The sequence below is a fragment of the Glycomyces sp. L485 genome (assembly GCF_022548875.1).
Lineage (GTDB): Bacteria > Actinomycetota > Actinomycetes > Mycobacteriales > Micromonosporaceae > Glycomyces.
Window position 1 is genome coordinate 389 of record NZ_JAKZEW010000023.1, and the last position, 57,671, is coordinate 58,059.

The 57,671-nt window shown below is 68.9% G+C and carries 50 protein-coding genes (1 of these 50 cut by a window edge); 20 read left to right on the plus strand and 30 right to left on the minus strand.

From position 1 onward, the window contains the following. The first annotated feature begins 624 nt into the window (after positions 1–624). A complete protein-coding gene (locus L0U85_RS12615; RefSeq protein ID WP_241378114.1) occupies positions 625–1,290 on the plus strand; it encodes a hypothetical protein in 666 nt (221 codons plus the stop codon). 48 nt (positions 1,291–1,338) lie between these two features. Here the strand turns inward: L0U85_RS12615 and L0U85_RS12620 are convergent, their stop codons facing one another. The 4 genes from L0U85_RS12620 to L0U85_RS12635 are packed head-to-tail and all read right to left on the minus strand — an operon-like array spanning position 1,339 to position 6,743. Further along, positions 1,339–2,448, minus strand: coding sequence for a uroporphyrinogen-III synthase (locus tag L0U85_RS12620; protein WP_241378115.1), 1,110 nt, complete (start codon positions 2,446–2,448; stop codon positions 1,339–1,341). A gap of 50 nt (positions 2,449–2,498) precedes the next feature. Further along, positions 2,499–2,840: a nitrite reductase small subunit NirD gene (gene nirD / locus L0U85_RS12625; RefSeq protein WP_241378116.1), complete on the minus strand. Its 342-nt coding sequence runs from the start codon at positions 2,838–2,840 to the stop codon at positions 2,499–2,501. Positions 2,841–2,844: 4 nt separating this feature from the next. Beyond that, positions 2,845–5,325: a nitrite reductase large subunit NirB gene (nirB, locus tag L0U85_RS12630; RefSeq protein ID WP_241378117.1), complete on the minus strand. Its 2,481-nt coding sequence runs from the start codon at positions 5,323–5,325 to the stop codon at positions 2,845–2,847. Then, complete coding sequence (locus L0U85_RS12635; protein ID WP_241378118.1) at positions 5,322–6,743, minus strand: FAD-dependent oxidoreductase; 1,422 nt, start codon at positions 6,741–6,743, stop codon at positions 5,322–5,324. Before L0U85_RS12635 ends, nirB begins: the two co-directional genes overlap by 4 nt. A 301-nt stretch (positions 6,744–7,044) precedes the next feature. On the opposite strand from L0U85_RS12635, the gene L0U85_RS12640 reads away from it, so the two are divergent. The 5 genes from L0U85_RS12640 to ispH all read left to right on the plus strand — a co-directional run bounded on the left by L0U85_RS12640 (position 7,045) and on the right by ispH (position 13,209). After that, a complete protein-coding gene (locus L0U85_RS12640) occupies positions 7,045–9,213 on the plus strand; it encodes a germacradienol/geosmin synthase (RefSeq protein ID WP_277605743.1) in 2,169 nt (722 codons plus the stop codon). Continuing rightward, a complete protein-coding gene (locus L0U85_RS12645) occupies positions 9,207–9,626 on the plus strand; it encodes a hypothetical protein (protein ID WP_241378120.1) in 420 nt (139 codons plus the stop codon). The genes L0U85_RS12640 and L0U85_RS12645 overlap by 7 nt, the downstream gene beginning before the upstream one ends. 93 nt (positions 9,627–9,719) lie before the next feature. After that, positions 9,720–11,141: a family 2B encapsulin nanocompartment shell protein gene (locus L0U85_RS12650; RefSeq protein WP_241378121.1), complete on the plus strand. Its 1,422-nt coding sequence runs from the start codon at positions 9,720–9,722 to the stop codon at positions 11,139–11,141. 74 nt (positions 11,142–11,215) lie between these two features. Continuing rightward, positions 11,216–12,229, plus strand: coding sequence for a polyprenyl synthetase family protein (locus L0U85_RS12655; protein WP_241378122.1), 1,014 nt, complete (start codon positions 11,216–11,218; stop codon positions 12,227–12,229). After that, positions 12,226–13,209, plus strand: coding sequence for a 4-hydroxy-3-methylbut-2-enyl diphosphate reductase (gene ispH / locus L0U85_RS12660; protein WP_241378123.1), 984 nt, complete (start codon positions 12,226–12,228; stop codon positions 13,207–13,209). Before L0U85_RS12655 ends, ispH begins: the two co-directional genes overlap by 4 nt. A 50-nt stretch (positions 13,210–13,259) precedes the next feature. Here ispH and L0U85_RS12665 read toward each other — a convergent pair whose 3' ends face one another. Together L0U85_RS12665 and L0U85_RS12670 are read right to left on the minus strand one after the other, a co-directional pair. Then, complete coding sequence (locus L0U85_RS12665; RefSeq protein ID WP_241378124.1) at positions 13,260–15,299, minus strand: molybdopterin oxidoreductase family protein; 2,040 nt, start codon at positions 15,297–15,299, stop codon at positions 13,260–13,262. Positions 15,300–15,422: 123 nt separating this feature from the next. After that, positions 15,423–16,838 carry an MFS transporter gene (locus L0U85_RS12670; RefSeq protein WP_241378125.1) on the minus strand — a complete coding sequence of 472 codons (1,416 nt, stop codon included), beginning with the start codon at positions 16,836–16,838 and terminating at the stop codon, positions 15,423–15,425. A gap of 183 nt (positions 16,839–17,021) precedes the next feature. Here L0U85_RS12670 and L0U85_RS12675 point away from each other — a divergent pair, with 183 nt between their 5' ends. Continuing rightward, positions 17,022–17,939 (plus strand): ABC transporter ATP-binding protein, encoded by a 918-nt coding sequence (locus L0U85_RS12675; protein WP_241378126.1) that lies wholly within the window; start codon positions 17,022–17,024, stop codon positions 17,937–17,939. After that, positions 17,936–19,030, plus strand: a complete 1,095-nt coding sequence (locus L0U85_RS12680) for an ABC transporter permease (protein WP_241378127.1) — start codon at positions 17,936–17,938, stop codon at positions 19,028–19,030. Before L0U85_RS12675 ends, L0U85_RS12680 begins: the two co-directional genes overlap by 4 nt. A gap of 99 nt (positions 19,031–19,129) precedes the next feature. Here the strand turns inward: L0U85_RS12680 and rsmI are convergent, their stop codons facing one another. Beyond that, positions 19,130–19,984, minus strand: coding sequence for a 16S rRNA (cytidine(1402)-2'-O)-methyltransferase (gene rsmI / locus L0U85_RS12685; RefSeq protein WP_347177438.1), 855 nt, complete (start codon positions 19,982–19,984; stop codon positions 19,130–19,132). Positions 19,985–20,185: 201 nt separating this feature from the next. On the opposite strand from rsmI, the gene L0U85_RS12690 reads away from it, so the two are divergent. Next, positions 20,186–20,836, plus strand: coding sequence for a restriction endonuclease (locus L0U85_RS12690; RefSeq protein WP_241378129.1), 651 nt, complete (start codon positions 20,186–20,188; stop codon positions 20,834–20,836). Positions 20,837–20,890: 54 nt separating this feature from the next. Here L0U85_RS12690 and L0U85_RS12695 read toward each other — a convergent pair whose 3' ends face one another. The 3 genes from L0U85_RS12695 to L0U85_RS12705 are packed head-to-tail and all read right to left on the minus strand — an operon-like array spanning position 20,891 to position 24,489. Then, on the minus strand, positions 20,891–22,204 hold the full coding sequence (locus L0U85_RS12695; RefSeq protein ID WP_241378130.1) for a trypsin-like peptidase domain-containing protein: 1,314 nt from the start codon (positions 22,202–22,204) through the stop codon (positions 20,891–20,893). Between the two features lie 57 nt (positions 22,205–22,261). Continuing rightward, the gene (locus L0U85_RS12700; protein ID WP_241378131.1) at positions 22,262–23,776 is read right to left on the minus strand and encodes a HAMP domain-containing sensor histidine kinase; all 1,515 of its coding nucleotides are present in this window, start codon (positions 23,774–23,776) and stop codon (positions 22,262–22,264) included. Then, complete coding sequence (locus L0U85_RS12705; RefSeq protein ID WP_347177433.1) at positions 23,773–24,489, minus strand: response regulator transcription factor; 717 nt, start codon at positions 24,487–24,489, stop codon at positions 23,773–23,775. Before L0U85_RS12705 ends, L0U85_RS12700 begins: the two co-directional genes overlap by 4 nt. Positions 24,490–24,776: 287 nt before the next feature. Here L0U85_RS12705 and L0U85_RS12710 point away from each other — a divergent pair, with 287 nt between their 5' ends. From L0U85_RS12710 to L0U85_RS12730, 5 genes are all read left to right on the plus strand, one after another. Beyond that, entirely contained in the window at positions 24,777–25,136 is a 360-nt protein-coding gene (locus L0U85_RS12710) for an STAS domain-containing protein (RefSeq protein ID WP_241378133.1), read from the plus strand. Positions 25,137–25,269: 133 nt separating this feature from the next. Then, the gene (locus L0U85_RS12715; RefSeq protein ID WP_347177434.1) at positions 25,270–28,995 is read left to right on the plus strand and encodes a multifunctional oxoglutarate decarboxylase/oxoglutarate dehydrogenase thiamine pyrophosphate-binding subunit/dihydrolipoyllysine-residue succinyltransferase subunit; all 3,726 of its coding nucleotides are present in this window, start codon (positions 25,270–25,272) and stop codon (positions 28,993–28,995) included. A gap of 236 nt (positions 28,996–29,231) precedes the next feature. Further along, the gene (locus L0U85_RS12720) at positions 29,232–30,554 is read left to right on the plus strand and encodes an extracellular solute-binding protein (protein ID WP_241378135.1); all 1,323 of its coding nucleotides are present in this window, start codon (positions 29,232–29,234) and stop codon (positions 30,552–30,554) included. Between the two features lie 23 nt (positions 30,555–30,577). Beyond that, positions 30,578–31,519: a sugar ABC transporter permease gene (locus L0U85_RS12725; protein WP_241378136.1), complete on the plus strand. Its 942-nt coding sequence runs from the start codon at positions 30,578–30,580 to the stop codon at positions 31,517–31,519. Position 31,520: 1 nt separating this feature from the next. Continuing rightward, the gene (locus tag L0U85_RS12730; RefSeq protein ID WP_241378137.1) at positions 31,521–32,411 is read left to right on the plus strand and encodes a carbohydrate ABC transporter permease; all 891 of its coding nucleotides are present in this window, start codon (positions 31,521–31,523) and stop codon (positions 32,409–32,411) included. Between the two features lie 61 nt (positions 32,412–32,472). Here L0U85_RS12730 and L0U85_RS12735 read toward each other — a convergent pair whose 3' ends face one another. Together L0U85_RS12735 and L0U85_RS12740 are read right to left on the minus strand one after the other, a co-directional pair. Next, entirely contained in the window at positions 32,473–32,967 is a 495-nt protein-coding gene (locus L0U85_RS12735) for a hypothetical protein (protein ID WP_241378138.1), read from the minus strand. An 86-nt stretch (positions 32,968–33,053) separates the two neighbouring features. Continuing rightward, positions 33,054–34,016: a zinc-binding dehydrogenase gene (locus L0U85_RS12740; RefSeq protein ID WP_241378139.1), complete on the minus strand. Its 963-nt coding sequence runs from the start codon at positions 34,014–34,016 to the stop codon at positions 33,054–33,056. Positions 34,017–34,173: 157 nt separating this feature from the next. Here L0U85_RS12740 and sodN point away from each other — a divergent pair, with 157 nt between their 5' ends. Continuing rightward, a complete protein-coding gene (sodN, locus tag L0U85_RS12745; RefSeq protein ID WP_241378140.1) occupies positions 34,174–34,581 on the plus strand; it encodes a superoxide dismutase, Ni in 408 nt (135 codons plus the stop codon). 231 nt (positions 34,582–34,812) lie between these two features. Further along, positions 34,813–35,265: an anti-sigma regulatory factor gene (locus L0U85_RS12750; protein WP_347177435.1), complete on the plus strand. Its 453-nt coding sequence runs from the start codon at positions 34,813–34,815 to the stop codon at positions 35,263–35,265. Between the two features lie 118 nt (positions 35,266–35,383). Here L0U85_RS12750 and L0U85_RS12755 read toward each other — a convergent pair whose 3' ends face one another. Both L0U85_RS12755 and L0U85_RS12760 read right to left on the minus strand, forming a co-directional pair. Continuing rightward, positions 35,384–35,647 (minus strand): WhiB family transcriptional regulator, encoded by a 264-nt coding sequence (locus tag L0U85_RS12755; RefSeq protein ID WP_241378142.1) that lies wholly within the window; start codon positions 35,645–35,647, stop codon positions 35,384–35,386. 755 nt (positions 35,648–36,402) lie between these two features. After that, positions 36,403–37,359 (minus strand): diacylglycerol kinase family protein, encoded by a 957-nt coding sequence (locus L0U85_RS12760; RefSeq protein ID WP_241378143.1) that lies wholly within the window; start codon positions 37,357–37,359, stop codon positions 36,403–36,405. Between the two features lie 32 nt (positions 37,360–37,391). Here L0U85_RS12760 and L0U85_RS12765 point away from each other — a divergent pair, with 32 nt between their 5' ends. Then, positions 37,392–37,871, plus strand: a complete 480-nt coding sequence (locus tag L0U85_RS12765; protein ID WP_241378144.1) for a hypothetical protein — start codon at positions 37,392–37,394, stop codon at positions 37,869–37,871. Here L0U85_RS12765 and L0U85_RS12770 read toward each other — a convergent pair. From L0U85_RS12770 to proS, 15 genes are all read right to left on the minus strand, one after another. Further along, positions 37,833–38,507: a CbiX/SirB N-terminal domain-containing protein gene (locus tag L0U85_RS12770; RefSeq protein ID WP_241378145.1), complete on the minus strand. Its 675-nt coding sequence runs from the start codon at positions 38,505–38,507 to the stop codon at positions 37,833–37,835. The genes L0U85_RS12765 and L0U85_RS12770 overlap by 39 nt on opposite strands. Continuing rightward, positions 38,500–39,207, minus strand: coding sequence for a phosphoadenylyl-sulfate reductase (locus L0U85_RS12775; protein WP_241378146.1), 708 nt, complete (start codon positions 39,205–39,207; stop codon positions 38,500–38,502). Before L0U85_RS12775 ends, L0U85_RS12770 begins: the two co-directional genes overlap by 8 nt. A gap of 5 nt (positions 39,208–39,212) precedes the next feature. Then, positions 39,213–39,434: a hypothetical protein gene (locus L0U85_RS12780; protein WP_241378147.1), complete on the minus strand. Its 222-nt coding sequence runs from the start codon at positions 39,432–39,434 to the stop codon at positions 39,213–39,215. Next, positions 39,431–41,092 carry a nitrite/sulfite reductase gene (locus tag L0U85_RS12785; protein WP_347177436.1) on the minus strand — a complete coding sequence of 554 codons (1,662 nt, stop codon included), beginning with the start codon at positions 41,090–41,092 and terminating at the stop codon, positions 39,431–39,433. Before L0U85_RS12785 ends, L0U85_RS12780 begins: the two co-directional genes overlap by 4 nt. A gap of 220 nt (positions 41,093–41,312) precedes the next feature. Continuing rightward, a complete protein-coding gene (locus L0U85_RS12790) occupies positions 41,313–42,791 on the minus strand; it encodes a PAS domain-containing sensor histidine kinase (protein WP_241378148.1) in 1,479 nt (492 codons plus the stop codon). 59 nt (positions 42,792–42,850) lie between these two features. Beyond that, positions 42,851–43,153, minus strand: coding sequence for a DUF2469 domain-containing protein (locus L0U85_RS12795; protein ID WP_241378149.1), 303 nt, complete (start codon positions 43,151–43,153; stop codon positions 42,851–42,853). After that, entirely contained in the window at positions 43,150–43,866 is a 717-nt protein-coding gene (locus tag L0U85_RS12800) for a ribonuclease HII (protein WP_347177437.1), read from the minus strand. The genes L0U85_RS12795 and L0U85_RS12800 overlap by 4 nt, the downstream gene beginning before the upstream one ends. 2 nt (positions 43,867–43,868) lie before the next feature. Next, on the minus strand, positions 43,869–44,564 hold the full coding sequence (gene lepB / locus L0U85_RS12805; protein WP_241378151.1) for a signal peptidase I: 696 nt from the start codon (positions 44,562–44,564) through the stop codon (positions 43,869–43,871). After that, positions 44,561–45,796, minus strand: a complete 1,236-nt coding sequence (gene lepB, locus L0U85_RS12810) for a signal peptidase I (RefSeq protein WP_241378152.1) — start codon at positions 45,794–45,796, stop codon at positions 44,561–44,563. Before lepB (L0U85_RS12810) ends, lepB (L0U85_RS12805) begins: the two co-directional genes overlap by 4 nt. Positions 45,797–45,878: 82 nt before the next feature. Then, positions 45,879–46,226, minus strand: a complete 348-nt coding sequence (gene rplS / locus L0U85_RS12815; protein ID WP_241378153.1) for a 50S ribosomal protein L19 — start codon at positions 46,224–46,226, stop codon at positions 45,879–45,881. A gap of 87 nt (positions 46,227–46,313) precedes the next feature. Beyond that, complete coding sequence (gene trmD / locus L0U85_RS12820; RefSeq protein ID WP_241378154.1) at positions 46,314–47,084, minus strand: tRNA (guanosine(37)-N1)-methyltransferase TrmD; 771 nt, start codon at positions 47,082–47,084, stop codon at positions 46,314–46,316. Then, a complete protein-coding gene (gene rimM, locus L0U85_RS12825; RefSeq protein WP_241378155.1) occupies positions 47,084–47,587 on the minus strand; it encodes a ribosome maturation factor RimM in 504 nt (167 codons plus the stop codon). Before rimM ends, trmD begins: the two co-directional genes overlap by 1 nt. Before the next feature lie 69 nt (positions 47,588–47,656). Continuing rightward, positions 47,657–47,884, minus strand: coding sequence for an RNA-binding protein (locus L0U85_RS12830; RefSeq protein WP_153024618.1), 228 nt, complete (start codon positions 47,882–47,884; stop codon positions 47,657–47,659). A 5-nt stretch (positions 47,885–47,889) separates the two neighbouring features. Further along, positions 47,890–48,423: a 30S ribosomal protein S16 gene (gene rpsP, locus L0U85_RS12835; protein ID WP_241378156.1), complete on the minus strand. Its 534-nt coding sequence runs from the start codon at positions 48,421–48,423 to the stop codon at positions 47,890–47,892. Positions 48,424–48,583: 160 nt separating this feature from the next. Then, positions 48,584–49,990, minus strand: a complete 1,407-nt coding sequence (proS, locus tag L0U85_RS12840; RefSeq protein ID WP_241378157.1) for a proline--tRNA ligase — start codon at positions 49,988–49,990, stop codon at positions 48,584–48,586. Positions 49,991–50,161: 171 nt separating this feature from the next. On the opposite strand from proS, the gene L0U85_RS12845 reads away from it, so the two are divergent. The 3 genes from L0U85_RS12845 to L0U85_RS12855 all read left to right on the plus strand — a co-directional run bounded on the left by L0U85_RS12845 (position 50,162) and on the right by L0U85_RS12855 (position 54,616). Next, positions 50,162–52,525, plus strand: a complete 2,364-nt coding sequence (locus L0U85_RS12845) for an HAD-IC family P-type ATPase (protein ID WP_241378158.1) — start codon at positions 50,162–50,164, stop codon at positions 52,523–52,525. Positions 52,526–52,764: 239 nt separating this feature from the next. After that, a complete protein-coding gene (locus L0U85_RS12850; protein WP_241378159.1) occupies positions 52,765–53,724 on the plus strand; it encodes an ATP-binding cassette domain-containing protein in 960 nt (319 codons plus the stop codon). Between the two features lie 34 nt (positions 53,725–53,758). Then, entirely contained in the window at positions 53,759–54,616 is an 858-nt protein-coding gene (locus L0U85_RS12855; protein ID WP_241378160.1) for an ABC transporter permease, read from the plus strand. A gap of 64 nt (positions 54,617–54,680) precedes the next feature. On the opposite strand, the gene L0U85_RS12860 is transcribed toward L0U85_RS12855, so the two are convergent. Beyond that, positions 54,681–57,671: the 3' portion of an AAA family ATPase gene (locus L0U85_RS12860; protein ID WP_241378161.1), read on the minus strand. 9 nt of this gene lie beyond the right edge of the window; 2,991 of the gene's 3,000 nt are visible here — the last part of the coding sequence; its start codon lies off the right edge, out of view — the gene reads right to left on this strand; its stop codon occupies positions 54,681–54,683.

Below are 57,671 nucleotides of genomic sequence, written 5' to 3' on the forward strand. Positions count from 1 at the left end.
GCAGCCCCCGAACCCACAGCCACAGCCACCGCGACCGCCACAGCCCCGCCACAGTCGCCGAACCGGCCCCGACAGTCCCGCTCCCTGCCCCCACGACCAACCTCCGTGGCCGACAGGGCACCCCCGACCTCCACTCAGCTCCTCATCGCCGCCCGCCTGAAGACCACCCAAAGCGGACCGAACTCCGAAGGGTCCGCCCCACCCGACTCCTACCTCGTCATCGTCGCCGCCCTTGGGGCAGAAGAACCATCTGCCCGACACCATTCCCGCCAACGACCCCACGGCCATTGCCGGACTCCCCAGGCGCACGCACATGCTCACCATTGCCGCCAAGGATTCCCGACAACTCGTCGATGTCGGCCATTCGACCGCTCACTGTGTCCCGGGGGACCCACACCTTGTTGGGATACGTTGCGTCATCGCAACACTCACGAACTCGGCCGGAGGTCGACTCGTGCGCGGGCAGGAGTAATGCACGACCGTTCGGCAACTTATCACGCCGTCGAACTTGGAATTTGATTTCGATGTTCTTCCAGCAATCCGAGGACATGGCTGCTCTTCGCTAATAACCTCGGAACGTCAGATTCCCAAGGCCATTGGAGGCAAGTGCCGATGAGTATGACCATGACCACGAAGAAGAAACGAGCGAAGGTCGCACGCCGCGTGACTACGGGGGTCGCCGCCGCGTCGGTCGTCGGTGTCGCAGTCGCGGGGGCCGCCCTCGCGGCGAAGCAGACCGAGCAGGCCACTCCCAAGCTCCCGGCTCCGGGAGCCACCATCGAGGTCGATCTGACCTCGAAGGGCATCGAGCTGGCATTCGTCGGCCAGAAGATCCACACCGGCCCGCTCCAGGGCAAGGCCACCTTCGAGATCGAGTCGAACAAGGGCGACCCGTCCTCGGTGCGCACGAGGATCAGCGAGTTCTATCTGACCTCGCCGGTCGAGCAGGGGGGCGTCACGATCGCCATCGCCCCGGCTTCCCGCAAGAGCAGGGACCAGTCGGTACTGCGGCTGACCACCACAGGGTCGTCGCGATTCCAGCACACGCTCGCGCCGGTGCTCAACATCACCGTCCAGTCGCCGAGAGTGCTGGGGCTGCCCGCCGAAACCGGCGAGCCGCTGTCCCTGGTGGCGAAGGAGCCGGCCGAACTGCTGGCCAAGCTGCCCGGCTTCCCTCCCAAGGGAGCCGCCTACAAGCTCAAGACCAGGCCCACGCTCACGCTGCCGGAGCAATCCGACATCGAGGTGGCGTCGATCTTGAAGTTCCCCTTGAAGGTCGAAGGCCTCTAGTGGAATACGTCGCGCCGTCGGGTCTCGGACCCGGCGGCGCTTCCGCGTTCAGACCTCCAGGTTGAGGCGGTAGCCGCGCTTGATGACCGTCTCCACGCACGAGCGCAGATTGACCGCGTCCCGCAGACGGGTCACCGCCATCTCCACGGCGTGGCCGTCGGCGCCTCTTGGCAGGTGCCCCAGCAGTTCGGCTCTGGACAGGACTTTCCCGTTGGCACTGGCAAGCGCTCTTATAACGGCCATCGGGGCCGGCGGAAGCTGGTACGGCTCGTCGTCGAGCATGACCATGTGGCCGCGCAGCTCGATGCGGTGGCCGGTGGCCAGCAGGAGCCTGCGCGAACGCTTGGGAAGCGCCGAGGCAACCGTGCGCACCAGCGAACCGAGGCGGGCCCGCTGCGGCTGGACCACGTCCACGCCCAGGCGCGTCAGGGGCGCCGCCGTCACCGGCCCCACTGCGACCGGCAAGACGCCGTTGTCCTCGGCCGGTGCGCGCAGGGCTTCCAGCATCTCCGCCGCCTGATCTCCCGCGATGCGCAGCAGCGCGTTCGCGGCGGGCGCGGAAGTGAACGTCACCGCGTCGATCCGCCTGGCGCAGATGGCGTCGACGAGGCGCTGGACGGGGGTTATGTCGGTCGGGAGGGTCCACCGGTAGACCGGGACGGGCACGGCCGCGCCGCCGCCGTCGCGGACGGTCCTGATGAAGTCCTCGGCCGGGTCGCCGTGCAGCTGGATGGCCACTCGCTGGCCGTCCACGCCCCGGTCCTTGAGGTACTCCACCACTTCGGTGCCGGTCTCGGACGGAGCGGTCCACTCTTCGATGAGCCCGGCCGCCCGCACCGCGCCGAGGGCCTTCGGCCCCCGGCACAGGATCTTCGCGCTCTCCATGACGCGCAGCAGGTCGTCGCCCATGCCCCAGCCTTCGGCGGCCTCGAGCCAGCCGCGGAAGCCGATACCGGTGGTCGCCACGATCGTGTCGGGCGCCTCCCGAATGAGCTCCACGGTGGCGGCGCGCAGCGCCTCGTCGTCGGGCAGCGGCACGATCCGCAGGGTGGGCGCGACGATGGTGCGCGCGCCCCTGCGTTCCAGCAGCGTCGAGAGTTCCTCGGCCCTGCGCTGCGCGGTCACTGCGACGGTGTATCCGGTGAGTGGTGCCAACACGTCCTTCACTCCCGTTTCCGGCTGTAGTGGCGGGGCAGAGGCGCCGACCATCAGGCGCTCGCCTTCACGTCCGCGGTAGCGCCGACGCGGACCTCGCCGTCGACGACTTCCACGGCGAAGACCTCCAGCGCGACGCTCTCGTCGTCGAGGCACCGGCCGGTCTTCAGGGAGAACACCTGCTTGAGCAGCGGCGAGGCCACGGTGGGCTCGCCTCCCCGGTCGCCGACGATGCCGCGGCTCATCACGCAGGCGCCGCTGAACGGGTCCCGGTTGGACAGCGCGAACAGGCCGCCGTCCGCGAGCCTGAACACGGCGACCTGCGTGCCGTCCTTCAGCAGCGCGGCGGCGCCGCGGCCGGGGATGAGCTTGTCGAATGCGCAGATGGCTTCCATGGCGTTACTTCCTTTCGGGAGTGCCGAGCAGCACCGGCTGGATGTGCGAGCGTTCCGTCGATCCGGCGGGGAACTGCTGCCCGCGGACGGTCTCGAACTCGATGGACGGGTCCGGGGTCTCCGGTGCGTTGACGAAGGAGACGAACCGCTGGAGCTTCTCGGGGTCGTCCAGGACGCCCTTCCACTCGTCGGCGTAGTTCTCGACGTGCTTGGTCATGAGCGCATCGAGCTCGGCGCAGATCCCCAGCTTGTCGTCGACGATGACCTCGCGGAGGTAGTCGATGCCGCCGTCGAGGGCCTCGACCCACTTCGAGGTGCGCTGGAGCCGGTCGGCCGTGGAGATGTAGAACATCAGGAACCGGTCGATGGTCCGCACCAGCGTCTCCGAGTCCACGTCGGAGACCAGCAGGTCGGCGTGGCGAGGCGTGAAGCCGCCGTTGCCGCCGACGTAGAGGTTCCAGCCGTCCTCGGTGGCGATGACGCCGAAGTCCTTGCCGCGGGCCTCGGCGCATTCGCGCGCGCAGCCCGAGACGGCCGACTTGAGCTTGTGCGGGCTCCTGAGGCCCCGGTACCGCAGCTCCAGGTCGATCGCCATCTTCACCGAGTCCTGGACCCCGTAGCGGCACCAGTCGGTGCCCACGCAGGACTTCACCGTTCGCAGGGCCTTGCCGTAGGCGTGGCCCGACTCGAAGCCGGCATCGACCAGGCGTCGCCAGATCTTCGGCAGGTCCTCGACGCGCGCTCCGAACATGTCGATGCGCTGACCACCGGTGATCTTGGTGTACAGCCCGAAGTCGCGGGCGACCTCGCCGATGACGATGAGCTTGTCCGGGGTGATCTCGCCGCCGGGGATGCGCGGGACGACCGAGTAGGTGCCGTTGCGCTGCATGTTGGCCAGGAAGTGGTCGTTGGTGTCCTGGAGGGTGGCCTGCTCGCCGTCGAGGATGTGTCCGTTGGACAGGCTCGCCAGGATCGAGGCCACCGCGGGCTTGCACAGGTCGCAGCCGAGTCCCGAGCCGTAGCGGCCGATGAGCTCGGAGAACGTGGTGATGCCGGTGACCTTGACGATGTCGAACAGCTCGGCCCGCGACTGCGAGAAGTGCTCGCAGATCGACTTGGAAACCTCGACTCCGCCCTCGGCGAGCAGCTGCTTGAGCATCGGGACGCACGAGCCGCAGCTGGTGCCGGCCTTGGTGCAGCCCTTGATCTCGCCGACGTCGTGACAGCCGTCGTGGATGGCTCCCATGATCTCGCCCTTGGTGACCGCGTTGCACGAGCACACCTGGGCGCCGTCGGGCAGCGCCCCCTCGACCTCACCGGAGGAGAGCAGGTCGGCGAGCTGGGCGGGGACCTTCGAGCCGACGCTGGCGCGCAGCAGCGGGTACGGCTCGGCGTTGCCGACGAGCATGCCGCCCAGCAGCGTCTGCGCGTCGTCGGAGAGGACGAGCTTGGCGTACACGCCCTCGACGGGGTCGAGGTAGGTCGTGGCGAGCGGGCCGTCCATCGCGCCGAACTGGGCGACGTCGACGCCGAGGAGCTTGAGCTTCGTGGACAGGTCCGCGCCCGGGAAGGTCGCCTCGCCTCCCGCGAGCCGGTCCGCGACGATCTCGGCCATCGAGTAGCCGGGGGCGACCAGGCCGTAGCAGATCCCCTCCATCGCCGCGACCTCGCCGATCGCGAACACGTCCGGGTGGGAGGTCTGGCAGGCGGTGTCGACGATGACGCCGCCGCGCTCCCCGACCTCCAGGCCCGCCTCGCGGGCCAGCGCGTCGGCCGGCCGCACCCCGGCGGCGAAGATGATGAGGTCCGTCTCGAAGGCGACACCGTCCTGGTTGGTCTCCATGAGCAGGCGACCGTCCGCTTCGAGGATCTTCGTGGCGCCGGTGGAGCAGGCGACGTCGATGTCGAGCTTTTCGATGTGCTGCTTGAGGACGCCGCCGCCGGCCTCGTCGAGCTGGCGGGCCATGAGCCAGGGGGCGAATTCCACAATCTGGGTCTCGAGGCCCAGCAGGCGCAGGGCGTTGGCGGCTTCGAGGCCGAGCAGTCCGCCGCCGATGACGACGCCGTGACTGCGGCCCGCGGCGCGCTCCTTGATCGACTCCAGGTCTTCGAGGGTGCGGTAGACGAACACGCCGTCGAGACCGGCGCCTTCGACCGGCGGCACGAACGGGACCGAGCCGGTCGCGAGCACGAGCTTGTCGTATTCGTAGGCGCCCTGCCCGGTGGTGACCGTGCGGGCTTCGAGGTCCACAGCGAGCGCGGGCTCTCCCAGGCGGACGTCCACGCCGGGCAGCTCCGAGGCGAGGGAGAGCTCATCGGCGCTCACCCCGTCGAAGAAGGCCGACAGTCGGACCCGGTCGTAGGCGGGGCGCGGCTCCTCGGCGAGGACCGTCACCTGCCATGACGGGTCGCGCTCGACGATCGCCTCCAGGAAGCGGCGGCCGACCATGCCGTCGCCGACCACTACCAATCGCTTGTTGCTCATGCTGATACCTCATTCAAGATCGCTGCGGCCTCACCGATACCGGCGACGGTGTCGTTGAGCCACTTGCACACCCGGCCGACGTCTTCGACACAGGTGCCGCAGCCGGTCGAGGCCTGGGTGGCCTCGGACAGCGCTTCTGGGGTCCGCGCCCCGGTTCGGAACGCGGCGGTGAGTTCCTTTTTCGTGACGTTGTTGCAGCGGCACACCACGACCTCGTCGGCCATGGACGCGGGCGTCTCCGGTTCCACCGAGACCGATTCGCCGGGCCGCCCCATCAGGAGCATCCGACGGTCGTGCGGGACCGGGTCTCCGGTGTCGAACAGTTGCACCACCTGTCCGACCATCGGGTTGTCGCCGAGCATGACCGCTCCGGCCAGACGGCCGTCCTCGTCGATGACGAGCCGGGCGTAGGTGCCGCGGGTGGGGTCGGCGAAGGAGACGACCTCGTCGCCGTCGACCTCTCCCATCGCGGCCAGGTCGATGCCGGTGGCCTTGAGTCGGGTGACCAGGCGCGAGCCGGTGTAGGCCGCGTCCTCGTTCACTCCGGACAGCAGGTCGGCGACCACGTCGGCCTGCTCCCAGGCCGGGCCCACGAGTCCGTAGGGGACGCCGCGGTGCTCGGCGCAGTCGCCCACGGCGAACACGTCGTCGTGGGAGGTGCGGCACCGGTCGTCGATGACCACGCCGCGGCCCACCTTGAGCGCCATGGACTCGGCCAGATCGGTGTTCGGGCGGATGCCGCAGGAGACGACCATGAGCTGCCCGGTGACGGTGCGCCCGTCGGCGAGGACGAGCGTCAGGCCGTCGTCGCCGTGGATGACCCGCGTGGTCTGCGCGTCGATGACCGACTGCACGCCGAGTTCGGTGTAGGTGTCGGCCAGGACCTGCGCTCCGGACGGATCGAGCTGGCGGTCCATGAGATGGCCGCCGGCGTGGACGACGGTGACGTCCATGCCGCGCCCGGCGAGGCCGCGGGCGGCTTCGAGGCCGAGCAGGCCGCCGCCGAGGACGATCGCGCTGGCGCGGTTGGCGGCCTCGGTGACGATGCGGCGGGCGTCTTCGATGGTGCGCAGGACGTAGGCGCCGGTGGGGAGCGGGTCGAGCCCGGGTACGGGTGGCACGAAGGCCTCCGCGCCGGTGGCGAGGACGAGCTTGTCGAAGGCGACGCCGTTGACGGTCTTGCCGTCCAGGTCGACGCTTTCGACGCTCTCGCCGAGGCGCAGTTCGACGTGCTCGGGCGGGGTGGGCAGGGCGATCTCGTGTTCGGACTGCTTTCCGGCGATCATGCTGGAGAGCAGGATCCGGTTGTAGGCGGCGTTGGACTCGGCGCCGAACACGGTGACGTCGATGCCGCGTCGTCCGAGTTCCCTGGCGATGCGGGCCCCGGCCATTCCGTAGCCGACGATGGCGACCTTCACGCGCTGGACCTCCCCCAGTGTCGGGACTATGTGGCGGCGCGGTGTTTCGAATTCCCGCGCTGTCGCGGCGACAGCGCTGTCTGACCTCGACCGACCTATAGGTTCGCCCGGGGCTGTTACACACCCGAGCGACCTTTGTTTCGCGCGTGCTAAGTAGTCCTCACTCCGGCCCGTCAGCGCCCGGACAGGTGGGCTTCTAGACGCTTTCGCCTGTCACTCGTATCGGGGGTGGTGATCTTGGAGTTCCGCCACCTACAGTGACATGAGTCGTAATCACACGGTTCGATCACGATGGAGCGTTATGTCTGGTGGAAAGCCTTTCGCACTGCCTGTGTTCTATCTTCCGTATCCCGCCCGACTCAATCCGCATCTCGAACGCGCCCGCACGCACGCCCGGGTCTGGGCGAAGAAGATGGGCATGCTCGACGCCCCCGCCGCGGGAGGCGGGGTCATCTGGGACGAGGCCGAGCTGGAGCGCCACGACTACGGGCTGCTGTGCGCCTACACCCACCCCGACTGCGGTGGGGACGCGCTGGAGCTCATCACCGACTGGTACGTGTGGGTGTTCTTCTTCGACGACCACTTCCTGGAGGCGTTCAAGCGCACCCGCGACACGGCCGGGGCCAAGGCCTACCTCGACCGGATCCCGCTGTTCATGCCGCTCGACCTCGGGCCGGTCCCCGAGCCGACCAATCCGGTCGAGCTCGGGCTGGACGACCTGTGGCGGCGCACCGCCCCCGACATGTCACCAGAATGGCGGGCCCGCTTCACGGTCAGCACCGTGAACCTCCTGATGGAGCCGCTGTGGGAGCTGGCGAACATCTCCACCGACCGGGTGGCCAACCCGATCGAGTACATCGAGGTGCGCCGCAAGGTCGGCGGAGCGCCGTGGTCGGCGAACCTCGTCGAGTACGCCGTCGGCGCCGAGGTGCCCGACGCGATCGCCGCCGAACGGCCCCTGCGGGTCCTGCGCGACACCTTCGCCGACGCCGTCCACCTGCGAAACGACCTGTTGTCCTACGAGCGGGAGGTCACCACCGAGGGCGAGAACGCCAACGCGGTGCTCGTCTTCGAGCGCTTCCTGGGCTGCGACACCCAGCGGGCGGCGGACCTGGTGGGCGACATCCTGACCTCGCGGCTCCACCAGTTCGAGAACACCGCGCTCACCGAGGTGCCGCCGCTGTGCGCCGATCGCGGCGTCACGGCACCCGAGCAGACCGCGGTCGCCTTGTACGCCAAGGGGCTCCAGGACTGGCAGGCCGGCGGCCACGAATGGCACATGCGCTCCAGCCGTTACATGAACGACGCCGCCGACCGGGTGCTCGGCGGTCCTAACGGCCTGGGAACCTCCGCCGCCCGCGTCGCGGCCTCGGGGCCGAGGCAGCACGCCCGCACTCCGTTCAGGACGGTCGGGCCGACCCGGCTGCCCGAGATCTACCAGCCGTTCGCGCTGCGGCTCAGCCCGCACCTGGAGCGGACCCGGCGGCACAACACCGAGTGGGCCTCGCAGATCGGAATGCTCGCGCCGGACCCGCTGCGTCCGGGCTCGGGACTGTGGGACCGCAGGGGATTCGAGGGCATGGACCTCGCCCTGTGCGCGGCCGGCATCGACCCCGACGCCACGCCCGAGGAGCTCGACGCCTCCGCCGACTGGCTGGCCTGGGGCACCTACGGCGACGACTACTACCCGAGAGTGTTCGGCCGCGGGAGGGACCTGGCGGCGGCCGTGGCGCAGAACCGCCGGCTCTCGCAGTGCATGCCGATCGATCTCGGCCCGGTCCCCGAGCCGGTCGGCCCGCTCGAAGCGGGCCTGACCGACCTGTGGCGACGCACGGCCTCCGGGCTGGGCGAGACGGGCCGCGCCGAGTTCAAGGCGGCCGTGGAGGCGATGCTCGAAGGCTGGCTGTGGGAGCTGCACTCCGCCGCGCAGAACCGGGTTCCCGACCCGGTCGACTATGTCGAGATGCGCCGGGCCACGTTCGGCTCGGACATGACGATGAGCCTGGCTCGGCTCACCACCGGGCGACTCGTGCCCGACGAGGTCTACGCCTCCAGGCCGGTCCGCGAGCTGGAGAACAGCGTGGTAGACGCCGCCTGCCTCATCAACGACGTCTTCTCCTACCAGAAGGAGATCGAGTTCGAGGGCGAGTTCGTCAACGGCGTCGCGGTCGCAGAGGAGTTCCTCGGATGCTCCAAGGACGAGGCCCTCGCCGTCGTGTGCGACCTCATCGCGGCGCGGCTCAAGCAGTTCGAGCTGATCGCGGCGACCGAGATGCCGGTGGTGGCCCAGGAGGCGGGGCTGGACGCGTCGGCCCGCGAGGCCCTCGACGCCTACGTCGACGACCTGCGCTACTGGGTCGCGGCCATCCACAACTGGCACAAGGAGAGCACCCGCTACCACGAGGAGGAGCTCAGACGTCCGCCCGATCACGCGTCCGGCGTCCGACCGCCGCTCCTGCTCCGGTGGTGACGGCGAAGGCGAACAGGACGGCGATCATCCGGCGCCTGGTGACCTCGGAGTCCGACGGGTCGTCCTCGGCCGCCCGCTCCGGGTCGTCGACCGCGAGCCCCGCAGGCATCGGACCGGGATCGACCGGTGTCGCCGAACGGCTCTTCCAGGCGCAGCGCGGCCTCACCGGTTCGATGTGGATCGTGCTGCTGCCGGGGGCGCTGCCGGTGCTCATCGTGTCGCTGACGCTCGGCACTCCGACGCGGCGCTTCCAGTTCGTACTCGTCGCGCTCATATCGGGGATGGTCGCTCTCCTGCTGTTCGCGACCTACCAGCCGGAATATCCGTTCAGCCGAGGCGGGGCCGTGCCGCCTGAGACCTACGAGACCGCATTGGACCGTTACGACGAGATCGATGCGCATTATACGGATTAATGAACCTTTGGGGTTGATACGCCGAGAAAAATCCTGATAATCACTTATAGCGACTCCAGAGCTCTATACACCCTAGCGTGAGGAATCCTTTCAATGTCCGATTCGGTAATCGCCAGCACGACTCCCCAGCCGCAAACCGACAACGGCCACTCCGAACAGACCAGCCTCAGCACGACCGCGGCCCGCAACCTCGCATCGACCACCAAGTCCGCCCCCCAGATGCAGGAGATCACCTCCCGGTGGCTGCTGCGGATTCTGCCGTGGGTCCAGACTTCGGGCGGCACCTACCGGGTCAACCGGAGACTCACCCACACCGTGGGCGACGGACGCGTCGAGTTCACCAACGAGGGCGCCGCGGTCCGGGTCATTCCGACCGAGCTCGGGGAGATCGCGCAGCTGCGCGGCTTCGACGACGAGGCCGCGCTCGAAGAGCTGGCCGGCCGCTTCGAGCAGCGCGAGCTCCAGGCGGGCGAGCACCTCGCCCGGGACGGCCAGCCGGTCGACGGTCTCCACCTCATCGCCCACGGGCGGGTCGAGGAGGTGGCCTCCGGACCGTACGGCGACCAGGCCTCCATGGGCGTCCTCATCGACGGCGACCACCTCGGCGAGCGGGCGCTCATCGAGCACGAGCCCGAATGGGACCACGCCGCCGTCGCCGCCGTCCCGACCACGGTCCTGACGCTCCCGGCGGCGGCGATCGCCGAACTGACGCAGCGGGTCCCGGCGCTGGCCGAGCACCTCGAACGCTACAAGGAGGGGCTGGCGGCCAGAGCCAACAAGTACGGCGAGGCCGCCATCGACATCGCCGCCGGGCACTGCGGCGAGCCCGACCTGCCGCGGACGTTCGTCGACTACGACGTCTCGCCGCGCGAGTACGAGCTGTCGGTGGCGCAGACCGTGCTGCGCGTCCACACCCGCGTCGCCGACCTCTACAACAAGCCGATGAACCAGATGGAGCAGCAGCTCCGGCTCACCGTCGAGGCCCTGCGCGAGCAGCAGGAGGACCAGATGATGAACAGCCGCGAGTTCGGGCTGCTCCACAACGCCACGCTGGACCAGCGCATCCCGACCCGCACCGGGCCGCCCACGCCGGACGATCTCGACGAGTTGCTCAGCCGCCGCCGCAAGCCGGAGTACCTGCTGGCGCACCCGAAGGCGATCGCCGCGATCGGCCGGGAATGCACCAAGCGGGGCATCTACCCGTCCACCGTGGAGTTCCACGGCCACCACATCCCGGCGTGGCGGGGCGTGCCGGTCCTGCCGTGCAACAAGATCCCGATCTCCCGCAACCGCACCACCTCGATCCTGTGCATGCGCACCGGCGAGGAAGAGCAGGGCGTGGTCGGGCTGCACCAGACCGGGCTGCCGGACGAGTACGAACCGGGCCTGTCGGTCCGGTTCATGGGCATCGACGAGAAAGCCGTCATGTCCTACCTGGTCAGCACCTACTTCTCGGCGGCGGTCCTCGTTCCGGACGCGCTCGGCATCCTCGAGAACGTCGAGCTCGGCCGCTAGAGAGCCGGGCGGCCACGGGGAGTCCCGTGTCCGCCCGGCCGACCCCGATCCCGACTCGCAGACCTGGAGGCCCCATGACCGTTCTGACCGACCGCTACGCCGCCGAGCGCGAGGCCATCGACGCAGGGCTGCGGTCCGCCGTCGACCGGCTTCCCGCGGCGGCATCCCGCGGTGCCGCCTACCACTTCGGCTGGACCGACGCCGCCGGAGCCGAGACCGGCCGCGGTTCCGGCAAGGCCCTGCGCCCGCTGCTGACGCTCCTGGCCGCCAAGGCCGCGGGCGGCGACTGGCGGGCCGCCGTCCCCGCGGCGGTGGCCGTGGAGCTGGTCCACAACTTCTCGCTCGTCCACGACGACATCATCGACCGCGACGCCATGCGCCGGCACCGCCCGACCGTGTGGAAGGTCTTCGGCACCACCGAGGCGATCCTCATCGGTGACGCCATGCACGCCTTGGCCTTCGAGGTCCTGTCCGACCCCGGCGACGACCGTGCCGCGGTCGGGGCCGGGCAGCTCGCCGCGACCGTGCGGACCCTGGTCGAGGGCCAGCTGGCCGACACGGTCTTCGAGCGGCGCGAGCACGTCGGCCTGGCCGAGTGCATCGCGATGTCGGAGGCGAAGACCGCCTCACTCATGGGCTGCGCGACCTCGCTCGGCGCACTGTACGGAGGCGGGAGCGAGACGCAGGTGCGGGCGCTGCGTGACTTCGGTCTACGGCTGGGCCTGGCGTTCCAGCACGTCGACGACCTGCTCGGCATCTGGGGCGACCCGGAGGTCACCGGGAAGTCGGTGTACTCGGACCTGCGCAACCGCAAGAGATCGCTGCCGGTGACGGCGGCGCTCGGCTCGGTCGGTCCCGAGGCCGCCGAACTGGCGCGGCTCTACCGCGGCACGGCCCCGCTCGACGAATCGCAGCTGCGGCGCGCCGCCGAACTGGTCGAGGCCTGCGGCGGCAGGAGCGCCAGCGAGTCCGCCGCCGCGAGGCTCGCCGCGGCGGCCTCTGCGGCCCTCGCGACCGCCGGCCTGCGGCCCGAGGTCGTCGAGGAGCTCGACGGCGTCGCAGCGAGCACGGTGGGGAGGACGCGGTGAGCCGGCCCCGGCGAGTCCTGCTGCCGTCCCCGCGGTCGTTCTGCGCGGGCGTGGAGCGGGCCATCGACATCGTGGAGCGCCTGTTGGAGCGGCACGGCCCGCCGGTCTACGTGCGCAACCAGATCGTCCACAACGCCCACGTCGTGGGCGGGTTGGAGTCCCGGGGCGTGGTCTTCGTGTCCGACCTCGACGAGGTCCCCAAGGACGCCCCGGTCGTGTTCTCGGCACACGGCGTGGCCCCGGCGGTGGAGTCCGAGGCCGCTAGGCGGGGACTGGACGCGGTCGACGCGACGTGCCCACTGGTGTCGAAGGTCCACGCCGAAGCGGGGAGGGCGGCCGACGCCGGGGACACCGTAGTCCTCATCGGACACGCCGGGCACGAGGAGGTCGTCGGCACCATGGGCGTCGCCCCGGAGCTGACGGTGCTGGTGGAGGGGGTCGAGGACGCCGAACGCCTGGTCGTCCCCGACCCCGACCGGCTCACCTACCTGGCGCAGACGACGTTGGCCGTTGCCGAGGTCGAGCGGATCGCGGCCGCGCTGCGGCGGCGCTTCCCGAAGATCAAGGCCCCGAAGACCGACGACGTCTGCTACGCCACCACGAACCGCCAGGCCGCTCTGGCGGCAGTGGTGGACGAGGCGGACCTGGTGCTCGTGGTCGGCTCGGTGAACTCCTCGAACTCGAACCGGCTCGTGGAGCTGGCGTGCGAGTCGGGCACCGAGGCGCGCTTGATCGACGGTGCGCACGAGATCGACCCGCGCTGGCTGGCGTCCGCCGGCACCGTGGCGGTCACCGCCGGAGCCTCGGCCCCGCCTCCCCTGGTAGACGAGGTGGTGTCGGTGATAGCGAGCCTTGGCCCGATCGAGGTCGTGGAGCGCAGCGTCGCCGAGGAGCAAGTGGAATTCCTGCTCCCCCAGCGCCTCCGCAAACCAGAGGCGGTCACCCGCGGCGAACCGACCGACGTTCCCAGAGGTCCGTAGGCCGCACCATCACGGCCGACGTTGCACCCCGACGGGGTCGTCGACCAGCGTCAGGGCTTGGCGGCCGGGCCGATCTTCACCGCGCAGACCTTGAACTCGGGCATCCGCGAGATCGGGTCGAGCACGTCCGAGACGGCGGCGTTCGCGTTCGCCGCGCCAGGGAAGTGGAACGGGGAGAACACCGTGTCCGGCCTGATGTCGTTCGTCAGCCGCGCCGGAGCGGTGTAGGAGCCGCGCCGCGAGGTCACGCGCACCCAGTCGCCCTCGTTGATGCCGTAGCGCACGGCCGCGTCGGGGTGGATCTGGAGGAACTGCTCTCCGTCGAGCGAGTCGATCAGGCGGGTCTGCGCGCCCGACTGGTACTGGGTGAGGACGCGCCCGGTCGTCAGGTACAGCGGGTAGACGTCGTCGCGCCGCTCGGCCGGGTGCCGGTAGTCGACGGCGACGAACCTGGCCTTCCCGTCGGGGGTGTTGAACTTGAAGTCGGCGAACATCCGGGGCGTGCCCTCGTGGTCGGGCGCGGGCACGGGCCACTGGAAGGTCCGCTCCTCCAGACGGTCGTACGTGACGCCCGAGTAGTCGGCCTTGCCACCGGCCGAGGCCCGCCCGAGCTCCTCGAAGATCGCCTCGGGGTCGGTGGAGTACGTGCCGGGGGCGTCGAGCCGCTTCGCCAGCTCGGCCATCACCCACAGGTCGCTGTAGACGCCTTCGGGAGCGGGCCTCAGCGCCCGGCGGCGGATGATCCGGCCCTCCAGGTTCGTCATCGTGCCGTCCTCCTCGGCCCACTGAGTGACCGGCAGGACCACCTCGGCCAGCTCGGCGGTCTCGGACTTGACGAAGTCGAACGACACCAGCGACTCCAAGGCGCGCAAGCGATCCGACACGCGAGCAGCGCGGGGTGCCGAGACGACCGGGTTCGATCCGAGCACGAACAGCATCTTGACCTCGTCACCGCACTTGCGCAGCAGCTCCACGGCCGAGACTCCCGGCCCGGGGATGATCTCGGGGTCGACGCCCCAGACTGCCGCGACATGCTCGCGCGCCGCCGGGTCGGTGATCATGCGGTAGCCGGGCAGCTGGTCGGACTTCTGGCCGTGCTCGCGACCGCCCTGCCCGTTGCCCTGCCCGGTGATGCAGCCGTATCCCGAGGACGGTTTCCCGGGCAGGCCGAGCGCCAAAGCGAGGTTGATCCACGCGGTGACGGTGTCGACGCCCTTGGCATGCTGCTCGGAGCCGCGCGCGGTCAGGATCGCGACCTTCCCGCGGGTGAGGAGCCTGGCGGTGGCGTACAGGTCGGGGACGGACACGCCGGTGATGCGCTCGACGAACGCCGGCCAGTAGCCCGCGGCGGTCTGGCGGACCTCGTCGAAGCCGGTGGTGTTGGCGCCGATGTAGTCGTGGTCGATGTAGCCCTGCTCGATCGCGATGTGCAGCAGGCCGTTGGCGAGCGCGAGGTCCGTGCCCGGCTGGGGCTGTAGGTGGAGCTGCGCGCTCTCGGCGGTGGCGGTGCGGCGCGGGTCGACGACGATGAGCTCGCTGTTGGTCAGGTGCCGCATGAAGGGGGGCATGGTCTCGGCCGGGTTCGCGCCGACCAGGAGCACCACGTCCGCTTCCTTGAGGTCCTCGGTGGGGAACGGCAGGCCGCGGTCGACGCCGAAGGACCGGTTGAGCGCCCCGGCCGCCGACGACATGCAGAACCTGCCGTTGTAGTCGATGTGCTTGCTGCCCAAGGCGAGCCGGGTCCACTTGCCGAGCTGGTAGACCTTCTCGTTGGTGAGCCCGCCGCCGCCGAAGACGCCTACCGCGTCCTTGCCGTGCTCGGCCTGGACCGCGCGGACCTTCTCGGCGACGTGGTCGAGCGCGGCCTCCCACGAGACCGGCTTCCCGTGCAGCAGCGGGGTGGTGATGCGTCCGGGGTGGTCGAGCAGCTCGGGCGCGGTCCAGCCCTTCTTGCACATGCCCCCGCCCCTCGGCGCGGCCGTGACGGCGCCCGCCTCGTCCTGCTCAAGCCGCATCCCGCATTGCAGGGCGCAGTACGGGCAGTGGGTGTCGGCGGTTCGGACGACGGGGAGGCTGGTGCGAACGCTCATGGGGCGAGTCTGCCCAGAGGCGGTTACAACGTCACGAGCCGAATGTTTCCGGAATGCTAAGTGGCCCGCAATGTCCTTGACTGACGATTGCGGGCCACCTGTCGCGCGGATCGGATTCGGGGGCTAGACCTTCGCGTAAGCGAGGCTCGGGGACTGCTCGACCAAGACCTTGCGCTGGTAGAACCACCAGTTCATGAGCAGGAACAGCGCGTAGAAGGCGAGGAAGCCGTACATGGCGACCACGACCGACCCGGTCTGCTCGTTCGAGATCCGGAAGCCCTGGTTGATGAGGAAGCCGCCGAAGGCGCCGATCGCGGAGATCCAGCCGAGCGCCGCAGCGGTGAGCTTCTTGGCCTGCACGACCTCGGCGGCGGTGGTCTCGCGTCCGGCGGTGGCCGTGGCCTCGGCCTGGAAGATCGCCGGGATCGACCGGTACGTCGAGCCGTTCGCGACACCGCTCATCAGGAACAGCACCATGAAGGAGACGAAGAACAGCGCGAACGAGCCGGCGTTGATGCCGCCGATGGCGCCGAGGACGCCGGCGCCCATGAGGATGAACGACAGGCTCGTGATCGGGGCGCCGGCCCACTTGTCGGAGAGCCATCCGCCGACCGGACGCGACAGCGATCCGACCAGGGGCCCGAGCGCGGCCAGCCACAGCGACTGGAACTCGGGGAACTCGATCTTGATGACCAGCGGGAACGCGAAGGAGTAACCGATGAACGACCCGAACGTGCCGATGTACAGGACGCTCATGATCCAGGTGTGCTTGCGCGTCAGCGCGGGCAGCTGCTGCTTGATCGGGGTGCGCGAGACGGACAGGTTGTCCATGTAGCGCCAGGCCATGAACGCGGCGAAGACTCCCAGGACCAGCCACAGCAGCGGCACGTTGTGCAGCCAGATGCTGTCTCCGGCGGCGTTGGTGCCCTGCGAGGCGCCGAAGATGCCGAGCACGATCACGAACGGGCCGACGAACTGCACCGCCGGGACGCCGATGTTGCCGCCCGCGGCGTTGACGCCGAGCGCCGTTCCGCGGTACCGCTCGGGATAGAAGTAGGAGATGTTCGCCATCGAGGAGGCGAAGTTGCCGCCCCCGAACCCGGCGGTGACGCCCGCGAGGATGAACAGCCAGTACGGGGTGCCAGGGGTCATGAGGCAGTAGGCCAGCAGCGCGGTCGGGATGACCAGCAGGGCGGCCGAGATGATGGTCCAGTTGCGCCCGCCGAAGATCGCGACGGCGGCGGTGTAGGGGATGCGCAGGAACGAGCCCACGAGGTTCGGTATGGCGGTGAGCCAGAACAGCTGGCTCGTGGAGAACTCGAAGCCCGCGACCGCCAGGTAGGGCGCGATGATCGAGAACATCACCCAGACCGAGAAGCCCAGGTGTTCGGCGATGACCGACCACAGCAGGTTGCGCTTGGCGATCTTCTTGCCGGTCGACTGCCAGAAGGCTTCGTCGTCCGGTCTCCAGTCAGAGATCCATCCCTTGCGGGCTTCGGTCGGCTCATCGGCCGCGGTCTTAGGCATTGTCGCTGTCATGCCGACTACCGTCGACCAGCGGCGTTGCCTGTTCGTGCGGCAGCTGTGCCAGCACGATGAAGTTCAGCTCACGGTTCTGTTACGGAGAGTGTGAAGGGCGCCGGGAGTGCCTTCCGGTCCCCGCGGACGCGCCGAGAAGGCGAGAACCGCGTCACATCGGTCGATGGCATAGCTTTAAGAGCTATGGACGCCGCCATCGAGGTCACCGACCTCTACAAGAGCTACCGCGGCCGCAGGATCGGGGAGATCCGCGCGGTCGACGGGGTGAGCTTCCGCGTCGAGCCCGGCGAGTTCTTCGGCATCCTCGGCCCCAACGGGGCGGGGAAGACGACGACGCTGGAGATCGTCGAGGGCCTGCGCAAGCCCGACCGCGGCGCAGTGCGCGTGCTCGGGCACTCCCCGTGGCCGCATTCGCCGCGGCTGGCGCGCCGCATCGGCGTGCAGCTCCAGGCGTCCGCGTTCTTCGAGTTCCTGACGGTCAAGGAGCAGATCGAGACGTTCGCCGAGCTCTACGACGCCGGCAAGCCGCGCGCCGCAGAGATGCTCGACCAGGTGGGCCTGGGCGACAAGGCGGACACGCGGTGCCAGAAGCTCTCGGGCGGGCAGCAGCAGCGACTGTCGATCGCATGCGCGCTCGTCGGCGACCCGGAGCTGGTCTTCCTCGACGAGCCGACCGCCTCGCTCGACCCGCAGGCACGGCGGAACCTGTGGGACCTGATGCGGGCGATAAACGACGAGGGCCGAACCGTGGTGCTGACGACGCACTACATGGAGGAGGCCGAGGCGCTGTGCGACCGCGTCGCGATCATGGACGCGGGGAAGATCCTCGCGGTGGACTCCCCCGCGGAGCTCATCCGCATCCAGGACGCGCCGACGCGCGTGACCGTCGCGGCCGGGCAGCTCACCGAGGAGCGCGTCAAGGAACTCGCGGCCGGGGACACCGTGACCGGTGACGACGACACCGTGGTGTTCGAGACCCGCGACCCTCGGAAGCTGCTGACGGCGCTGGCCTCCGAAGGTGCCCTGGAGGGCCTGGCGGTGCGCACGGCGAACCTCGAAGACGTGTTCTTGAAGGTGACCGGACGGGAGTGGCGGGAATGAGTGTGGAGACGCCGGTACGGGCCGAGGCGCAGGCGCCTCGGTCGCGCGCGTTCCTCAGTCTGGTGAGGGCGTTCGGGCTCACCTGGCTGCGGGACCGCTCGCAGGTGTTCTTCAACCTGGTGCTGCCCGGGATGTTCCTGGTGCTGCTGGTGAGCGTCTACGGATCCAACGAGGCGCCCGTGCCGACGGTTCTCGCGGTCGGCGACGCGCCGATCCTCGACACTGCCGAGCCCGGCGAGTTCGAGGTGGACGAGGCGGCGAGTCTCGCCGAGGCGCTGGAGGCGCTCGCGGACGGCGACGCCGACGCGGCGATCGTCGAGGACGGCCTGTCGATCACGGTGCACTACTCGCAGACCAATGCCACGGGGGGCGCGATCGCGCTGGACCGGCTGGAGGCGCTGGTCGATGACGCCAATGTCGAGGTGCTGACGGCGGCGGCCGGGGAGGCGCCGCTGCTCGACCTGGAGACGAGCGCGGCCGAGAACAACTCGCTCCAGCCCGTCCAGTACCTGGCGCCGGGCATCCTGGCATGGGGCATCGCGATCTCGGGCGTGTTCGGGGCGGCGGGGACGATCGTGGACTGGAAGCGCGACAAGCTGATGCGGCGCCTGCGGATGACGCCGGCGTCGGCCGGGACCTTCGTCGGCGCGCGGATCACGATGAGTCTTCTGGTGGCGCTGGTACAGACGGCGCTGTTCCTGGCGATCGCGGTGGCGATGGGCTTGGAGCTGTCGGCGTGGACGTGGTTCGCGGTGCCGCTGGTGCTGCTGGGCACGGCCGCGTTCCTGGCGATCGGCGTGGTCATCGGCGGGATCGCGAAGACCGGGCCGGGCGCGGCGGGCCTGAGCAATATGGTGACGATGCCGATGGCGTTCATCTCCGGGGCGTTCTTCCCGCTCGCGGCTTCACCGGAGTGGCTCCAGTGGGTGTCGGTGATCTCCCCGATGCGCTACCTCAACGAGTCGCTGCAGGCGGTGGTGGTCCGGGGCGCCTCACCGGTGACGGTGCTCCCCGAGATCGGCTTCCTGGCGGCCTTCGCCGCCGCGATAGCCCTCTTCGCCTGGAAGACCTTCAAGTACGACGAGCTCTAGCCTGTCTTGTTCATGAAGGTTGAGAGGGTTGTTCCTGCCGGGATCGAGGCGGCGGGCGTGGCACAGTGTAAGATCACGACTCTCCGACCGGGCGGGTGATCACCCGGTCGTGTTGATCAGCGCGTTGTAGACCTCGCGGCGGGGAACGCCGAATCGGGTCGCCACCTCTTTCATCGCGGCCTTGCGGTCCGTTCCCGCCGCTTCGAGGGCGGCCACCGCCGCCGCCAGAGCCTCCGGCGTGGCGTCTTCGGGGTCGGGCCCCGACCAGCCCTCGATCACCAGCGTGATCTCGCCGCGCGGCGGATCCGCCTGTGCCCCTTCGGCGAGCTCGCCGAGGCCGCCGCGGCGGACATCCTCATACGTCTTCGTCAGCTCCCGGCACAGCGCCGCGGCACGGTCCTCGCCGAAGGCTTCCGCCATGGCGCGCAACGTGTCCGCGATGCGCCGGGGCGATTCGAAGAACACCATCGTCCGCCGGTCCTCGGCCAGCGCCGCGAACAGCCGTCGACGCTCCCCCTCCTTGCGCGGCGCGAATCCCTCGAAGGAGAACCGGTCGCACGGCAGCCCGGACAGCGCCAGCGCGGTCGTCACAGCGCTCGGACCGGGTGCCGCCGTCACCTCGATGCCTGCGTCGATCGCGGCCCGGACCAGGCGATATCCCGGATCCGACACCGACGGCATGCCACCGTCGGTGATGACGGCAACTCGCTTTCCGTCATACAATTGTTCGATAAGTGAATCAGTCTTGCCCGCCTCGTTGCCTTCGAAATACGACGTGATCGTTGCTCGCGCGGTCACACCCAGTTCGCCGAGCAGGCGCTGGAGTCGCCGGGTGTCCTCTGCGGCTATGACGTCGGCGCGGGCCAGCTCGGACGCCACCCGAGGTGAGGCGTCCTCTGGATTTCCCAGCGGCGCACCGAGAAGCACCAGAACACCGCTTGATGATGTTGACACCCGACCAGTATCCACTACCGTGTTCGGCAGGACCGGTCTCGGTGACCGTGCGGCGACACCGCGCACATGCAAACTGCGCGGCCATGTTGTCGGGTACCGGACAGTGGCCTTACATATGAGCGAACAGTAACGGATACTCGTTGTAACAACACAGGCGACATAACGCAGCTGCACGCCCTTCCGAACACAGTGGAGGCCGCCATGTCCGTGACCCTAAGAGCAGGAGCGGGACTCGCCGCTCTCGTCATCGCCTACTTCGCTTTCGGGTTCATCGCCGAACACTGGGCATGGTTTGCGTCAATAGCGATCCTGTTGGGGGGCACGGCGCTAGCGGCCTGGGTACTCCTCCGCAGCCGCGGCCACGAGCATCAGGACCGTGCCCTGACCGCCGAGCGCCAAGAGCTCATGCGCAGCGTCAACAAGATGAACATCCCCACCTTCGACGCCACCGTCGCCCAGCTCCTGATCCGGCTCGACGCCAAGCGCGTCAAGAAGTTCGGGCACCGCCAGAACGACCTCGGCTGCAACTTCGTGGTCACCTTCAACAACGGCAAGCGCATCATCGTGCGCGCCAAGAAGGACGACCACGCCATGAAGCGCCAGAACGGCACCCGCCACGTCCAGATCCTCGGCGGGGAGATCAAGGCCCGCTGGGACTGCGACGCCGGGGTGCTCATCACCAACGCCAACCTGCACTGGCTCCACCACGCCGCCCGCAACGAGGCCGTCGCCGCCCAGCTCGGGGTCCTCATCGTCGACCGCGACCGCCTCGCCGAGTGGATCGACACCGGCGAGCCGCCCGCGGAGCTGCGCCCGGTGCGCGCCGCGCTCCAGAGCGCCGCGAAGCCCTGACTGGCCGAGGCCCCGGAGCCCCTCTCTGTGTGGCTCCGGGGCCTGCCTGCGCCGCTACCTGGACGTCAAGGTGACGTCGATGGTCTCCTCCTGGTCGTCCCTGACATAGGTGACGGTGATCTGGTCGCCGCTGGCTTTGCTCTGCACCGCCGAGACGACCTCGGAGGCGCTGGTGACCTGCGTGCCGTCGACCGCGGTGATGACGTCGCCCTCCTGCAGCCCGGCCTCGTCGGCCGGCGAGTCGGACTCGACGCCGAGGATCATCGCCCCGTTGCCCTGCGTGTCGCTCACCGACACGCCGAGATAGCCCTGCTCGACCGAGCCGTGCTCGATGAGCTGGTCCACCGTGTCCTCAACGGTGTTGGAGGGGATCGCGAAACCGAGGCCGACATTGCCCGACTCGGTCGAGAGGATCGCGGTGTTGATGCCGATCAGCTCGCCGTTCCCGTTGACCAGCGCGCCTCCGGAGTTGCCCATGTTGATCGCCGCGTCGGTCTGGATGAGGCCGGTGAGGGCCTCTCCGGGGGACTGGCCGAATCCGCGCTGCGGGTCTTCGCCAGACACCTGCATGGAGCGGTTGAGCGCCGAGACGATCCCGGTGGTGACGGTGCCCTCCAGGCCCAGCGGTGAGCCGATCGCGACGGTGGCGTCGCCGACCTGGACCTCGGCGGAGTCGCCCAAGGTGATCGGCGTCAGGTCGTCGACGCCTGAGACTTGGAGGACGGCCAGGTCCTGCGTGGGGTCGGTGGCCACGATCTCGGCGTCGGCGGTGTCGCCGTCGGGGAAGCGCACCTGGGCGGCGTTCGCGCTCTCGACGACGTGGTTGTTGGTGACGATGTAGCCGTCGTCGGAGTAGACCACGCCCGAGCCCTCGGCGGAGTTGGTCACGATGGTCACCACCGACGGGCTCACCTCCTGGACGATCTCGGTGTAGGTCTTGCCGGAGCCGGCGTCCATCGACACCGACTCGACGACGGTGGTCGACTCCTCCCTGTCCGACAGGAACCATCCGGCGACGCCTCCGGCCCCGCCCGCGACCAGCGCCAACGCGAGTGCGCCGGCGACCAGCCCGGCGCGGCCGTGTTTGGGCGGGGCCACGGCGGTGCCGGGGCCGGCGTAGGCGGGCGGGGGCCCGGGGTTCGGCGCCCAGGCGCCGGGCGAAGCACCCGGCGCCGCCATGTGCGGTGGCGCGACCGCCGCGGCGGCGTTCTGGTCGGGGTGCATGACACGGGTCTGCTCGGGTGCGGGGGCGGGTTCCGGCGCGGTCCGCGACGCCTCGTCGGCCTCGTGGTTCGGTGTTTCGGATGCCTTTTCGGGGCCCTGGTCCCGGCCCTCCTCGGGGCTCGGCATGGTCTCGGCGTTGCTCATATAAGGGAGCATGCTGCCGCAGGCTCTCGCTTCGCTGCGAAAACGCCTTAAAACCCTTTAATGCTCCTCCGGGTCGCGCCCGGGGTCGTCCGCGGCGCCCAGACGCACGGTGAACACGGTCCCCCGGCCCGGCTCGGACTGGACCGAGACGGTGCCGCCGTGGGCCTTCACGATGGCCGCGACGATCGCCAGGCCGAGCCCCGATCCGGGGTGACTGACGACCTCGGAGCGGAAGAACCGCTCGAAGACCCGCTCAGCCGTCGCGGGCGTCATGCCGGGGCCGTCGTCGGCGACGCGCATCACGACGTCGTCGCCGTCGGCGGCGACTTCGACGACGATGCGGGTGCCCGGAGAGGTGTGCCGCACGGCGTTGGTCAACAGGTTGTCGAGGACCTGCCGGATACGGGCCCGGTCGACGGCCACGACGGTCGGCGCTCCGGGCGCGGACTTGAACTCGAACTCGTGGCTCTCGGCGACGACGGCGTGCTCGGTGACGGCCTCGTGCCCGAGCACGGCGAGTTCGACCGGCTCGGTCTCGACCGGCCGCTCCTGGTCGAGCCGGGCCAGATGCAGCAGGTCACCGACGAGCAGCCCCATCCGCTTGGCGGCGTCCTCGATCTGCCCGATGTAGTGCTGGCGGTCGGCCTCGGGCATGTCCGGATTGGCGCGAACCAGCTCGGCGAAGCCCCTGACGCTGGTCAGCGGCGTGCGCAGTTCATGCGAAGCATCGGCGATGAACTCCCGCATGCGCCGCTCGGAGTCGTGCGCGCGCCCCTCGGAGTGCTCCCTCGCCCGGATCGAGCTCTCGATCTTGCCGAGCATCGAGTTGATGGCGTAGCCGACGCGGCCGACTTCGGTGGCCGGATCGTGGTCGGGCACGCGGCGCGAGTAGTTCCCGGCCGCGATCATCGCGGCGGTGTTCTCGATCTGGCGCAGCGGCGAGAGGCTGGCCCGAACCAGGCCGACGCCGAGCGCGGCGAGTCCGGCCAGGACGCCCGTGCCGATGAGGATGTCGACCCACACCAGGCCGGCGACGGTCTTGTCGAAGTGAGCGAGCCGGTAGGACAGGACGTAGTGGGCGGCTCGCTCGCCGGTCTCGACCTTCGGGTCGTAGTCCTCGTGCTCGGTGCCGACCTCGGTGCCGGGCAGGGCGAGGACGCGCCATCGGGTGGTGCCGTCCGCGGCGAGCGCGGTGAAGCCCTCGCCGCGCGCCTTGCGCAGGTCCTCGAGGGAGAACACCGGCGAGTCGGAGCGGTTGGCGGGCACGTCGATGCGATTGCCGTCGTCGTCCACCAGGCTGAAGATGTACTGGTTGGGCCGCACGCCGAGGCTGGTGGCGGCCTCCCCGTCGGACTGGGTGCTGAAGGACCTGGAGTCGCCCTTGAGGAGCGTGTCCTCGAGCTCTTCGTCCACATTGCTGAGGAAGTAGGAGTGCAGGGCCAGGATCGTGGAGACGCTGATGAGGATGAGCGACCCGGCGACCAGTGCGAGCACGGCGGCGGTGAGCCTCACCCGCAGGGGCGTGCGGTCCCACCGCTCCCTGACTGCCTCGACGATGCGGAGTCCGCTCAACGATTCTGCTCCCGCAGGACGTAGCCGATGCCCCTGAGGGTCTGGATGAGCTTGGGGTCGCCGGTGTCGACCTTGCGGCGCAGGTAGGAGACGTAGGACTCGACGATGCCGTCGTCGCCGCGGAAGTCGTAGCGCCACACGTGGTCGAGGATCTGCGCCTTGGACAGGACCCGCCCGGCGTTGATCATGAAATAGCGCAGGAGCTTGAACTCGGTGGGCGAGAGCTGGACGGCCTCGCCGGCGCGCCAGACCTCGTGGGTCTCCTCGTCGAGCTCGAGGTCGGCGTATTTGAGGCGGGAGGGCCGCGGCAGCTCGCCGGCGCTGCGGCGCAGGACGGCGCGGATGCGGGCGACGACCTCTTCGAGCGCGAACGGCTTGGTGATGTAGTCGTCGCCGCCGGCGGACAGGCCGGTGACGGTGTCGGCGGTGTCGTCGCGGGCGGTGAGGAACAGCACCGGGGTGTGGTCGGATCCGGAGCGAAGGCGTCGAACGACCTCGAAGCCGTCGAAGTCGGGCAGGTTCACGTCGAGGACGACCAGGTCGGGGCGGTGTCGCGCGACCGACCGCAGCGCCTCGTCGCCGGTGCCCACGGCGTGGACCGCGAATCCGGCGTAACGCAGGGAGGTGGCGAGCAGCTCGCAGATGTTCTCCTCGTCTTCGACGACGAGGAGTGTGGCCTCGGACTGGGTGTTCGACTGGGGCATGGACCTCATCTTCACATGTCGGCAGGCGGCTGGCCAGGGGTCGTTCAGAGGATACGTCCCGTCATCGGGCCCGCCAACCGTCCCGGGTTTCGCGGCCGGACACGCCGATGCAGAACGTGATGCGGCGGCATCAACCGATGGGGCGCATCACTGTCGGGCGGATCATGGCCGCACTTCCCGGTCAAGTCGGCGTGCGCGGTCTGTTTTCAGTCGGCGGCGTCGGATAGACTTTGTGTCGCAGCCGAGTACGGCAGGTGCTCGGGCCGTGACACCCTACAAGTCTGTTAGGTGAGTTCATGACGCTGTCAATCGAGACCGGCACGACCGAGAACGGGGTCGTCACCGTAGAACTGGCCGGCGAGGTCGACTACGCGACAGCTCCCCAGATCCGCGAGACCATCACGAACGCCCTGGAAGCCGGCGGTGTGACGGCCATCCGGGTCGATGTCGCCAAGGTGACGGTGCTGGACTCGACGGGGATCGGGACGATCGTGGTCGCCTACCGGATCGCCCGGGAGATGGGCGTGGAGCTGGCCGTGGTCAATCCGAACCGCTTCATCACCCGCCTGTTCACCGTCGTCGGCGCCGAAGAACTCCTGGAAGAGCCCACTGAGACGTTCACGGCGAAAGAGCGCAGCGCCTCCCGGACCGCATAGCGTCAGACGTCACTAGTGACCGGTCCCGCAACGGCGTCACCGGTACTACCGTTTTTCCGCCTCACGGTTACCCTTGATCGGGGGACTGCTGTCCCCGTCCACGCAGCGTCTGCAAAGAAGAGGCGATTCAGCTGTGTCGAGTTCGACTCAGGGCAGCCCGTTGACCGATTTCGGTGCCAACGAGTGGCTGGTCAACGAGATGTACGAGCGTTACCGCGAAAACCCCGACAGCGTCAGCGCCGGTTGGCGGGAGTTCTTCGGCGGCGATCCGATGAGCGTCGGCCTCGCCGACGTGGGCGAGACCGCGGCCGAGGCCGCTCCCACCCCGGACGCGTCGGCGAAGACCGAGGCCGAGACGGTCTCCGCAGGCGGACCCGCGCCGCAGACCGAGCAGGTCGAGAAGCCCAAGGTGGTGCCGAAACCGACCCGTGAGTCGACTCCGGCCACGGCGACGCCCGCTTCCCAGCCCGAACCATCGAAGAAGGCGACCCCCACCGTGAACGAGTCCGGCTCCAAACCCCTCAAAGGCGTCGCCGCCAAGGTCGCGCAGAACATGGACGCCTCGCTGGAGATCCCCACGGCCACATCCGTGCGGGCCGTCCCGGCGAAGCTGCTGTTCGACAACCGAGTGGTCGTCAACAACCACCTCAAACGCAGCCAGGGCGGCAAGGTCTCCTTCACTCACCTGATCGGCTACGCACTGGTGCAGGCGGTCAAGGCCCACCCGGGCATGAACGCCTCCTACAAGAGCGTCGACGGCAAGCCGACCCTGGTGACGCCCGAGCACATCAACCTCGGCCTCGCGATCGACCTCGCCAAGCCCGACGGCTCCCGCACCCTCGTGGTGCCGTCCATCAAGAACTGCGAGTCGATGGACTTCCGCGAGTTCTGGCACGCCTACGAGGACCTGGTGCGCAAGGCCCGCAACAACAAGCTCACCATGGAGGACCACTCCGGGGCGACGCTCACGCTCACCAACCCCGGCGGGATCGGCACCGTCCACTCGGTGCCGCGCCTGATGAAAGGCCAGGGCCTCATCGTCGGCGTCGGCGCCATGGAGGTGCCCGCCGAGTTCGCCGGGGCCTCCGACGAGACCCTCGCCGACCTGGGCGTCTCTAAGATCATGACGGTCACCTCGACCTACGACCACCGCATCATCCAGGGCGCCGAATCCGGCCAGTTCCTCGCGACGCTCCACCAGCTGCTGCTCGGCGACGACTTCTTCGACTCGGTCTTCCGCAGCCTGCTCATCCCCTACGAGCCGGTGCGCTGGGTCAGGGACGTCGCCAAGACCCACGAGGGCCAGATCGACAAGAACGCCCGCGTCATCGAGCTGATCCACGCCTACCGGGTCCGCGGCCACCTCATGGCCGACACCAACCCGCTGCACTACGAGATCCGCCACCACCCGGACCTCGACATCCTCTCCCACGGGCTGACCCTGTGGGACCTCGACCGGACGTTCCCGGTCGGCGGCTTCGCCGGCCAGCAGCGCATGAAGCTGCGCGAAATCCTCGGCGTCCTGCGCGACTCCTACTGCCGGCGCATCGGCGTGGAGTACATGCACATCCAGGACCCCGAGGAGCGCGAGTGGCTCCAGCGGCGCATCGAGGTGCCGTTCGAGAAGCCGAAGACCGAGACGCAGAAGCACATCCTCGGCCGCCTCAACGCCGCCGAGGCGTTCGAGACGTTCCTGCAGACCAAGTTCGTCGGCCAGAAGCGCTTCAGCCTCGAAGGCGGCGAGTCGCTCATCCCGCTGCTCGACCAGGTCCTGAACCAGGCGGCGGGCTCCGAGCTCGACGAGGTCGTCATCGGCATGCCCCACCGCGGGCGCCTGAACGTCCTGGCGAACATCGTCGGCAAGAAGCTCTCCAAGATCTTCACCGAGTTCGAGGGGCACATCGACCCCAAGAGCATCGGCGGCTCCGGCGACGTCAAGTACCACCTGGGCATGACCGGCAAGTTCACCTCCCCCGACGGCAGGGCCGAGACCACCGTGTCGGTCACGGCGAACCCCTCGCACCTGGAGGCGGTCAACCCGGTGCTCGAAGGCATCGTGCGCGCCAAGCAGGACCGACTGAACCTCGGCGAGGACGGCTTCACCGTCCTGCCCGTCGCCATCCACGGCGACGCCGCGTTCGCCGGCCAGGGCGTGGTCGCCGAGACGCTGAACCTCTCGCAGCTGCGCGGCTACCGCACCGGCGGCACCGTCCACGTCGTGGTCAACAACCAGGTCGGCTTCACCACCGCCCCGGCCCACTCGCGCTCCAGCCTGTACTGCACCGACGTCGCCCGCATGATCCAGGCGCCGATCTTCCATGTCAACGGCGACGACCCCGAAGCGGTCTGCGAGGTCGCGAAGCTCGCCTTCGCCTACCGCCAGCAGTTCCGCAAGGACGTCGTCATCGACATGGTCTGCTACCGGCGCCGCGGCCACAACGAGGGCGACGACCCGAAGATGACCAACCCGCAGATGTACCAGGTCATCGACGCCAAGCAGTCGGTCCGCAAGCTCTACACCCGCGCGCTCATCGGCCGCGGCGACATCACCATGGAGGACGCCGAGGAGGCCCTCGCGGACTACCAGCAGCAGCTGGAGCGCGTCTTCCGGGAGACCAAGGAGGCCCTCGCGGGCCAGACCGGGCCGATGCCGTGGCGCCACCAGCCCGAGCCCGTCGCCGACATCGACACCTCTGTGGACGCCGAGACCATCGCGATGATCGGCAAGGCGCACACCACGCTCCCCGAAGGGTTCGGCCCGCACAAGTCGGTCCGCAAGGTCCTGGAGAAGCGCAGCGAGATGTCCGCCTCGGGCAATGTCGACTGGGCCTTCGCCGAGACTCTCGCGTTCGGCTCGCTGCTGATGCAGAACAAGGCGATCCGCCTCGCCGGACAGGACTCCCGCCGCGGCACGTTCGTGCAGCGCCACGCCGTCGTCATCGACCAGGAGACCGGCCGCGAGTACACGCCGCTGGCCCACCTGGGCGAGCAGACCGAGCGGTTCTTCGTCTACGACTCGCTGCTCTCGGAATTCGCCGCGATGGGCTTCGAGTACGGCTACTCGGTCGAGAACCCGGGCATGCTGGTGGCCTGGGAGGCCCAGTTCGGCGACTTCGCCGACGGCGCCCAGACCATCGTCGACGAGTTCATCTCCTCGGGCGAGGCCAAGTGGGGCCAGCACTCGGGCGTCGTGCTGCTGCTGCCGCACGGCCACGAGGGCGCCGGCCCCGACCACACCTCGGGCCGCATGGAGCGGTTCCTGCAGATGTGTGCCGACGAGAACATGCGCATCGCCAACTGCACCAGCCCGGCCAACTACTTCCACCTCCTGCGCCGCCAGGCGCTGGACCCGGTCAAGAAGCCGCTGGTCGTGTTCACGCCGAAGTCGCTGCTGCGCCACAAGGCCGCCGTCAGCCAGCTCGACGAGTTCACCACCGGCCGCTTCCAGCCGGTCATGCCCGACCCGGCGGTCGTCTCCGGCGACATCAGGCCCGAAGACGTGCGGAAGGTCCTGCTGTGCTCGGGCAAGGTCTACTACGACCTGGCAGGCGCCCGCTCGCAGCGCGGCGTCACCGACACCGCGATCCTGCGGGTCGAGCAGCTGTACCCGCTGCCGGCCGAGGAGCTGCGAGGCGCGCTGGCCGCATTCCCGAACGCCGCCGAGACCGCCTGGGTCCAGGAGGAGCCGGCGAACCAGGGCGCCTGGTCGCACATCGCGCTCAACCTGCTGGAGGAGCTCGGCGGGGTCCACCTGCGCCGGATCTCGCGTCCCGCCGCCGCAGCGCCGTCGACCGGTTCGCCGAAGGTCCACGAGATGGAGCAGCAGGCACTCGTCGACGTCGCGGTGCCGAAGCCGTAGCGACGGGCGAATGATCTTGCGAGCCTGACGAATACGCGTCGAGAGAAGGGGGAAGCCGTACGGCTTCCCCCTTCTCTCGTGCATCACCTGCTCAACATCGAAATCAATTGAAACATAAACCTAAATAGATACCGGTTCCGCTCTTGACGTCCTTGCGCGTTAGCGATAACAATGTCGTTTAGATCATGCATTCTTCGCGACTGCGGCAACAACTATCACATTGGAGTGATACGTACATGCGGAACAATCCCTCGCCCCCGGGTCCGGTATCCCGGCGGGCACTCCTTTCGGGCACGGCGGCCGCCACGGGCCTGGGCCTGGCCGGATGCGGTTCGGCGACCGACGCGTTCAGCGGCCGGACCACCGTCAAGCAGTGGAACCTCCTGGCCGGCTCCGACGGCGCGATCATGACCGACATGCACGGCCAGTTCATGGACGAGGCCGACGTCGACCTCAAGGCCACCACCTTCGCCTGGGGCACACCCTTCTACACCAAGCTCGTCATGGGCGCCTCCGGCGGCAACGCCGCCGACGTCGCCACGATCCACCTCTCCCGGCTCGAGAGCCTCTCCCCCGCCACCCTCCTCGACGCCATCGAGATCGACGAGATCGTCGAGGCGGGCCTCGACCCCGAAGACTTCTCGCCGACGATCTGGGAGCGGTGCTTCTCCGACGACCGGCTCTACGCCATCCCCCTCGACACGCACGTCCTCGTCAACTACTACAACCGGACCCTCTGCGGCGAGGCCGGCGTGCTCAACGCCGACGGCACCCTCCTGGAGACCCACGGCGTCGAGGAGTACTTCGACCTGCTCAGAGCGGTCAAGGGTGTCACCGGCGAGTACGGCACCTCCCTCGACACCAACGCCGGATGGCGCCAGTTCTGGGCCTGGTACCGCCAGCAGGACGGCGAGTGGACCTTCCACGCGGACGGCCACGAACTCGACGACGACAAGGCCCTCGCCGCCATCGACGTCATGTGGCGCATGGCCGAGGAGGAGCTGTGCCCGCGCATCTCCGACGGCGCCCAGACCGCCGCCAACTTCGAGAACGGCGCCGCCGGGCTCGTCCAGGTCGGCAACTGGGAGATCGCCCGCTTCCGCGCCTTCGACGAGGCGCAGGGGCTCGACTTCTCCATGAGCGAGATGCCCGACTTCTTCGGCAATCGCCGCACCCAGGGCGACGTCCACGCATTCGTGCTCCCGCGGCACAACAGTTGGGACCCCGAGGTCCGCCCGGCCACGATCGAGTACGTCTCCTGGATGCTGCGCAACAGCTTCCAGTGGGGCGCCGGCGCGGGGCACACCCCCGCCTACCTGCCCGTCACCGAGAGCCCCGAATACCAGGCGCTGCAACCCAACGCCGAGTACTCCGGCGTGGTCGACAACGTCCAGTTCGATCCCGAGGTCTGGTTCTCCGGATCGGCCGCGCGACTGGCCGACGAGGTCGCCCAGGTCCTCGCCGGTGTCTACGCGGGCAACACCAACCCCGAGCAGGCGCTCGACGCCATCAAGGCGCGAGCGCAGACGCTGGTCGAACTGCCGAACCCGATCGACTGAAACGATTCATAGGGACCTCTCTGATGACTACTGACACCGACACGTCCGCAGCGGCGCGGGCGGCGGAGAAACCACCGTCAACGACACCGGACCGCGCGCCGAGACGCCGTTCCTGGATCGGGCTCTGGTTCGTCCTGCCGTTCACCGCCGTCTACGCCGTCTTCCTGCTCTGGCCGATGATCCTCGGCCTCTACTACTCCTTCACCGACAAGAGCCTCACAGGCCGCCCGGTCGACTGGATCGGCCTGGCGAACTGGACCGAGGCCTTCGGCGACCCCAAAGCGTGGGACTCGCTGTGGAACACCGCGTGGTTCACCATCCTGAGCACCCCGCCGCTGGTGATCCTGGGCCTCGCCTTCGCGCTCTTGGCCCACCGCGCCCGCAAGCTGGGCTGGTTCCTGCGGCTGTCGTTCTTCGCGCCGTTCGTCATCCCCGTCTCCGTCGTCACCTTGATCTGGGTCTGGATGTACCAGCCCGACGGCGGGCTCATCAACCACTACCTCGGCGAATGGGGCCTGGGCGGCGACCGGCTCTGGATCTTCCAGGAAGACGCCATGGGATCGGTCGTCACCACCACCGTGTGGTGGACGCTCGGCTTCAACTTCCTGCTCTACCTCGCCGCCCTCCAGACCATCCCGACCGAGGTCTACGAGGCGGCCGACATCGACGGCGCGAACCCGGTCCAGAAGCTGTGGAGCATCACCCTGCCGCTGCTCAGGCGCACCACGGCGCTCGTGATCGTGCTCCAGCTGATCAACTCGCTGCGCATCTTCGACCAGTACTACCTCATGGCCGGCGGCGGATCGAACCTCTCGCCGGAGAACGTGTTCATCCAGTACGTCTACAACGCCGGCTTCGTGGGATTCCGGGTCGGCTACGCCTCGGCGCTGTCGTACATCCTGTTCGCCTTCATCCTCATCGTCGCCCTCGTCCAGTTCCGACTGCTGTCCAGGAAGGAGGACTAACGTGACCACCGTGCAAGAGAGGCCACCGGCCCCCGAGAGAGAACCCCGCACGATCAACAGGAAGCGCGGCCGGATCACCGCCGGCTCCGCCCTGGTCTACCTCGCGGCCTTCTTCCTGGCCCTGCTGTGGCTCGTGCCGTTCCTGTGGGCACTGTCCACCTCGTTCAAGACCGAGACCGAGGCCAGCCTCGGCCAGCCCATCCGCTGGATCCCCCAGGACTGGTCGCTGGAGGGCTACCGGGTCCTGTTCGAACGCGGAGACCACCTCACCTGGATGATCAACTCCACCGTGGTCTCCACGATCGTCACCGTCCTGACCCTCGGGCTGTGCGTCCTGGCCGCCTACGGATTCTCCAGGCTCGACTTCCCGGGCAAAAAGGTCATCTACGCGGTCATCCTCGCCGGGATCATGATCCCTCCGCAGGCACTCATCATCCCGCTGTTCGACGTCGTCAGCGCCCTGCGGATGGTCGACACCTACTGGGGCCTGGCGCTCCCGCAGGTCGTCGCACCGGTGATGATCTTCATCCTCAAGCGCTTCTTCGACGCCATCCCCCGCGACTACGAAGAGGCCGCGAAGCTCGACGGCGCCGGGCACCTCCGGATCCTGCGGAGCGTCATCCTGCCGCTGTCCGGCCCGATCCTCGCGGCCGTCGGCATCTTCACCTTCATCGGCTCCTGGAACAACTTCCTGTGGCCGCTGCTGGTCGCCAACGACCCGTCGATCATGACCCTCCCGGTCGGCCTCGGCGTCGTCGCGGGAGGCTACGGCCTGTTCTACGCCCAGAACATGGCCGCGGCGATCCTCGGCGCACTGCCGCTCCTGATCGTGTTCATGCTCTTCCAGAAGCAGATCGTCAGAGGCGTCGCCGGCGTCGGCCTCAGCCGCTGACCGACCGACATCGCGATGCGGGGCGGGGCCCGACGGCTCCGCCCCGTTCGCGTCACCGAGATCAGAAGAAGCCGACCCGTTCCAGGCACGACGCCGGGCTCCACCCGACCGTGGTGCCCGAATGCACCCTGATCCACTCCGTGTCCCACGACAGGCCCGCGCAGCCGAGCGTCCTCTCGCCCTCCCTGGGCTCGCACGAGCCGTTGATCTCGTCGCCGCTCCAGATCCTCACGAGCCGTTTCGAACTCATCTTCGAGTCCGTGAAGATCGAGACGCCGAACGTCGCGTGCACCTCGTACCGGCACAGCATCAACTGCTCACCGGCGTTCTCCTCCGACAGGACCGTCGCCTGCGCCGCCACCGCGCGCCCCTCGGCGGGAACCGAACCGGTGCCGCCCGTATCCGCCGCCGACCCTTCGCCGCGCTCGATCAGCGTCGCGACCACCACGACGATGGCCGCGGCGATCGCGAGCTTGAGCACGGCCTTCTTCGTGACCGCCCATACGCTCCCGGCACCGGACTTCATCCCGCCCTTGAGCCGTTCGACAACTGACATGGTCGCCCTCCCCTGATCAGTACAGGGTGAAGGCCCCCAGGACCGGTCGGCGGCGAAACCGTCCAGAAACCCGGCCACAGTCGTACTTACGACGCTGTGACCACGACCTTTCCGAAGGCGTCTCCCGAGGCCAGGCGGCGCAGCGCCGCCCCGGCGTCGGCCAGCGCGTGGCTGGAGTCGATGGCCGGCCGCACGTCGTTCGCCTCGCAGAACGCGATGAGCTCGGCCAGCTCGTCTTTGGTGCCCATGGTCGAACCGAGGATCTCCAGTTGCTTGAAGAACACGTGCCGCAGGTCGATCTTGGGGGCGTGGCCGCCGGTGACGCCGCAGACGACGAGGCGCCCGCCGGGTTTGAGGGACTTGATCGAGTGCTCCATGACCGGTTCGCCGACCGAGTCGACGACCACGTCGACGCGTTCGGGCAGACGTGCGCCGGGCTCGACGGCCTCTGCGCCGATCGCGGCGGCCTTCTCGCGGCGTTCGGCCTCGCGGCCGGTGGCGTACACGCGGGCGCCCATGGCCTTGGCCAGGACGATCGCGGCGCTGGCGACCCCGCCGCCGGTGCCCTGGACGAGGACGGCGCCGCCTTCAGGGAGCCGCCCGCGGGAGGTGAGCATGCGCCACGCGGTCAGGTAGGCCGTGGGCAGGCAGGCGGCCTCGGCGGAGCTCCAACCTTTCGGCTTGGGCACGAGGTTGTGGGCGGGGACGGCGACCGTCTCGGCGAGGGTGCCAGGGTAGTGCTCGGACAGGAGGGTGCGTCTGGGGTCGAGGGTCTCGTCGTCGAGGGAGGGGTCGGCGATGACCGGGTAGACCACGACCTCGTCGCCGTCGGGGGTGGTGCCGACGGCGTCGGTGCCGAGGATCATCGGGCACTGGTCGGCGCTGAGGCCGACGCCGGCGAGGGACCAGAGGTCGTGGTGGTTGACCGAGGCGGCGGTGAGGGCGATTCGCGTCCAGTCGTCCGGGACGTCGGGCGGCGGCATCTCACCCACCGAGAGCGCCGAGAACGGATCGTCGGGATTCACATTGCGGGCGTAAGCGGCGAGCATCGGCAACAGACCTCCATCTTGGCGAACGCACTGTCCATCATGGTTTTCAGATGGACTTGTGTTGCGTCTCTAACTGTAGGGGTACCCACGGGATCGGCCCTTCGAGAGGTAGGGTCAGCACTGGAATCACGCCCACTGGAAAGAAGCTGGAGGGGCAATGTTGAAGCCTCTGTTCAAGCGGCTGCTGCCGCAGATTTCGGCTTCGGCTCACTGCGACCTGCCGTGCGGGGTCTACGACCCCGCCCAGGCCCGCATTGAAGCGGAGTCGGTCAAAGCGATCTGCGAGAAGTACCAGGCCAACGAGGACCCGGAGTTCCGCGCCCGTGCTCTCATGATCAAAGAGCAACGCGCCCAGCTGGTGAAGGAACACCTCTGGGTGCTGTGGACCGACTACTTCAAGCCGCCGCACTTCGAGAAGTACCCGCAGCTGCACACGCTGGTCAATGAGGCGACGAAGCTCGCGGGGGCTTCCGGCTCCAAGGGCAGCGCCGATCCCCAGGTCGCCGAGGAGCTGCTCGCGAAGATCGACCAGATCGCCGAGATCTTCTGGGAGACGAAGAAGTAACTCGTCGGTCTGCGACTACGGAACGCCCGTGTGGCCCGGCATCCCGGGTCGCGCGGGCGTTTCACTGCGTCTGGGCGCGGTGTCCGATCGGCGGGGGGCTCCCGCGTGGCCGATGTGGGATCAGCGGGTGAATCGGGCAGGGCGGTCCCCGCCTGTCGGAGGCTCCCACTATCCTTTGCACCTGGAGCTGCTGGAGACCGCGAGGTCTGCACAACGTCACAGGGAGCGGCCATGCCGGTGAGCGAAGATCGCGAAGACGTGCTGCTGCTCGACGTCCCGGCGACGGGCGACTACCTCTCGGTGCTGCCCACCGCCACGGCCGCGGTGGCAACACGGCTGGGCTTCTCGCTCGACGAGATCGAGGACCTCCGGGCGGCGGTGAACGCCGCCGTTACGCTCCTGCTCCCGCCCGAGCCCGGCCGCCACAGGCCGTTCCGCAGGCGCAGTGGGGACGACGCCCTCCACTGCCGTCTGGAGGTGGGTGTCGAGACGCTCCAGATCGTGCTGAACCGACCGAAGGGCGAGCCGCTCCCCGACAGTGGCACCTACCAATGGCAGGTCCTCAGGGCGCTCACCGACGAGGTGGACTCGGAGGTCGATGGTCCGGCGTCGACGATCCGGATCAGGCAGCGGCGCCCCTCGACCGAGGCGGACGCCGACACCCAGGCGCACCGGATCCGCTGATCGCGGAGGCTGAAAAGCTTGAAGGCCCGGCGCGTGCGCCGGGCCTTTCAAGCTTCTTGTCTACTCAATTCGAGGGATGGCCTGGTTTCAAGGGACTGCGAGCCGAACGACTCTGCGCTCAGCTGACGGCCTGGGCGGCCAGCGGGCGCAGGGCACCGGAGCGGCGCTTGAGCTCGCGGCGCTCCAGCTCGCTCATTCCACCCCATACGCCGGCGTCCTGGCCGGTCTCGAGCGCCCACCGCAGGCACTCCTCGGTGACAGGGCAGCGCCTACAGACGTTCTTGGCCTGCTCGATCTGCGTCAGAGCCGGGCCGGTGTCCCCGATGGGAAAGAACAGTTCGGGGTCCTCGTCTCGGCAAATGGCCTCGTGGCGCCAATCCATCAAAACATCTCCTTGCTGAATAATCAGACATTTGCTTACACGGTGTTATGAATAGCTTGCAGTTCGGGCGAATGCGGTTCGATCGCCAACGCACGCAATCCCGTCCGGTCCCGCATTGAGGACGGTTGCACCTTCGCGCACGATAGTGGCGGCCGATCGCGGAGAGTACCGGTATCCCGACAAGGGCAACCGTTATTACCGCGAGTGCGGAGTCGCTCTCATTCGCATCAGCGCCATTGCTGAACGCTTGGGCACAAGCGAGAGCATCCGCCGGCGCACCGGGTCGGCCGTTCGACAATCGACGGCCCGCACCTTGACCCGGCCACCTTGTGAATACTTTCACAAGGATTGGATTTGTCAAGAGGTTCGACTCCGGAAACCAGCTCGAAGTGAGTGAACTCACCGAGCTACCTCGACGAAGACTCGTGACCGCGCCTTCCGAAGCACAGGCGGACACCGCCGGGACCCCTACCGCGGGATCCCCGGGGCGGCTCCCATGTCGCCCCCGGGAGGGGGGCGATGACAGCGAGTCGAACCGGTTTGACACACTGGTACTCAAGCTGGACGAAGTGAAGACTTGAAAGCTTCGTCACGGTTGAGCACTCGGCAACGAGACTCATCCAATGCCCGGTCATTACGCACCGAAAATACGATATTCGTTTATGAAGCCCCACGCCGCCTTGTAAGGCGGCGAAATCAACCTTGCCTGCTCCGTGTCGACTTGTCAACACCCACGCTCAGGTTTTCCCAAGTTGTTAGCAGGCCACCCGCAATGCCCCGGGAACCGAAGTCAATTCGAGTTCCGTGCGCTCTCCGAGATAGTCCCCATCGAGCTGGAACGCCTGCGGGAGCGATGCACGCACGCGAATCCGCGAAAGATCGTGATGCGTGACCGCGTGCTTACCGTCCGGACCCTCGCGGCCCACCAGTAGTGAGGCGGCGGTTCGGGCGGTGGCCGACAATCCAAGTTTACGCAGAATCAAGACGTCAAGTCCAGCATTAAAGGATGCCCGCGCGTTGAGATTCACCGGAAGGGTGCCAAGATACGTCCAAGGTGCGCAGTTCTGGACGACGACCATGCCGGTAGAGGTGTCCGTCTCACCTGAAGACATCTCAACTTCCATCGACTCGCCTTCCACGCCATGCTCATTCAGCTCAGCCATGACGGCTCGCGCATAGTGTGCGCCGAAGTTGCGACCGTTGCGGCGATAGGTCTCCACGCGCTTGATGACCGACGCGTCCCAGCCGAGACCGGCACAGAATGTGAAGAAGCGCTCTTCTTTTTCATCGGCGACTCGCCCGAGGCCGACCGTGCGGGGCCGACCGCCTTCGAGGGCGGCGACGATCTCCCCGACGGCCTTGCGCCGGTCCCACGACAGCCCCAGGGCCCTGGCGAACACGTTGGTCGACCCGCCGGGGATCGGCGCGAACACCGGCGCCTCGGCCGCCGTGCGGCCGTCGGCGAGCAGTCCGTTGACGACCTCGTTGACGGTGCCGTCACCGCCGAGGCTGAGGACGACGTCGAAGCCCTCACCGGCGCCACGCTTGGCGATCTCCTCGGCGTGGCCGCGGGAGTCGGTCTGCCGGACCGTCACGTCGACCACCGCCTCGAGCTTCTTGACGACGCGCTTGAAACGGCGTCGAGAGGTGCTCGAGGCCTTCGGGTTCACGATGAGCAGACCACGCTGTGGCACCGGTTGCAGGGCGTGCATAGGCGCAGCGTAGCCCGGGATACGGTTGGCGAGTGAATGAAACCGACGCCGACATGGGCGCCGTCACCGATTCGCCGGGTGACGACTACCGACCCTGGACCGTGTTCGCCGCAGCCGGACTGTTCTGGCTGCTCGCAATCGGACTCGCCGCGGCCGGAGTGTGGGGCGTCACGCAGATCGTCACCGGCGACGTCGACTCTGCAAGCGCAGCAGTGGGAGTGGCGGTCATCGCCTGGCTCCTAGGAGCCTACTACTGGCTGATCGGAAGACGATTCCTCCAAGGCCGCAATGTGATCGCGCAGGCCGTCTTCCAGTCGCTGCTGTGGGTGCCGGTCGGGTACTTCCTGCGGGACGCCGCGCATCCGGCGCTCGGACTGACCGCGTGGGGGCTGGCGGCGGTGATGCTGGCGCTGATCTTCGCGCCGCCGACACGCAAGGCGGTCGGTTTCGGCGAGAACCGGGCGTTCGGGGAGTTACACCTCGGCGGCTCGTGCGGCGATGAGTTCCAGTAGCTCAGGGGCCGTGCCGAGCGGCTCGCCGACGTGGACGACGCCCGCCGAGCGGGCGGACTCGACGGCCGCGTCGCAGAGCAGTCCCGGCGCGACGAAGTAGCAGACCGCGGCTATGCGCCGTGCTCCGGCGCTCTGGAGCTGTCCGACCGCCTGGGCCGCGTTCAGGCCCGGGCCCGAGGCGAATCCGGCGAGCGCCTTGACTCCGGCGCGCCGGGCGACCTCCTCGGCTATGTGGTGGACGTGCGCGCGGCCGGAGTCGACCCGCGTCCCGGCCGCGCAGACCACGACGCCGTCGACGTCTTCGGGCAGACCGCGGATCAGGGCCTCGGCCAGGGAGGCGTCGCCAAGCGGACGGGCCACGTCGACCTTCAGGCCGGGACGAGCCTCCACGGCACGCCTGGCGACCTCCGGCAGATCGGTCTGAGAATGGTAGGCATCGGTCAGCAGCAGCGGCAGCGCCACGGCCCGCTCGACGCCCGCATCGGCGAGATCGGTCAGGACCTCGACCGGTTCCGGCTCGTTGAACTCGAGGAACCCGACGCGGGCGCCGACGGCGGCCGCGATCTCACGCACGGCCTCCGGCGACCTCGGGTCGGGGCTGCCGTGCGCGACGAGGACGACGGCCCCCTCAGGCATGGAGTCCGCATTCGGTCTTGTCGAACGCGGCCCAGCGGCCGGCGCGCGGGTCCTCCCCCGGCTCGGTCCGCCGCGTGCACGGCCAGCAGCCGACCGAGCGGAAACCGTCACCCAGCAGCGGGTTGACCGGGATGTCGTAGCGCTCGATGTAGGCGAGCTGGTCGGCCTCGGTCCACTTGGCGATCGGGGAGACCTTGACCTTCCTGCGGGAGACGTCGAAGTCGACCACGCGGGTGTTCGCCCGGGTCGGCCCCTCGTCACGGCGCAGGCCCGTGGCCCAGCCGTCGTAGTCGGCCAGGGCTTCGTTGAGCGGCAGGACCTTGCGGAGGGCGCAGCACTCGTCGGGGGCGCGCTCGAACAGCCTCGGGCCGAACTCGGCGTCCTGCCCCAGCACGGACTGGTCGGGCCGGATGGAGCGGACGTTCACGTCCATCGTCGATGCCACGAAGTCGCGGACCTGAAGGGTCTCGGGGAAGTGCAGCCCGGTGTCGAGGAAGACCACGTCGATGCCGGGGGCGACCTTCGAGGCGAGGTGGACGACGGCGGCGTCGGCCATCGACGAGGTCACGCAGAAGCGCTCGCCGAACTCGCCTACGGCCCATTCGAGGATGTCGGTGGCAGAGGCGTCTTCGAGGCGCTTGCCCGCCTCGGCGGCGAGGTCGCGGAGTTCGAAGGGGTCCCGGTTCGTCGTGCTGCTCATGCGATCTACTCCGATTCGGGGTCGGGCGGGGTGCTCCCGCCGGTGAACGGCGCTTCTACGGTCGGCGGCGCGGCCATCCCGTGGTACTTGAGGGAGAACACACGGGTGCAGTCTCGGCAATGCCAACCTGATCGGATCTCGACGTCGCTGTCGGGTTCCGGCTCGTAGGGCCTGAGGTCTTCCTCTCCGCAGTACGGGCAGTAATAGGGAACGACGCGGCCGCTCACTTCAATTCCTCTTCGTCGGCCCGGTGGACCCACTGTGCGAACGTCTCGCCCTGCGACCTGCCCGCGAGGTAGCGCCGCGTGACGCGTTCGACATAGTCGCCGAGGTCTGCGGAGGCGACCTTCAGGCCGCGGGACTTGCGCCCGAGGCTCGCCGCGGCCGCGTGGCCGCCGCCGAGGTGGACCTGGAAGCCCTCGACCTGCCGCCCGTCGACGGTGATGAGCTGGCCCTTGAGGCCGATGTCCGCGGTCTGGGTACGCGCGCAGGCGTTGGGGCAGCCGTTGACGTGGACGGAGATCGGCGTGTCGAGTTCGGGGACGCGCTTCTCGAGCTCGGCGACGAGGTCGCGGGCGCGGTCCTTGGTGTCGACGATGGCGAGCTTGCAGAACTGGATGCCGGTGCAGGCCATGGTGGCGCGGCGCCACGGCGAGGGGTTGGCCGACAGGCCGATCGCCTCGAGGTCGGCGACGGCCTCCTCGACGCTCTCGGGTGCGACGTCGAGCAGCAGCAGCTTCTGCAGCGGCGTGGCGCGGATGCGGTCCGAGCCGTACTTCTCGGCGATGTCCGCGAGCTGGCCGAGGACCGTGCCGCTGACGCGCCCGGCGACGGGGGCGACGCCGATGAAGAAGTTGCCGTCGTTCTGCTTGTGGACGCCGATGTGGTCGAGGAGCTTCTCGGGGACCGGCGGCGCCTCGAGGTCGGGGAGCTTGCGTCCGAGGTAGGCCTCGCTCTCCAGGACCTCGCGGAACTTCTCTGCGCCCCAGTCCTTGACGAGGAACTTCAGGCGGGCGCGGGTGCGCAGTCGCCGGTAGCCCCAGTCGCGGAAGATGCGGACGACGTTGACCCAGACTTCCTCGATGTCCTCCTGGGAGACCCACACGCCGAGGCGCTTGGCGAACATCGGGTTGGTCGACAGTCCGCCCCCGACCCAAAGGTCGAAGCCGGGTCCGAGCTCGGGGTGGTGGGCCCCGACGAGCGAGATGTCGTTGGTCTCGTAAGGGCTGTCGGGCAGCCAGCTGATCGACGACTTGAACTTCCGCGGCAGGTTCGACAGCGAGCGGTCGCCGACGAAGCGGTCGTGGATGGCCTTGATCTGCGGAGTGGGGTCGATCACCTCGTCCTCGGCGACACCGGCGGCCGGGGAGCCGAGGATGACGCGGGGGCAGTCGCCGCACGCCTCCTGGGTGTCGAGGCCCACCGCTTCGAGGCGGCGCCAGATCTCGGGGACGTCCTCGATGCGGATCCAGTGGTACTGGACGTTCTCGCGGTCGGTGACGTCGGCGGTGTCGCGGGCAAACTCCTTGGAGATCTCCGCGACGGTGCGCAGCTGCTCGCGGCTGAGCTGGCCGCCGTCCATGCGGACGCGCATCATGAAGTGGCTGTCGTCCAGCTCCTCCTCTTCGAGGATCGCGGTCCTGCCGCCTTCGATGCCGGGCTTGCGCTGGGTGTACAGGCCCCACCAGCGGAAGCGCCCGCGCAAGTCGGCCGGGTCGATCGATTCGAAGCCGCGGTGCGCGTAGATGCCCTCGATGCGCTGCCGCACATTCAGCGGGTTATCGTCCTTTTTGGACTGCTCGTTCTTGTTGAGCGGCTCGCGGTGGCCCATGGCCCACTGGCCCTGGCCTTTCGGGCGGCTGGGTTTGCGCGTTGGCGTTGGCACGGTTCTCCTGAATCCAGACACGGGTGTGGCACGGTTCGACGGCGGAAGCCGGAAGCGGTTTAAGCGCGCATCAGACAGGCGGCGCTGAACACACGGCAGAAGTCGACGTGGCGGCGTGCCACCAGTCGGAGTCCGTGTGCGCGAGACATGCGAGCAAGCATGCCATATCCGGTCGAGATTTGACACCCTCGTCCCGCCACCTGGACAACTGCCGGATCGGTCACTGGAGTGCGAAGTCGACCACCGCTTCGGTGCCGCCGTCCTCGCGCGGGCGCATGTCGATGGTGCCGCGCAGTTCGCCGGTGACGAGCGTGTGGACGATCTGGAGTCCGAGCCGGTTCGAGCCCGCGATCCGGAAACCTTCCGGCAGGCCCTTGCCCTGGTCGGACACGGTGACGCGCAAGCGATCGCCGTCGCGGGCGACGCCGATGACGACCTCGCCATCCTGGCCGGGAGGGTAGGCGTGCTCGACGGCGTTCTGAATGAGCTCGTTGACGACCATCACCAGCGGTGTCGCGTACTCGCTCGGCAGGACGCCGAAGGTGCCCTCGCGCCGGAGCGTGACCTTCGACTCGGCTACGGAGACCTCGACGGCCATGGAGGCGACCCGGTCGACGATCTGGTCGAACCCGACCGACTCGTCCGAGGACTGCGCGAGGGTCTCGTGGACGAGCGCGATGGACGCGACGCGTCGCACCGACTCCTCAAGGGAGACACGGGCCTGGGGAGAGCCGACGCGGCGGGCCTGGAGGCGCAGCAGCGCGGCGACGGTCTGGAGGTTGTTCTTGACGCGGTGGTGGATCTCGCGGATCGTGGCGTCCTTGGTGACCAGTTCGCGGTCGAGGCGGCGGACCTCGGTGATGTCGCGCACCAGGACGAGCGCGCCGGCGGCCTTGCCGCCCGGGCGCAGCGGCAGCGCCCGCATGAGCACCGTCGCACCCTTCGCCTCGATCTCCTTGCGCCGCGGCGTCCCTCCGGAGAGCGCCTCGGTGATCCGACGGGCGGCGTCGGCCCCGGTCTCGGCGTCGCCGGGCAGGCTGCGGGTCAGCTCGGCGAGGTCCCGGTCCCGCAGGTGCCCGGTGACGCCCATGCGACGGTAGGCGGACAGGGCGTTCGGGGAGGCGTAGCGGACGAGGCCGTCGGCGCCGATTCGGACCAGGCCGTCGCCGATGCGCGGTGCGGTGGTCGGCTCGCCGGGCAGAAGCGGGGGCGGGAAACCGCCGTCGGTGAGCATCTGCACCAGGTAATCGGCGGTCTTGAGGTAGTTGAGCTCCAGGTGGGAGGGGCTGCGAGTGTCGGAGAGGTTGGTGTCGCGGGCGGCGACGGCGATGACCTGGCTGCGGTCGCGACGGCGGACCGGGATGGCCTCGTGGCGGGCGGCGACGTCGCCGCGCCAGACCGGGTCGCCCTCGCGGAAGATGCGGCCCTCGGTGAACGCGACGTTCAGGTGCGCCGCGTCCTCGCCCTCGACGATGCGCCCGACCTGGTCCTCCTCGTACGCGGTGGGGCCGGTGGTGGGCCGGACCTGGGCGAGGCAGACGTACCGGCCGGGGTGGTCCTTGACGGCCGCCCACAGCAGGAAGTCGGCAAAGGACAGATCGGCGAGCAGCTGCCATTCGGCTACGAGACGCTGGAGGTGGGCACCGGAGTTCGAGGAGAGGTCGGTGTAGGAGCTGACGACATCGCGGAGTGTTGACACGCCACAATCCTAGCGGCGTCGTCACCCCGCGTTCCCGTCCAGTTTCGGACGCTCGCGCCCTACGGGAGCGTCATGTCGGGCTTGTCGAGCTCCTCCACGTTCACGTCCTTGAAGGTCAGCACCCGCACGTGCTTGACGAACCGGGCGGGACGGTACATGTCCCACACCCACGCGTCGGTCATCTCGACCTCGAAATACGTCTCGGCGTCCGCGCCTTTGACGTGGACCTCCACCGCGTTGGCCAGGTAGAACCGCCGCTCGGTCTCGACGACGTAAGTGAACTGCCGCACGATGTCGCGATACTCGCGGTACAGCTGCAGTTCCATGTCGGTCTCGTATTTCTCGAGGTCCTCGGCGCTCAACACTGCTCCTTCATCTCAACGGCCTCTCCCACGATAGTGCGCCCGCCCCCGAAGCGGCCCGCGGCTGGCCGGGCGCCGGAGTGCTCGGCCACGTTGGCGTACGACATCCGGTGCTCCTCGCAAGGTCCCCGTTCGGCGAGCGCCGCCGCGTGCGCCGGCGTTCCGTATCCCTTGTGCTCGGCGAAGCCGTAGTGAGGGTAGCGTCCGTCCAATTCCGCCATCAGACGGTCGCGGGTGACCTTCGCGACCACCCCTGCTGCGGCGACGCACGCGGCGGTCCGGTCGCCTTTGACGACGCCAAGGCTCGCGACCGGCATCCCGGCGACGGGGAAGCCGTCGGTGAGCACGTAGCCGGGGCGCGAGGCGAGCCTTGCGACGGCGGCCCGCATGCCTTCGAGGTTGCACACCCCGACGCCGCGCAGGTCGATCTCGGCCGGGCCGTAGGCGACCACGGCGATGTCGGCGGCCGAGCGGCGGAGCCGCTCGAGGACGCGTTCTCGGGCGCCCTCGGTCAGGAGTTTGGAGTCGCCCAGTTCACTCACGCGCGCACTCGGTGGCAGGATCACCGCGGCGACGACGAGCGGGCCCGCGCAGGCGCCTCGTCCTGCCTCGTCGACGCCGGCGACCGGCCCGAGGCCGCGCCGGCCCAAGGCCGCCTCCAGCGAGTACAGGTCGCTGTCTCGGCGCATGCGGGAACGGGTCGGGCGTATCACGGTCAGGATGGGTCGGGGACGTCCTCGAACGTGTCCGGCGCGGTGAACCAGGTGGCGTGGTTGAACGGCCAGAACAGCACGAAGGCCTTGCCGATGACGTCGTCTGCGGCGATGGTCGCGGCCTCGACGTCGCCGCCGGACCGGATGAACTGCTCGCGGGAGTCCCCCGAGGCCTGCCGGTGGTCGCCCATGACCCACAGTTTCCCATCGGGGACGATCACGTCGAAGGAGTCCTGGCTGGGCACGTCCTGGTCGCCGGTCAGCGGGTTGACGTACAGGTAGTCGCCCTCGTCGAGCGGCTCCCCGTTGACGGTGAGCCGACCGGAGTCGTCGCAGCACACCACGTGGTCGCCGCCGACAGCGATGACCCGCTTGATGAACTCGTCCTCGTCCATGTTCGAGCGCCACCGCTCGGGCGCGGTGAACACGATGATCTCGCCGCGCTCGGGCTCGGAGAAGTGGTAGACGAGCTTGTTGACCAGGACACGGTCGTCGAGCTCCAGGGTCGTCTCCATGGAGCCGGAAGGGATGTAATAGGTCTGGAGGACGAACGACCGCACCAAGAACGCCACCAGGATGGCGACGCCGAGCAGGATGGGGAGCTCTTTCCAGAACGACCCCTTCTTGTCGGGTTCTTTTTCGGAAGACTCCTCGGCGCCTCCGCCGTCCGCGCCAGGCGCTTGCCCCTCTTCGATCACGGTGCGAGTCTACGCGGTCGCCCTGCGAGCTCCGGGGCGGTCGCCGAGGCGGGCAACGCGGGCGGCAGATTCTCGTGGGCGCCCAGGCCGGCCTGGTGCCCCGCCGCCGCGTCAGCCTCCTCGCCCTCGGGTGCCTCGTCGGTCCCCCCGTTCTCGCCCGTCCCGCCGGTGGTGCCGTCGAGGACGTCGAAGGATGAGGGGATCTCCAGGTCGCGGACGCGGTCGGTCGGCCAGACCAGGGCGATGGCCCTGCCGATGATGTTCTCGACCGGGACCGGGCCCTGGCATCGGGAGTCCTGCGAGTTGCCGCGGTGATCGCCCATCACCCACACGTGCCCTTCGGGGACGGCGAGCTCCTCGAACTGCCTGGAGTGGCAGCTGCCCGGCTCGACGTCGAGCGGGGCGTTGTCGTAGACGTACTCATCCTCGTCCAGGGAGATCCCGTTGACCTGGACGTTCCCTTCCGCGTCGCAGCACGAGACGGTGTCGCCGCCGACGGCGATGACGCGTTTGATGAAGTCCTTCTCGTTGGGTTCGGCCAGGCCCACCAGGTCGAGCACGGCCGTGCCGAAGTCGGACAGGAACGAGCCGCTCGCGGCGGGCCGGAACTCGGGGTCCCACTGGTCGGTGCCGCGGAAGACCACGACCTCGCCGCGCTGCGGGCTGCGCAGCGTCTGAGTGAGCTTGAGGACCAGAACCTTGTCGCCCTCTTGGAGAGTCTGCTCCATCGACCCCGAGGGGATGTAGAAGGGCTGGACGGCGAAGGTCCGCAGTAGGACGGCCGCCGAGAATGCGACGATCAGCAGCAGCGGCAGCTCGACCCACAGCGACAGGTAGTGGCGCTTGTGCGGCTGCGAGAGGCGGCTCTCGGGCTCGCCGCCCTTGCCGGGCTTGCGCTTCTTGGACTGGCCGGCGGCGTTCGGCTGGACGTTCCTGTGTGCGCCGGTGACCTGCGGCTGGGAGCCGGTGCGGCCGACCCCGACGCGCGGACGCCGGCCGGGTGGGGGCTGCGGGGGCCGCGGAACGCCGCCGGGCGGCGTCGAACCGCGATTGGGGACGCCGGGCGGCGTCGAACCGGCTCTGGACGGGCCGTCGGCGGGAGTGGCGCCGCGCAGGGGGCGGCTGTGCGGGGGCGGAGGCCCGTCCGCGTCGTCGCCTGGGCCGGGAAGTCGGTTCCAATTGATGCGGCGAGGCCCCTCGGCCCCGAGGTCATCGGGGGAACCAGGACTCATGTAGCCGAGCCTAACCGAAAACGTGAGAGAAGAGGAGACCCCGGACCGTGACGGTCCGGGGTCGGAAAGTTCTTGACGCGAACTAGATTTCGCGCTTCTCCTTGATCTTCGCGGCCTTGCCCTTGCGCTCGCGGAGGTAGTACAGCTTCGCGCGGCGGACCTTGCCTCGCATGGCGATCTCGATCTTGTCGACCATGGGCCCGTGGACCGGGAAGGTGCGCTCGACGCCGATGCCGAAGCTGAGCTTGCGGACGGTGAAGGTCTCGCCGAGGCCCGCACCGTGGCGGCGGATCACGACGCCCTGGAACACCTGGACACGCGACCGGGCACCCTCCTGCACGCGCACGTGGACCTTGACGGTGTCACCGGGACGGAAGTCGGGCACGTCGGCCCGCATGGAAGCAGCGTTCAGCTCATCCAGAATGTTCATGGTCTCAACCTCATTGATTCTTCAATGCTCAGAAGTATTCACCGGGAGAGGTACTGCTTGAACGAACAGAACATCACGGCAACTTCACTACTCTGCCACATCTGCGTCCGGCAGCGGAAAGCCGGCCCCATGAAGTAGGCGCCGGTCACGTTCGTCCAGGCTACCCGGGCCGAGCCGCGCCAGCAAGTCGGGTCGGGCGCTCGCGGTGCGAAGGAGCGCCTGGTCGCGCCGCCAGCGCTCGACTTTCCCGTGGTCGCCCGAGAGCAGGACCGGCGGCACCTCGTGGCCGCGCCACGACGCCGGCCGCGTGTACGCAGGGGCCTCCAGGAGCCCGGCGTTGTGGGACTCGTCGGCGAGCGAATCGGCGTTGCCGAGCACACCCGGCAGGAGCCGGGTGACGGCCTCGACGATCGCCAGAACTGCGACCTCGCCGCCGAATAGCACGTAGTCGCCGATCGATACCTCGGTGACCGGCATGCGCTCGGCGGCGTAGTCGACGACGCGCTGGTCGATGCCCTCGTAGCGGCCGCAGGCGAACATCAGCCACGGCTGGGCGGCCAGCTCGTGCGCCGTCTCCTGCGTGAACGGCTTCCCGGCGGGGCTGGTCACCAGCAGGTGCGGTTTCTCCTCGCCAGGGACCAGCTCGTCGAGGCACTCGCCCCACGGCTGGGGCTTCATGACCATGCCCGCTCCGCCTCCGGCCGGAGGACCGTCTACTGAGTGGTGGACGTCGTGCGTCCAGCGGCGCAGGTCGTGGACGTCGAGTTCGAGCAGGCCCCGCTGGCGGGCCCGGCCGATGAGCGACAGCTCCAGCGGCCTGAGGTACTCGGGGAAGACGGTGACGATGTCGATCCGCATCACAGCTCCAGCAGGCCCTGCGGGAGGTCCACGGTGATCGCCTCCGCGTCGAGGTCGACCTCGGTGATCATCTCCTCGACGAACGGGATGAGCGCCGGGTGCGTGCCACGCCGCTTGACCACGAGCGTCTCGTGGGCCGGGCCGTGGTCGATCCGGGAGACCGTCCCGACCACCTCGCCGTCGGCGGCGACCACACTCAGGCCCACCAGCTGGGTGTCGTGGAACTCCTCGTCGTCGACCTCGATCTCTTCGGGGTCGATGTCGACGCTCAGCTCGGTGCCGCGCAGCGCCTCGGCCGCCTCGCGCCCGTTCACCCCTTCGAGGGTGAGCATCGGTCGGCCCTGGTGCCAACGCACCGTCTCCGCGCGCAGCGCGCCCTTCGACGTCGCGTACTCCGCGCCGGGCTGGAATCGCACCTCCGGATCGTCGGTGCGGACCTCGACGACCACCTCGCCGCGCACCCCGTGCGGGCGCACGATTCGGCCGACCACGACCTGTTCCAACGAACTGTCTCCTTTTACGCCGCAATAAGAACGGCCCCGAGGACGAACCCCGGGGCCGCACGACGAATCCTAATAGGAATCGACGACCTCAACGCGGATGCCGCGGCCGCCGATCGAACCGATGACCTGCCGCAGCGCGTTGACGGTCCGACCACCCCGGCCGATCACCGTCCCGAGGTCGTCGGGATTGACCCGGACCTCAAGGCGCTTTCCGCGACGGGAGTCGACCAGACGGACCCGGACGTCGTCGGGGTGGTCGACGATGCCCTTCACAAGGTGTTCAAGCGCTGGCCGCATCACGGTTACTCCCCTTTGTCTTCAGAAGCCGGAGCCTCTTCGGCCTTGGCCTCGGCCGGAGCCTCGGCGGGCTCCTCGGTCTTGACCTCTTCAGTCTTAGCCGACTCGGCCTTCTTCTCGGAGGACTTCTTCGACTTCGAAGCCGCCTTCTTGGCGGTCTTCTTGGCCTCGGCCTCCTCAGCGGCACGGGTCGGGTCGATGCCGGCCTCCTTGAGCGCGCCGTTGTACAGCTCGCCCTTGTCGGCCCTCTCCTCGGCGGTCTTCAGCGGAGCCGGGGCCGGCAGGCCCTTGAACTGCTGCCAGTCGCCGGTCTTGCAGAGCAGGCGCTTGACCGGCTCGGAGGGCTGAGCGCCCACAGAGAGCCAGTGCTGGATCCGGTCGGACTTGACCTCGATCCGGGACGGGTTCTCCTTCGGGTGGTAGATCCCGACATTCTCGATAACCTTGCCGTCGCGCTTGACGCGCGAGTCGGCCACGACGATGCGGTACTGGGGAGTACGAATCTTCCCCATCCGCGTCAGGCGAATCTTTACTGCCACGTTCCTGTAACTCCTGTTTTAAGGATCACGTAAGCGCAGCCGCGTTCCATGTGGAGATTCTGGATCACTGCTGCACTAGGACCTGGCTTTGCGTCACGGTTGTTGAGAGGGCACCCGTCCCAAAGCTCATTACAGCGACGAAGTGTAGCGCACGGGGCGCTTAGTACGCCCGGGCGAGGTAGGCAATGAGACCGTCCTCATCCAGCGAGTCCGGGACGGAGCCGTCGGCACGCTGGAGAACCCGGACCGTCACGCCCGATTCGGCGGCCTTCGCCTCGCCCTCGACGCCGCAGCGGTCCCACGCGAGGCGGGCGTAGCCGGTCTGGGCGGCCTCGACGGCCTCCTCGACGGTCGCGGCGTCGGCGGTGCGCTCCTCGCGGAACTCCAGGGCCTCGTCCCACAGCACCTGCTGGTCGGCGTCGAGCGCGGTGGCGACGGCCTCGGCGAGCATCCCGAGCGGAATGGTCTGCTTCGTGCCCTCGACGCGGCTGACCAGCGTGGCCTCGCCGTTCTTGAGGTCGCGGGGGCCGATCTCGATGCGCACCGGGTAGCCCTTGAGCTCGGCGTCGACCGCGCGCCGCCCGAAGGCGATGTCTCCGCGCAGGTCGAGCTTGACGCGGACGCCGTCGCCCTTGAGCTCCTCATAGACCTTCCGGGCGGCGGTGTGGACCTCGTCGGAGTCCTTGACGACCATGACGTGGGCCTGCACGGGTGCCAAGCGGGGCGGGACGCGAAGCCCGTTGTCGTCGCCGTGGCCCATGATGAGGCCGCCGACCATGCGGGTCGAGGTGCCCCACGAGGTGGTCCAACCGAAGTGCTGCTTGCCGTCGGCGCCGAGGTACTGAATGTCGAACGCCTTGGCGAAGTTCTCGCCGAGCTCGTGGGAGGTGCCCATCTGGAGCGCCTTGCCGTCGCGCATGAGGGACTCGACCGCGAAGGTGTTCAGGGCCCCGGCGAAGCGCTCGGCCTCGGTCTTGATACCGCGCAGCACCGGCAGGGCCAGCACGTTCTCCATGAAGTCGGCGTACACGTCGTGGAGGATTCGCAGGGTGAAGGCGTGCGCGTCCTCGTACGTGGCGTGGACGGTGTGCCCCTCCTGCCACAGGAACTCCGAGGAGCGCAGGAACAGGCGCGTGCGCAGCTCGTAGCGCATGACGTTGCACCACTGGTTGAGCAGCAGGGGCAGATCGCGGTAGGACTTGACCCACTTCGACATGTACTCGCCGATGACGGTCTCGGAGGTGGGGCGGACCGCGAGCGGCTCCTCCAGCTCCTTGCCGCCGCCGTGAGTGACCATCCACAGTTCCGGGGCGAAGCCCTCGACGTGGTTGGCCTCCCGCTGGAAGTACGACTCGGGGATCAGCAGGGGGAACGAGGCGTTCTCGGTGCCGGTCTCCTTGATGCGGTCGTCCATCTCGTCGACCATGCGCTCCCACAGCGCGAAACCGGACGGTCGGATCACCTGCGTGCCCTTCGCCGGGCCGTTCTCGGCCAGCTGAGCCTTGGTGACGACGTCCTGATACCAGCGAGGGAAGTCCTCGCTCTGCGCTGTGAGTACTTTGGCCATGTTCAGGGATTCTACTGGCCGCTCTGAGGACGCCTCCACTCGGTTTTGCGAATGCGGGGCCGTCCCGGCAATTCGGCCGAGCCGCGCTCGTGCGGCGGGAGGATCAGGGGCGACGGCGAACCGGTCCCACGGCCGAGCCCAGGTCGGGCCCTTATCGCATAAGCTGTCGACGTGACAACACCCATGCTCGCCGGTAACCGGGGCCTGACGGCCGCTGAGGTCGCCGAGCGCGTCGAGGCCGGCGCCGTCAACCAGGCCAAGCGACACACGAGCCGACCGCTGTCGGCGATCCTGCGCGCCAACTTCCTGACCCCCATCAACGCGCTCATCGGCGTCCTGGCGGTCATCGCCGTCACGTTCAGCGACTGGAAGCAGGCCCTGTTCGCCGGTGTCATCATCGCGAACATCGCGATCGGGACGGTCCAGGAGCTGCGCGCCAAGCGAACCTTGGACAAGCTGTCGCTGGTCAACCGATCGAACGCGAAAGTCATCCGCGATGGCGAGACGCTCGAGATCGACCCCGCCGATATCGTGTGCGACGACCTGATCGCAGTCGTGCCCGGCGACCGGATCGTCGTCGACGGCCCCTTGGTCGAGTCGCGCAACCTGGAGATCGACGAGTCCCTCCTGACCGGCGAGGCCGACCCGGTGGCCAAGACGCACGACGACGAGGTGCAGTCCGGCTCGTTCGTGGTCGCCGGGACCGGCGTGTACCGGGCCGACCGAATCGGCGCCGACTCGTACGCCGCGAGGCTCGTCGAGGAGGCGAGCCGGTTCACCCGCACCAACTCCGAGCTCCAGAGCGCGATCAATCGCTTCATCAAGCTCATCTCGTGGCTGATCATCCCCGTCGCGATCCTCCTCATCGTCAGCCAGCTGGCCGACCAGGAGAACTGGACGAACACGATCGTCTCCACCGTCGCCGGCATCGTCCCGATGATCCCCGAGGGCCTGGTGCTGCTCACCTCCGTGGCCTTCGCCGTCGGCATCATCCGTCTCGGCCAGCGCCAGTGCCTCGTCCAGGAACTGCCCGCGATCGAGGGCCTGGCGCGCGCCGACGTGCTGTGCCTGGACAAGACCGGGACGCTCACCGAGGGCGGCATGGACGTAGAGGAGGTCCGGCCGTTCTCGGACGACGCCCCCGACGCGCTCGCGGCGCTCGCCGCGGCCGACGACAGCCCGAACCCGACGATGCAGGCCGTCGCGGTCCACCTCAAGGAGCACGGCGACGGCGACCCCGGCTGGCGGGTCATCGAGTCGATGCCGTTCTCCTCGGCGCGGAAGTGGAGCGGGGTGCGGTTCACCGACCACGGCACCTGGCTGCTCGGCGCGCCCGACATGCTGCTGGACTCCGACGACCCGGTGGCGCTCGAAGCCGACTTGCTCGCCGCGCAGGGCCTGCGGGTGCTCGCGCTGGTGACGGCCGAGTCGGCGTCGACGGCCGGCGGCGCGAGCGGGATCGAGCCGAAGGCTCTGGTAGTGCTGCGCCAGCGGCTGCGCTCGACCGCGGCCGAGACGCTGGAGTACTTCAAGGAGCAGGGCGTCGCGATCAAGATCATCTCCGGCGACTCGCCTGCGGCGGTCGGCGCGGTGGCGGCGCAGCTGGGCGTCGACGGCTCCGGTGACACGGTGGACGCCAGGCGACTGCCGGACTCGCCGGACGGCCTCGCACAGGTGCTGGAGGAAAACACGATCTTCGGGCGCGTCCAACCGCACCAGAAGCGAGACTTCGTCAAGGCGCTCCAGGCCAAGGGGCACACGGTGGCGATGACCGGCGACGGCGTCAATGACGTGCTCGCGCTCAAGGACTCTGACTTGGGCATCGCGATGGGGTCCGGTTCGCCGGCGGCCCGGTCGGTGGCGCAGGTCGTGCTCCTCGACGACGAGTTCGCCACGCTCCCGCACGTGGTGGCGGAGGGGCGCCGGGTCCTGGGGAACATCGAGCGAGTCTCCAACCTCTTCTTGACCAAGACGGTCTACGCGATCACCCTCGCGCTGCTCGTTGGGGTCGGCGCGATCATCTCGTGGGCGCAGGGCGGCGAGCAGCTGCCGTATCCGTTCGTGCCGATCCACCAGTCGCTGATCAACGTGTTCACCATCGGCCTGCCGGCGTTCTTCCTGGCTCTGGCGCCGACGTTCGACCGCGCCAGGCCGGGCTTCGTGTCGCGGGTGCTGCGGTTCGCCATTCCGGCGGGTCTGGCGTGTGCGGTGCCGACGTTCGTCGTCTACCTCCTGTCGCTGCGCCACGGCGGCGAACACATCGACGCGCAGACCACGGCCGGCATCACGCTGTTCTCGATCGCCTTGGCGGCCTTGGCGATCGTTGCCAAGCCGTACACGTGGTGGAAGTTCGGCCTGGTGGCCGCGTGTGGCGGCGCGTTCGCGCTGGTGCTGGCTGTGCCGATGTTCGCCGGCTTCTATGAGCTGCGCCTGCCGGGGGTGTGGAACACGACCGCGGCGACGATAGCGATCGGCTCGGGCGTCGCGGCCCTGGTCCTGTGGCTGGTGATCCGCCCCAAGCACAAGGCCGCGTAAGAGCGGAGACCTCCTCGACGCTGTGGAAGAGAAAGACATCTCCATCGCACAGTGGGGTTTCCGCTTCGGGCCATGAGCCTTCTCCGGCGTCTTCGGCCTGGAGGCTCCGACCGCACAGCCCAGCCCGTAGGCTGTGATGTCGGGCACTGCTACATCCGATGTAGCGGGTCCGAACTGCGGTTGTGTCACAGATGTAGCGCCTACTGGGTGAGAGCAGGAAACCCACCCAGGAGGCCACCATGGCGCACCGAGACATCGCGATCCGAGCCGAGGGGCTCGTGAAGCACTTCAAGGACATCAAGGCTGTGGACGGCGTCGACCTGTCCGTCCCGGCCGGGACGGTCTACGGCGTGCTCGGCCCCAACGGGGCCGGCAAGACCACCACCGTCAGGATGCTGGCCACCCTGCTGCGCCCCGACGCCGGATCGGCGACGGTCTTCGGCCACGACATCGCCACCGACCCCGCCGCGGTGCGCACCCAGGTGAGCCTCACCGGCCAGTACGCCTCGCTCGACGAGGACCTGACAGGCGTCGAGAACCTCGTCCTGCTGTCGCGCCTCTACGGCTACACCAAGCCGGCGGCCCGCTCCCGCGCCGAGGACCTGCTGGAGGCCTTCGGCCTCGGATACGCGGCCGGCAAGCAGGTCAAGTCCTACTCCGGCGGCATGCGCCGGCGCCTGGACATAGCCGCGTCGATCATCATCACGCCGAAGCTGCTGTTCCTCGACGAGCCCACCACGGGCCTCGACCCGCGCAGCCGCAACCAGGTGTGGGAGGTCATCCGCACGATCGTCGGCGAGGGCACCACGGTCCTGCTCACCACCCAGTACCTGGAGGAGGCCGACCAGCTGGCGGGCCGCATCGCGGTCATCGACACCGGCAAGGTCATCGCCGAGGGCACCCCCGGCGAGCTCAAGTCCTCTGTGGGCGCCGGTTCGATCAGGCTGCGCCTGCACAACACCGACCAGCGCGGGCACGCGCAGAAGGTCCTCACCGACGCACTCGGCGCCCAAGTCGAGTTCGACGACGACCCGGTGGCGCTGACGGCGCTGCTCAAGCCGGGCGAGGACACCGCCGCTCAGGGCTCGCACGCCCTCGGCGAGCTGGCGAAGGCCGGCATCCTCGTCGACGACTTCTCGCTCGGCCAGCCGAGCCTGGACGAGGTCTTCCTCGCCCTGACCGACCGCGTCGACGCCTGAACCCCTCGAAGACTTCAAGGAAAGGAAACGGATGATGGCCTTCGCAGAGACCAAGACCAGGCCGGACCAGGACGCACCGGCGCCGGTCGAGAAGGATCGGCTCCGCAAGCTCCTGGCGCAGGTCGAGCGCCCGGCTGCGCCGAGTCCGTGGGCGGCGGCCCGGGCCTTCGGCTGGCGTTCGATGCTCAAGATCAAGCACGTGCCCGAGCAGTTGGCCGACATCCTGCTCTTCCCGATCATGATGCTGCTGATGTTCACCTACCTGTTCGGCGGCGCGATCGCCGGCGGGACCGGCGACTACCTCCAGTTCCTGTTGCCGGGCATCATGGTCATGAGCATCGTGATGACCACCATGTACACCGGCATGTCGGTCAACATTGACATCCATAAGGGAGTGTCGGACCGGTTCCGCACGCTACCGATCTGGCGCGCCTCGCCGATGGTCGGATACCTGCTGGCGGACGTGTTCCGGTACGCCGCGGCGGGAACGATCATGTTCGGCACAGGCATGGTCATGGGCTACCGGCCCTCCGGCGGCCCGGACGGCGTCCTGCTGGGCGTGGCGCTGCTGCTGGTGTTCTGCTTCTCCTTCTCGTGGCTGTGGACCTGGCTGGGCCTGATCACCCGCTCGGAGAAGACGGTCATGTCGATCTCGATGACTATCCTGTTCCCGCTGACGTTCCTGTCCAACGTGATGGTCGACCCGGCGACGATGCCCGGCTGGCTCCAGCCGGTCGTCGAGAACACGCCGATCAGCCGGCTCGTCGACGGCGTCAGAGGCCTGTTCGACGGGAACGTCGAGACCAGCGCCGTCACCACCACGCTGGCCTGGTCGGCCGCCTTCGTCGCGGTCTTCGGATTCCTGACCGTCAGGGCCTACAACCGCAGATGAGCCACCATTGAAAAACACCCGGCGGGGCCGGGCGGGCCGTTCGGCCCGCCCGGCCCCACTGCGTTCAGAGCCGCCAGCTCGGCGCGTCGGGACCGGCCCTGTAGGCGCAGCTGGAGCCGGTGGAGACCGTCTCGCGCAGGTGTGCGGCCAGCGTCGGGTGGTCCGCCTCGATCTTCTTGAGGGTGTTGCGGATCCGGTTGGTGACGGACTTGCGGGCCCGTTCGGCGTTGTCGCCGAGGCGTCTGGAGCGGCCGCCGAGTCCGGTGGCGGTCTTGAGCTCGTCGATGAGGGCCTGGCGCTCGCGGTCGAGAGTGGCGGCTCTGCCGTCGTCGCCGAGCGCGGCGGCGGTGTCGATCTGCTCGTCGAGCGCTTCGAGGTGGTCGCGATAGCGGACGCGGGCCGCGGCGTCGAGGAGGTCGTCACCGCCGAACCGGGCGTCGGAGGCGAGCTCGGCCCCGGCCTCAGGGTCGAGCAGCTCGACGGCGGCGAGCTCGAAGTCGGGCCGCTCCAGGAGGCGGTGGAGGTCGGCCAGGCCCTTGGTGTGGGGCAGGTGGACGGTCAGGCCGTCGTATCGCAGCGTCCACGTCGAGCCGTCGCGGCGGAACACCTGCCCGGTCTCGACGGGCACCGGTGCCCGCGCGGCGGGCGCGAAGCCCTCGGCGGCTCGGCGGGCCAGTTCGGCCCACGGCCTCGCGTCGATCCGCTGGGCCTGCTCGGCAGCGGCCGTGAAGTGCTGCGCGGCCCGCTCGGGTTCGCCGGCCGCGGCGGCGAGCGTGCCGAGCCAGTAGCTGACGGGTCCGCTGACACTGGTCCCCCACAGCGCGACGAGCCATTCGCCCTCGTGGGGTCCGAGCCGTTCGCGCAACCGGGCGATCATGTCGGCGTCGCAGTCGGCCGCGGCGAGCTCGGCCTCGAACCGCAGCCACAGCGACGCCCAGGCGTCGTACAGGCCGGCGTCGGCGTCGATGTGGGCGTGGATCCTGCGGGCGTCGGCGACGTCGCCGCGCCGCAGTGCCGCGATCCCGCTGAGGAGGTCGGCGTGCCAGATCCCGAAGGCGGGCCGCCACACCTCCGGCATGGTCTCGGGCGCCTCGCCGCGCGCGAGCTCCAGCTCCCACTGGAGGTGGCGCAGCATGTGGCGGAACATCGGGTCGTCGCTGCTGAGGTCGTGCACGGCGGACAGGCGCTCCGCGGCTGAAGTGAAGCGGCCCTGGACCATGTCGACGACTGCGCGGTCGACGTGGACGGCGCTGCGCCACCGCTCGGATTCGCTGTTCTCGGCCAGGGCGCAGAAGTGGGCCAGTTGGGCGCGGAAGGCCGGGTCGCCCTGTTCGAGGAGCGCGACCCAGCGCAGCGACGCGGCGAACAGGCGCAACTCGGTCTCGCCGGTGCGCCTGGTGACCTCTTCGAGCTCTTCGACGATGACCTGCCGCTGCGCGGCGGTGCCCGGGCCCCAGTTGACCGAGTGGACCGCCCACAGGCCGAACGCGAGGTCCTCGTCGGAGCCGGTCCGACGTGCGGCGAGCATGTACCGGTACAGCATCTGCCTGGTGAGCTCGTCGTGGCCGAGCGTCGGGTCGGGGGCCTCACCCGCGAGGCCCTCGTACGCGGCGGACTTGAGGCGCACCAGCTCGTCGATCCGCTCGGTCTGCGGCAATTCCATGGCAGCCCTGGCCAGCAGCATCGGGTCGGCGGACTCCTCGGCTTCGAGGACGGCCCGGTCCCAGATGCGGCGGGCCTCCTCCTCACGGCCGGTCCAGTTGACCGCGCCCGCCAGGTCGAGGCGCAGCAGGACCCGCCGGCGCACCATCTCGGGGGTGGTGCGTTCGACGGCGCGGCGGTAGAACTTCTCGGCGCCTCCGACGCTCAAGCAGCTGTTGGCCTCGGCGCCGGCCCTGGCGAGGAAGTCGACGGCGGTCTCGGGTTCGAGGGTTTCACCGGCGAGCCAGGCGTGGTGGGCGATCTCGGTTGTGAGCATGAGCTTCTGGAGCGATTCGTCGGCGACGAGCGCGCGGACGATGCAGGCGTGGTGCTTCGCGGCCTCGGCCTCACTCATGCTGTCGTACAGCGATTCGCACACGAGGTCGTGGACGAACACGTACCGGTCCGGTTCACGCCGGACGAGTCTGGTCTGGCAGGCCGTGTCGAGGGCGTCCTCGATCTGGTGGACTTCGATGCCGGCGGCCTGGGACATGACCGCTGGATGGAATTCCCGGCCACCTACCGATGCGAGGGTCAGCATCCTTGTGAGCGGCTCGGGGAGCTGGTCGAGGCGCCGGTGGAGGGCGTCGCGCATCCCGGCGGTGGTGGCGTCGACGCGTTGCCCGGTGGCCCACAGCTGCGCGGTCTGCTCGACGAAGAACGGGTTGCCGCCGGTGCGGCGGGTGATCTCGGTGATCACGTCCTCGCCCGGTGCGGCGCCGACCGTGGTGCGGACGAGTTCGGCGACACCGGCCTCGTCGAGACCGTCGAGCGCGATGACGGCGGCCTTGGCGACCAGCGGGAGCATGCGTGCGCGCAGCCGGTGGCCGGGGTCGATCTCGGAGTCGCGGTAGGTGGCGACGAACAGGAGGCGTTCGAACCAGGTGTGCTGGGCGGCGAATTTGAGCAGTTCGACGCTGCCCGCGTCGGCGAAGTGGAGGTCGTCGAGGACGACCAGGAGCGGGCGGCGCTGCGAGACGGCGATGAGCAGCTGGGTTACGGCGTCGAACAGCTCGAACTGGGGCGGTGGAGCGCCGTCGCCGGCGCCGAGCAGGCCGCCGAGGACCGGACCGTCGGCGCCGAGCGCCTCCCACGCCTCTTTGCCGAGCTGGCTGCGCAGGGACCGCAGCACCTGCGTCCACAGCCAGTACTCGGGGACGGCCTCGGATTCCCAGGAGGTCGCGAAGGCGACGGTGAGCTCATCGCGGAAGCCGGAGGCGACGCCGCTGACGAGGGTGGTCTTGCCGATGCCGGCCTCGCCGGTGACCAGGGCGAGACCGCCGTGGCTGGCGACGGTCCGCTCCACCGCCGAGCGCAGAGTCGAAGCCGCGTGATCGCGGCCGATGAGGAGCGA

What these genes read in the sequence shown, in the direction of transcription:
- L0U85_RS12695 (WP_241378130.1), bottom strand. Translation starts at nt 22,204, where the DNA reads ATGAGCAACGCCGAGACCATGCCGAGCCCCGAGGAGGGCCGGGACCAG.
- L0U85_RS12720 (WP_241378135.1), top strand. Translation starts at nt 29,232, where the DNA reads ATGCGGAACAATCCCTCGCCCCCGGGTCCGGTATCCCGGCGGGCACTC.
- L0U85_RS12740 (WP_241378139.1), bottom strand. Translation starts at nt 34,016, where the DNA reads ATGCTCGCCGCTTACGCCCGCAATGTGAATCCCGACGATCCGTTCTCG.
- L0U85_RS12670 (WP_241378125.1), bottom strand. Translation starts at nt 16,838, where the DNA reads ATGACAGCGACAATGCCTAAGACCGCGGCCGATGAGCCGACCGAAGCC.
- nirB (WP_241378117.1), bottom strand. Translation starts at nt 5,325, where the DNA reads ATGAGCAACAAGCGATTGGTAGTGGTCGGCGACGGCATGGTCGGCCGC.
- L0U85_RS12705 (WP_347177433.1), bottom strand. Translation starts at nt 24,489, where the DNA reads ATGAGGTCCATGCCCCAGTCGAACACCCAGTCCGAGGCCACACTCCTC.
- proS (WP_241378157.1), bottom strand. Translation starts at nt 49,990, where the DNA reads ATGGCCAAAGTACTCACAGCGCAGAGCGAGGACTTCCCTCGCTGGTAT.
- L0U85_RS12615 (WP_241378114.1), top strand. Translation starts at nt 625, where the DNA reads ATGACCACGAAGAAGAAACGAGCGAAGGTCGCACGCCGCGTGACTACG.
- trmD (WP_241378154.1), bottom strand. Translation starts at nt 47,084, where the DNA reads ATGCGGATCGACATCGTCACCGTCTTCCCCGAGTACCTCAGGCCGCTG.
- L0U85_RS12655 (WP_241378122.1), top strand. Translation starts at nt 11,216, where the DNA reads ATGACCGTTCTGACCGACCGCTACGCCGCCGAGCGCGAGGCCATCGAC.
- lepB (WP_241378152.1), bottom strand. Translation starts at nt 45,796, where the DNA reads ATGAGTCCTGGTTCCCCCGATGACCTCGGGGCCGAGGGGCCTCGCCGC.
- rplS (WP_241378153.1), bottom strand. Translation starts at nt 46,226, where the DNA reads ATGAACATTCTGGATGAGCTGAACGCTGCTTCCATGCGGGCCGACGTG.
- L0U85_RS12650 (WP_241378121.1), top strand. Translation starts at nt 9,720, where the DNA reads ATGTCCGATTCGGTAATCGCCAGCACGACTCCCCAGCCGCAAACCGAC.
- L0U85_RS12775 (WP_241378146.1), bottom strand. Translation starts at nt 39,207, where the DNA reads ATGAGCAGCACGACGAACCGGGACCCCTTCGAACTCCGCGACCTCGCC.
- L0U85_RS12850 (WP_241378159.1), top strand. Translation starts at nt 52,765, where the DNA reads ATGGCGCACCGAGACATCGCGATCCGAGCCGAGGGGCTCGTGAAGCAC.
- L0U85_RS12770 (WP_241378145.1), bottom strand. Translation starts at nt 38,507, where the DNA reads ATGCCTGAGGGGGCCGTCGTCCTCGTCGCGCACGGCAGCCCCGACCCG.
- L0U85_RS12755 (WP_241378142.1), bottom strand. Translation starts at nt 35,647, where the DNA reads ATGGATTGGCGCCACGAGGCCATTTGCCGAGACGAGGACCCCGAACTG.
- L0U85_RS12640 (WP_277605743.1), top strand. Translation starts at nt 7,045, where the DNA reads ATGTCTGGTGGAAAGCCTTTCGCACTGCCTGTGTTCTATCTTCCGTAT.
- L0U85_RS12750 (WP_347177435.1), top strand. Translation starts at nt 34,813, where the DNA reads ATGCCGGTGAGCGAAGATCGCGAAGACGTGCTGCTGCTCGACGTCCCG.
- sodN (WP_241378140.1), top strand. Translation starts at nt 34,174, where the DNA reads ATGTTGAAGCCTCTGTTCAAGCGGCTGCTGCCGCAGATTTCGGCTTCG.
- L0U85_RS12675 (WP_241378126.1), top strand. Translation starts at nt 17,022, where the DNA reads ATGGACGCCGCCATCGAGGTCACCGACCTCTACAAGAGCTACCGCGGC.
- L0U85_RS12855 (WP_241378160.1), top strand. Translation starts at nt 53,759, where the DNA reads ATGGCCTTCGCAGAGACCAAGACCAGGCCGGACCAGGACGCACCGGCG.
- L0U85_RS12690 (WP_241378129.1), top strand. Translation starts at nt 20,186, where the DNA reads ATGTCCGTGACCCTAAGAGCAGGAGCGGGACTCGCCGCTCTCGTCATC.
- L0U85_RS12735 (WP_241378138.1), bottom strand. Translation starts at nt 32,967, where the DNA reads ATGTCAGTTGTCGAACGGCTCAAGGGCGGGATGAAGTCCGGTGCCGGG.
- L0U85_RS12725 (WP_241378136.1), top strand. Translation starts at nt 30,578, where the DNA reads ATGACTACTGACACCGACACGTCCGCAGCGGCGCGGGCGGCGGAGAAA.
- L0U85_RS12830 (WP_153024618.1), bottom strand. Translation starts at nt 47,884, where the DNA reads ATGCGGCCAGCGCTTGAACACCTTGTGAAGGGCATCGTCGACCACCCC.
- L0U85_RS12680 (WP_241378127.1), top strand. Translation starts at nt 17,936, where the DNA reads ATGAGTGTGGAGACGCCGGTACGGGCCGAGGCGCAGGCGCCTCGGTCG.
- L0U85_RS12665 (WP_241378124.1), bottom strand. Translation starts at nt 15,299, where the DNA reads ATGAGCGTTCGCACCAGCCTCCCCGTCGTCCGAACCGCCGACACCCAC.
- L0U85_RS12710 (WP_241378133.1), top strand. Translation starts at nt 24,777, where the DNA reads ATGACGCTGTCAATCGAGACCGGCACGACCGAGAACGGGGTCGTCACC.
- L0U85_RS12760 (WP_241378143.1), bottom strand. Translation starts at nt 37,359, where the DNA reads ATGCACGCCCTGCAACCGGTGCCACAGCGTGGTCTGCTCATCGTGAAC.
- nirD (WP_241378116.1), bottom strand. Translation starts at nt 2,840, where the DNA reads ATGGAAGCCATCTGCGCATTCGACAAGCTCATCCCCGGCCGCGGCGCC.